Source organism: Formosa algae, assembly GCF_001439665.1.
In the GTDB taxonomy this organism is placed as follows: Bacteria; Bacteroidota; Bacteroidia; order Flavobacteriales; family Flavobacteriaceae; genus Formosa; species Formosa algae.
Map to the genome: position 1 here is coordinate 1 of NZ_LMAK01000045.1, position 57,671 is coordinate 57,671.

Here is a 57,671-nt window from a genome sequence, read left to right on the forward strand (position 1 = left end):
ACAAACTAAAGAAACACGTTAGCAACCATATAATACAAAACGTTATAAAAAATGAAAGAAATAGAATTAAACGACGGAAATAAGTTACCAATTATAGGTTTTGGAACATACAAATCTACCGAGGAAGAAGGTATTCAATCTATAAAAAATGCTTTAAATATAGGTTACAGAATGTTTGATACAGCCGCCAAATATGATAATGAAAAAGAAGTTGGAAAAGCAATAAATGAAAGTGGAATCGATAGAAGAGAAATTATCGTAACCACAAAATTATGGCGTGAAAATTTAGGTTATGAAGAAGCTAAAAAAGCTTTTGACAAATCACTTAAAAAACTTGGATTGGATTACATTGACTTGTATTTAATCCATTGGCCTGCGAATGCAAAAAACTATAAAGATTGGCAAAAAGCAAATGCAGATAGTTGGCGTGCAATGGAGGAGTTACAAGCTGAAGGGAAAATAAAGTCCATTGGAGTAAGTAATTTTTGGAAAGAACATTTAGAGGCACTTTTTCAAACTGCAAACGTAATCCCTGCTATCAATCAGATTGAATTTCACCCTGGTTATTGGCAATCAGAATTGACGGAATTTTGCAAAAAGAATAATATTGTAGTTGAATCTTGGTCACCTTTGGCAAGGGGAAAAGTGTTTGGAAATGAAATAATCCAAACTATCGCTAAACAACACAATAAATCTATAGCTCAAATCTGTTTGAGATGGATAACTCAACACGAAACCATCGTTATACCGAAATCAAATACACCAAAAAGAATTGAAGAAAATATTAATATTTTTGACTTTAAATTATCAAAGGAGGAAATGAAGCAAATAAATGAACTTCCAGAAATGGGTTTTAGCGGAGAATTACCTAACATTTGGCCAGATGTATTAAATGTTAAAAACTAAAAATACGGCTGCTAACACCGTGTAAAAAACATTGCTTATTTTAGTTTATACCAAAGGTCGTTGCTTTGTTTGCTAGCATCTGATTTTCCTTCGGAAAATCCTCGCACTCAAACACGCAACGTTCCTTACACATAAACGTTGGCAACAATTAAAACTTACTCACATCAAATTTAATGGACAGTTTAAATAAAAGCATAGAAAATCATTACCTAAAGGAAGGACTTTATGAAGACATTATAAATCGTCTAAAAGAACAAAATATCCCTCTAAATAATGTAAAAAGGTCTGATATTTCAGGTACTGATGAGTTTCACGTTCGAGGAGCAACTGTGTCTAAAGAGCTTGCCAACAGTATTAACATTAATGGATTAAATGTTCTTGATGTAGGTTGTGGTTTAGGCGGACCTTGTAGAATGCTTGCAGATGAATACAATTGTCAAACTACAGGAATAGACTTAAGTAATGAATATATACGAACAGCCACCAAACTATCTGAACTCGTTAATTTAAATAATAAAACAACCTTTATTCAGGGAGATGCTACTGAACTTCCATTCGAGGATAAAACCTTTGATGTTGTTTGGACACAACACGTGCAAATGAATATCCCAAACAAGAAAAAATTCTATTCAGAAATTAATCGAGTTTTAAAAACGGATGGATATTTTCTATTTTATGATATTCTAAAAAAGGGAAGTGGTGAAGTTAATTATCCTATGCCTTGGGCTAGTTTGGCTGAACATAGTTTCTTGTTTAAGGCAGAGAAAATGGATAGTTTTTTAAATGAGTTTGGATTAACTAAAAAACAGTCTAACAACCAAACCCAAGCCGGAATTGATTATTTTGATACGCTTGTTAAAAGTCTAAAAGAACTTGGACCACCAAAAATGGGACTGAATGTCTTAATGGGTGATACAACAAAAACGAAATTAATGAATCTCTTGGTACATTTAAAAAGTGGTGAACTAGAACTTAAAAGTGGAGTTTACAAGAAATAACTGTTGCCAACAAAGTATATAATTTATTGCTGGCTTCTCGCCTACTTACGAAAGTCCTCGCGGACTTTCTTGGTCGGTAATTATTTGCAAAATTAGTTGCTTAACCACGCAACTAATAATACACAAAATAGTTAGCAACAAGAAAGACAAAATTCCGAAAAGAAGAAATGAAAGAAAATGTTAAGAAATTTCTAAAAGATATGATTCCCGTTTTATTTGGGGTTTTAATTGCCTTGTGGATAAATAACTGGAATGAGAATAGAAAAAACACGAAATATATTACCCAGATAAAATCTTCAATAAATAAAGAGTTAAAGGAAACTAATGACAATATTATAAAGGAATTGTCTTTTCAAAAAAGACTTATTGACACCTTAAATTTTTATAAAACTAACAATAAGATTTCGATATTTGACGTAATGATGAAAGCAGATGGAATTCATATGCCCAGTATTAAAATAAACTCTTGGAAAGCCATTTCTGGTTCAAAAATTGAATTGTTGGAATATGAAAAAATATCTGCTCTAGCTAGTATTGAAGAACAAAAAGAAGTTTTGGAATCAAAAACTGAACTTTTGGTTAACTTCCTTTATCCAAATATAAAAGAAACAGGAATTGACAAAAAAGAACTAATTATTTTAATGATGCAGGATATAATTGTTACGGAAAAAGGCCTACAAGAAGAAATTCAAAGCATGATTATAGATTAAATTTAGAGTTCATAAAAAAACGATTGTAGATTTGAGAGATTTGTAAAAGTATAAACAAAAAAGCCAGTTGCTAACAACGTATAATTTATTGCTAGTTCTAGCGCACATACAAAATCCTAAAGGATATTTTATTCGGTTTGTATTTTCTAAATTAGGTGCTTAAACACGCAACAAACCATATACAACAACACTGTACACAACTAATGAAACACCTAATTTACATATTTATTCTTCTTTTTTTTATTCAATCAAACGGACAAAATACTTCCGAAACATCGTTTTTAAGATTAGATTTATTGATTCTTGAAAAAACGACAAAAGACACTTTAGTAGCCTCAATTGTAGAATTATATTCTGGAGAACAAAAAATAGAAACTGATCTTTCTGACTTAGTTGGAAAAAGTATTCTTATTGTAAATTCAAAGGATATAATTGACAATAAAATTCTCCTTAAAATTTACGGGAGAAAATGTAAACCTTTTGAAACGGAACTCATTTAAAAAACGACATTGATACACAGATTTATCTCGAATACGGAAATACAGAATATAATAATCGAAGTCAATTACCTGAAATGTATAAAAAACTAAATATAAAGCCAAAAACATCTACTTGTGGGACTGTTGATTAATTCAATAAAAATAGTGACTATCCACCGTATAAAATGAATTACTAGTGCAAGCCTATTTTTAAAAATCCAATCGGATTTTATTTTTGTACTTTATTTGTTAACTTTAGTACTTAAACACGCCACTAATCATTTACAAACATTTTATGAAACTACTTCTAGCAACATTTCTTTTATTCTCAATTCATTGCTTTTCACAAAAACAATATGAATTTGATTACCTAATCGAGTATGAACAGACTTTATATAAAGATTCTATTAAAATCAAAAATCAACCATTCAGAGAAAAAGATAAAACCACAAAAAAATATTATTTAACAAACTCAAAGAATAATAATTATAGAGCTGTAATAACGGAATTAGATAGCTTATATTATAAAATGATTTTTAAAGATGAAAACGGAATATATTCCAATGTTACATTCTTAAAGTCCGATTTAAATACAGCCGAATTTATAAACATAGACTGTAAATATGTAACGAGATATAAAAATCCATTTAAACACCAAACAAAGAATTATGACTTTTTCAAACTTACCGACACTGTAATTAATGGAAAAACTTTCAGTAAATACAAATTGGAATCAATAAAACCGAGAAAAGTTAAAAGAAAAAAACTAGGTACTAAATTTTACATCATTGATAAAGAAACCTCATTTCACTTACCTGTACTCGATTTCTCAACAGCCTATGAAGAATGGAAAACAGAAGGGAATTTAGCAAATGGTATTTTTATCGAAAAGTATTTTATAGATTATTATGGTAATTTAGGGGAAAAAGAGACGTTAATAAACTATTGGAAAACTGATAAGAAAATTGTAATTAACAGTGATTGTGATTACACAGAAAAGAAATAAAAAATGTGTTGTAACACCGTGTAAAAATAATTACTCGGTTCTTCCCTACTTACAAAATCATAACAGATTTTCTATGTTAACTGTATTAATTACATTAGGTGCTTATCCCACGCAATAAACCTTAATCCAAAAACCAGTGAACAAAATTATAGCACTTGTATTACTATTAACAATTGGATTTATATCCTGTAAACCCTCTGAAAAGGAAATTGACAGGGTTGAAATAGCTAAAACATACTATAAGGTTATTAATAATTCAGACTACTATAAATTATCAGAATGGTTTGCCGATAGCCTACAAACTATTGAAGGAGAACATAAAAACACCTATTCTAAAAGCGAATATATGGAGCTTTTAAAATGGGATTCCGTTTTTAAACCTCATTATAAAATACTCAATATTGAAGAAAAGGACGGAATTGTAAATGCAAAAACCTCAAAAACTAACAAAAGAATCATTTTTCTTCACGAAAAACCGTTTATAATAAATCAAATTTTTAGGTTTAAAAAAGAAAAAATAATCAGCATAGAAACGGAATATGTGAATTTTGATTATCCGACTTGGGAAAAAAATAAAAACGAACTTTTGAGTTGGATTGACAAAAATCATCCTGAATTAAATGGATTTTTAACCGACTTAACAGAAGTTGGTGGCGTGAACTTCTTAAAAGCTATTGCATTATATAAAAGCAAAAAATAACGTGTTATGTTACCGTAAAAAGTAATTGCGGTTTAGTGCTTATCAAACAGTTAATGTCATTGTGTTAGCTTCTTATTCTTCTTCGGAATCTTCAATCGGATTATATATTCAATTTATATTTACTAAATTAGTTACTTTAACACACAACAACCTCATACACAAGCATGTTGTAACACATTCTTAAAACCCTTATATATGTAGAATTTATATTAATAGAACTATATGAAACCTAAAACTGAGTATACTAAAAGTGGTGATTTTAACATTGCATATCAAGTGATAGGCGATGGATTAATCGACATTTTATATATTCCAGGTTGGGTTTCAAATATTGATATGATGTGGTCTGAACCTAGACTTGCTGCATTTTTAACTAGACTTTCATTATTTGCTAGACTTATTATTTTTGATAAAAGAGGAACAGGACTTTCAGATCGTTCTGACGAATATTCTACTATGGAAGAACGAATAGATGATATCAATGCCGTATTGGATGCAACACATTCAAAAAAGGCATTTTTATTTAGTCATTCTGAAGGAGGATCTGTTAGTCTATTATATTCTTTAAAACATCCTCAAAAAACTTTGGGAGTTATTGGCTTTGGAATATTTGCAAAACGCAGATATTCTGAGGACTATCCGTGGGCTCCAACAGATGAAGAACGTGAAATCTCAAATAAAGCCATTGAAGAAAATTGGGCACACGGCAATCTTGATGGATTAAAAACATTAGTTCCATCATTAGCGCACGATACAGCATTTCTTGATTGGCTAGCCAGTTATTTGCGTTCTGGAGGAAGCCCAAAGGCTGCATTAATTTTACATAAACAGTGTGTAAAAATTGATGTAACTGGTGTTTTAGAATCCATTAAAGTTCCTACTCTGCTTCTGTTTAGAAAAGAGGATATAGACATCCTTGTTGAAGAAGGTAGATATCTGTCAGCACGTATACCTAATTCCAAACTTGTTGAATTTAATGGTAAAGATCATCTGTTTTGGACAGGCGACACCTATCCTATTTTAGCAGAAATTGAAGAATTTGTCACAGGAATACGTCCTAACAAATTAGACTTTATAAATGCGAAACAAAAAATTAATAAAATAGGAATAGATATAGAAACTGTAATGTCTAAAAATTTCATGTATAATTTAAAAATTGAGGAGTTCGCTAAATTATGTGGCAGAAGTTTATCTGCTTTTAAAAGAGATTTTAAAAAAACATTTAATACAACACCTTCTAGATGGATAATGTCTAAACGCCTTGAATACGCAAAAACACTTTTACTTGAAACCAATTTAAACGTAAACGAAATCTGTTATGAGAGTGGGTTTAAAAACTGCTCTCATTTTATTCAATCATTTAAAAAAAAATTCAAACGCACTCCCAATCAATACAAAGCAGAATCACCTTAAAGCACTGACAAATAGGCTATTTGGACTTTAAAACACATTTATTGGATGTTTAAGAATATCAAAATCAATTCTATTTACTGAATTTTGTGTTATAACCAAAAACACAAATTATGAAAAAGTATATCATATTTATTTATGGAATAGTGGCCTATTGTATTTTTCTAATTGCTTTTTTATATGCTATAGGCTTTGTTGGTAATTTATTTGTTCCAAAAACTATAGACTCTGGTGTTGAGCCAACGTTGCTTAAAGCTATTCTAACCAATATAATTCTTTTAAGCGTGTTTGCATTGCAACACAGTATTATGGCAAGACCAAAATTTAAAGAATGGTTTACATCCATCTTTAGTCAAGCTATGGAGCGCAGTACTTATATTCTACTCTCAAGTTTGGCATTATTATTAGTTTATTGGCAATGGCAACCCATAACCATTCTAGTTTGGGAAACTGAAACCACTATTCTTTCTAATATTCTAACAGGAATATTTTTTCTAGGTTGGCTTATTGTTTTACTTTCTACATTTATGATTAATCATTTTGAGTTATTTGGACTTGCACAAATCTTTGATAATCTAAAAAACCGGAAAACTTCAAATCCGAAATTTCAAACTAATTATTTTTATAAATTAGTAAGACACCCCATAATGTTAGGTTTTTTAATTGCATTTTGGGCAACACCAGTAATGACATTGGGACATTTATTATTTAGTGTTGTAACCACACTTTACATTTTTGTTGCTGTAAAATATTTAGAAGAAAAAGATCTTCGTAAATATATTGGAGAAGACTATGAAACCTATCAAAAAGAAGTGCCTATGATAATTCCTTTTACAAAAAAATAATTCTATAATAATAACAGCATGAAAAACATATTTTTATTTATCATAACCATTGGACTTTTAATGACTAGTTGCAAAAATCATGACATATCTAAAAGTGAGAATAATAAAGAATTAGAGCGCCAGATTCTAAAAGAATTGCGCCTTGAATTGAAACAGAATCTTGATGATATAAATTCAAATATTGAGGCCTTAATAATTTCAAAAAATGCAAACGAAATTATAATTAGTAATATGGAGAATAAAATATCATGATTCTTTAGATTATCATTTCGCTAATTTATATCCATACCTTGTGTTTTCCCCAAACGAAACTACATTCAATTACCTTAAAAAGTCAGGAATGTTTGTAATTTCTAATGATTCTATAAGAACTTCGATTTCAAATTTATATGGTGTTCAATATGGAATTTATAAATCTTTTGAAAGCATTTATTTTACAGAGCACTATACCAATTATATAAAACCAATGTTCATGGAGGAGTTTGATACATTTAAATTCTATAGTTCTTTTAAGCCAAGAAACTACCAGGAATTTATTAAAAGTAAAGCTTACAAAAGAGTATGAGGTATACAATTGATGCCATTCAAACGTTTATTTTTATGCAATCTGGTCTAAAGGAAGATGTAGAAAAGTTAATGTCAGAAATTAACAAAGAATTAGACTAAATATTGCAGTGGGAATCATTATATATCAACGCTGAAGTAGCTTTGATAAATGCTTGTTTTACTAACTTGTCACCTATAACAGACTATTCAATACGCTTTGCCAACTCTTGAATATAGTTATATAACACTTTTAGGTCTTCGCCATTACAATTACTATTGATGTGTTTTTTAATGTATTCTGAACCTCTCAATCTAAATAATATAGCATCTACTCCAGCACGTTGATCGCCACTAAAAAATCCTTTAAAGATATTATATAATACCGTTCCTTTATTATAATGTGCAATGCTTTGATAACGTTTTAAATAAGCGGTCTCGATATATAGCACTTGTGGTGGACCTAAAGAAGTCTCACTAATTTTGTAACCTAAATCATTATATCTAGTTTCAAATGCATGAATTTTTATAGTCGTTGGATTTTTAAGTTGACTCCGACACACCGTTCCGTAGGCGTCCATAAAATCTTCATAAAACAGTTTAAAAAAGTCGGTATACTGTTCAAACAACGGGAAATCTCCTGTTTCAAGTTGAGTGATCACATCTTCGTAATCATTAATTCGGGGACCTAAAGATCTTATATATCCAAATTGAGAGGTGTCTAATTCCCAATTATCCGATTTAGATGCTGTAATCACACCTGCTTTACCTTCTTTCACAAACATATCTTCAGGTAAATAATTCAAAGTAAACTCAAATTCTTCTACATTTGAACATTCCAAAATGTACTGTTCAATAGCTTTCTTTGCTACTTCTTCATAATAAAAAAGGCCTTTTACTTTTTTGTAACCATAACGCTCTGTATTATTGGTAAAAACAGGTGCAATATCTAATTTTTGTGAAGTATGGCAAGTACCTTCATAATTTACTGCAAATTTTGATATCGGAAAATATCCAGTATGAAGTTTAACAGTATAAGACGCTAAAGCATCGCCGAACCCCTTTTCTAATCTCCAACCATTAGCCTTAGTCATATGTCCCTGAATAGTAATAACCTCATGCTCCATTTCACCTTGCTTAGCAGATAAACCAATAGGTCCTGAAGTAAACCGAACCGCCTCTAAATTATCACACTGATCTTTTAAGCCTTTTACCAGTGCATTTAACATACCCTGAATCGGAAAATCTTTTATATTTCGAGTTTGTATATAATTTTGTAGTAACGGATGTGTATACATTAATGCATTAGATTTTACAAGCAATTGTTGCCCACAAGCCCCTCTATACTCAATAAAAATATCCTCAGCAGTTGGATATTGCCCTGTTCTGTTTCCAACTATTGCTATAAACTCTTTGGTCTGTCGTCGTGACGTATTCGGTAAAAACTGCGCACTAAAACCATCAGATTCATATATTTTATAATCTCTAGAGCTCGGGAGTTCCCAGACTTTCATACTGGCTTTTGCAGCTTCTCTTGCTTTTTGAAGTCTAGCTTCTTCTTTTTTATATTTTTTTGGTTCTTTCCAAGGGTTGTATTTGTTTGTTTCTTGGGCAAAACCTAAATGAACAACACTTAAAAAAAAGCATAGAGATAGTATTTTTGAATACATAAACCGACATCTTAAGTTATACATAATAAGCAAGTTACATATTTTTTATCATTCTATTAATTACTAACTCACGAGTTATCACTACTGTATAGATTATATTATAATTTAGACAAGCTGTTTTACTTTTATATGAAACTTAAAATTGTGTTCCTTTTTGGTGGTCGTGTTAACAAGGCTACTTTGCAATATAAAGGTTTGTAAGAAACAAAAACGAAAGACATTTAAATAGAAAATCTCCCCTATTTACGGTTTTACCGCAATCCCATTACAACAAATTGTTTTACATTTATAAAAAAAAGTTTACTTATCACAGTTCCAGATAAATTTTAGTATACGCGATGTACAGCGTGTAATTAATAAGAAAGAAAAAATAACAAGATCATGAGCAAGCCCACCAAGAAACCACATCTCCTTTTATGGTTTTCAATACCACTAATTATGGTAATAGGTTTAAGAAGCCCAAATAAAAGTTTAAGCATTAATATTTACGATACCTATGTTGTGTTTTCTGCAACCGATTTAACTATAGCTATTTCGGTGCTTTTAGGGCTAATCGGACTTGGATATTGGATTATTCAGAAAACTAGCAGAAAGCTCACCTAACTGTAGTTATGTTTATTTAGTCGATACATTTATAAAATAGTACTCCATAAAAAAAGAGCTACCTTCTGGTAGCTCTTTTCAATAAACATATGTTTCTAGTTTATTTATACTAAGTAAACTATGTGTTAATGTGTAACTGATTTTGAGATGATTTTTCTAGTCTGCGAAATGATAAAAATAAGCCACAGCATGATACTTTTCATCTCCTTAAGCGTCCTAAATTTTAAATTTAGGCCTCATAAATTTAGGTTTAATCATGTAATGTTGCTTGCTCTTTTCTTTGTATAAGGTTAACGTAGCCATTACACTCCAAATTAAATTGGCAACAAAAGACGGTAATGCATTGTAATAATAACAGTTTATGGCGATTATTACAGCTCCCAAAAGGTTTAAGTACTTAGAGTAATTAATATACTTATTGTTTTCTATAAGGGTTAGTCCATATGCTAGAACTAAAAAGGCCGATCCAGCCCACCCTAATACATCAATTAACAATTTCATTTCACTAAATTTGATTCTATTTTTGTTGTTAAATTAAAGTGCAAATGTCTTCTAAGAGGACTGATTTTAAATGATACAAAAGCTTCTAAAAATGGTAATTTTGCGCCATTTTTAAAACGGACTATTTAAACCGATTTCTAAACTCTAAAGGTGTTACTTTTTGATGTTTTTTAAAGTACTTTACAAAGTTTGTAGGCTCTTCAAATCCAAGAGTATACGCAATTTCCTTTACACTATCTGTAGTATGTGCCAACAAACGTTTTGCTTCTAATATAATTCTAGAATCTATCATTTGTTTAGGCGAAATGGCCATAATTTTTAAAGTAGCCGCATTTAAGCGTTTTTCTGTAATACGTAATTGTAAACAATATTTACTCACCGATTTTAAAACGTGAAATTGTCTGTCTAATAAATCCCGAAATTTAATTACATATTCTAAATCAGGCCCTTTATTAATGGCTGTTGTTTTTATGTTCAGTCTGGTACGCTCGGCCACCAATAATAAATTCTGAAGGTAATTTCTAAGAATATCCGACTGAAAACCATCGGCATTCGTTTTTAATTCTGTTTTTATAAGCTGAAAAAAACTCTGAAAGGTTTTAGTTAAACCACCAGAGACTTCAATATTAGAAATAGCATGCAAATCGTTAAATAACATACAACTTCTTAAAAACCTTGTATCTACTTCTGTTTTGCAAAAAAAGTTATCGCTAAACATTAAAACTTCGCCTTCTATAGCTTCTGTACTATCGTAACACTGCACACTATTTTTATCGACAAATAAAATAGAATTGGGTTTAATCTCTATAGGATTAAAGTCGACCATATGTTTCGGACTCCCTTTTTTAAACCATATAATCTGATAGAATTCTGTACGATGTGGCACTGTTAATTCATTAAAAGATTTGGCATAAAGTTCCTTAAGGTTTACCACCTCAAACTCATGAAGTACTCCCGTTTTAAACCAATATTTTTTAATAGGTGAAGTCACTATAAAGCGTGTTAATTTGAAACCGCAAACATAGGCTATTTTTCAATTGTTTGTCCTACAATTTTATCTAGATCTTATATTTAATTAGCTGCATATGTTTTAGTAGACAAAGTGTATAGTGTCATTGTAAACGCATTAATTTTAAAATGATTTCAGTCAACACTTAGCATGTATAAACTGTAATTTTGAGTATAACTAAAAATAAAACACATGTCATTACTTACCATTATATTAAGCATCCTGTTACCTCCTGTTGCCGTATTTTTAAAACACGGTATTGGAACCGCGTTATTAATAAGCATATTACTTACGCTTTTAGGATGGTTACCAGGAGTAATTCATGCCTTTTATGTAAACAGTAAATAAATATATTATGAAAAATACAGATAAGACAACATCATACAATCCGGACATTACAAAAGAAGATAAAAAAATATTAGGTGATGCATCTGGAAATTTAAGACAAGACAATGGAGACGATGAATTGCTTAAAAAAAGAGAAAATGAACCAGACTTTGCTGCTGAAAATTTAGATATTCCTGGAGCAAGTCCTGCTAGACCATTAACCAATGGAAAACCTCCGAAAGATGAGGAAAACAAACATTACAGCATTGGTAGTTCAGATAATGAAAACCTAGAATTAGATATAGATAATACTAAGGACGATTAATAGCATTTTGCAAACCCGATGTATTATATTGGAGCCCTTATACAGTTTATGTGTAAGGGCTCTTTTATTTATATTCTAATCTACCCATTTGGGCTTTAAGAAATCTAATTCGTTTGTTTTAATTACAAAACCTAAACGCACCATACTACTAAATTTTTCGTAAGCAATTAAACTTTCGGCATAGCCCGCATACCATTCTAGCATGATATATTGGTTTTTGGTTTTAAACGGATTGTAATATAGTCGCGATCTTACCGATCCTTTCCAATCCCAATTTAAACCTTTACGCAAGGCTACCTCTAAGCTTAGTTTGTTCGGCATAAATTCATGAGTTATACGCATTTCTCCTAAGCCCACATATTCTAACAAATCGGAATTATCATCCTGATATCCAAAAGGTGCCCAAACTTCCAAACTTGCTGTGGTTTTATGACTTAAGGTTGTCGCATATTTTAAACTTAAGCGGTTCCAACTTCTAGAAGCGGTACTATCTCGACCGTTAGATTCATGGTTTAACATTAAAGACGCAATACCTTTGGCATGATCTGTATCATCATAAATCACTTTACTTAATCCGATGGTGGGATTGAAGTTTATTTCCTGAAACGGGCTAGAAAATTCGTAAATATTCCAAAACGCCTTTTGGGTATAGGTTAAATACATATAAGAATCCCATATAATAGGTTCTCTAGAAATAAGCTGTTTAAAACTGATTTGATATTTAATATCGGCCGTAGTAGATTCTATAGACGTGTTGGTTGGGACACCCGTAATTAAATAATTATCTTGATGGATGGTGAATGACGGATCTTCTTTAATATGTTGTTTAACCTCTTCACGTGTATACGTTTGTGCAAAACCTTGTGCACACATTAAGAATACGCCAAGAGCAAATAGTTGTTTTTTCATAATTGAAATAGTGGTGTTTAAATTTAGAGAATGCTTTTATATAAAAGTCTCTAAACAAAGAACACACTGCATTAATATTAGTATTCATTAAGGAATTGCAAAGTTGCAAAATATTATAGCCGCACTGAAGTTTGTTTGGTTAAATTTTTAATACAATCCAAAACCTTATAAACACAAAAACAGCATCTAAAAACAATTTAGATGCTGTGTAATCAGATAGCGTTAAACGTCTATTATTTAAGTGATTTCATATCGATAACAAAGCGATACTTTACATCATTTGTTGTGACACGCTCGTAAGCATCATTAATATGTTGCATATCAATAAGCTCAATATCACTTGTAATGTTATGTTCTCCACAGAAATCTAACATCTCTTGTGTTTCTTTTATACCTCCTATTAACGAACCTGCAATACGTTTACGTCCGCCAATAACACTTCCGCCATGGAAGGGTTTTAAAGGTTCTACTGCACCAACTAATACCATAGTGGCATCTATTTTAAGTAAACCCAAATACGGATCCATTTCGTGACCTACAGGAATGGTATTTAATATAAAATCGAAACTCCCCAGGTGTTGTTGCATCGCTTCTGCATCTTTAGACACTAAAACGTCGTGCGCACCTAAGCGTTTGGCATCTTGTCCTTTTTCTGGAGATGTTGTAATCATCACAACATGCGCGCCTAATGCGGCTGCAAATTTCACTCCCATATGTCCGAGTCCGCCTAAACCAATCACACCCACTTTATCACCTTTTTTCACCTTCCAATGACTTAAAGGCGACCATGTTGTAATCCCTGCACACAATAAAGGTGCGGTAGCTGCTTCGTCTAAATTTTCAGGAATACGCAGTACAAATTTTTCGTCTACCACGACAGCTGTGGAATAGCCACCATAGGTTTGTAAACCTTCTAAATGCTTATCTGGACTATTATAAGTAAATGTGGCTCCGTTTACACAAAATTGCTCTAAATCCTGCGCACAAGATGAACACGTCTGACAAGAGTCTACCATACATCCAACTCCAACTAAATCGCCTACTTTATAACGGCTTACGCCCTCACCTACTTCAGTTACGCGACCAATAATTTCGTGTCCTGGAACTACCGGATATGTGGAACCTTTCCAATCGTTTCTTACCGTGTGTATATCGCTATGACATACGCCACAATATGTAATATCTATTTTAACATCGTCTGTACCTACAGCTCTGCGCTGAATGTCTAACGGTTTTAATTCTTCTGTTGATGCTGTTGCACCATATGCTTTAACTGTTGTTGTCATTATTATGCGCGTTTAAGTGATACTTTTAATTCAATGTCTGCTTGTAATACTTTAGAAACCGGACACACGTTTTTTGCTTCGTGTGCAATTTGTTGAAATTGCTCTGCATCGATTTCAGGAACATCGCCTACTAAATTTAAAATGATTTTAGTAATGGCGCCATCTTCAAAATTAACGCTTGCATCTACATCAAGAGATGTTGCAGTATAATCTGCTTCGTTTAATAAAAAACTAAGTTGCATGGCAAAACATCCAGCGTGAGCTGCTCCGATTAACTCTTCAGGATTGGTTCCTTTTTCTCCATCTTCAAAACGAGTATTAAAAGAATATGCTGTGTGGTCTAGAACTTTACTCGCTGTGGTGATCTGACCGTGTCCATCTTTTCCACTTCCTTTCCATTGTGCCTGTGCTTGTCTTGTAAATTTCATAGTACTTGTATTTTTAACTGTTAATAATTATTTAGAAGCCTTTGGGTAATCAGTATACCCTTTTTCTCCAGGGGTGTAGAATGTATCTTTATCCCAATCTGCTAATTCCAAATCTTGTTCAAAACGCTCTACTAAATCGGGATTAGAAATAAATAGCTTACCATAAGCTACTAAATCTGCATCTCCAGCTTCTAATACTTTATTTCCGTCTTTTTTATCAAACCCATTGTTAATCATCAGTGTGCCATTGTATAACGGACGGAAATGTTTAGCAATATCTGTTACCGCAAATGGCACATCAGATACATCTGTAAATGGTTCTGATAAATGCACATAGGCTAAATTATAATCGTTTAATTTTTTAATGATATACTCAAAAGTTGGAATAGTTTCTTCATCGACCGTAATTCCAAACATACCATGTAAAGACGGATTAAAACGAGCACCTATACGTTCTTGAGGCATTACTTCTTTAATAGCATCTAAAACTTCAAAGAAAAAACGGGTTCTGTTTTCAATACTTCCACCGTATTCATCTGTTCTAGTATTAGAACACGCATTAAAAAATTGTTGAAATAAGTAACCGTTAGACGAGTGAATTTCTACACCATCAAATCCTGCTTTCACAGCATTAGCTGCAGCATGTTGAAAATCTTTCACGGTTTGCTTAATCTCTGCAACCGTCATCGCTTTTGGTGTAACTGTATCTTTAAAACCTTCTGGTGTAAAAGATTGTGCATTTGGATTAATTGCAGAAGCCGAAACTGGCAATTCTCCATTATGGAAATCCGGATGAGAAATACGCCCCACATGCCACAATTGCATAAATATGGTGCCGCCCTGATCATGTACACGCTTTGTAACATGTTTCCAACCTTCTATTTGAGCTTCAGAATGTATTCCAGGTGTATTTACATATCCTACTGCTTGTTTGGAAACTTGAGAACCTTCTGTTATGATTAAACCGGCAGAAGCGCGTTGTTCATAATACACACCTTGTAAGGCGTCTGTTGGAACTTTTTCATCATTATCGGCACGACTCCGCGTCATAGGTGCCATAACGATTCTATTTTTTATTGAAATATTTTTATGATAGGGTGTTAAAAGCTGTTGTTTTGACATAGCTATACTGTTTTAATGGTTATTGTAACAAATTTACAACACCGTATAACCAATCTTATTGACCTATATCAATTAGGATAGTTTTAACTTTTTTAAGGCTTTACGCACTCGACTCAGATTTTCTGGAGTAACACCAAGGTAATTGGCGACATCGTAATTGGCTACTCGATTTTCGATATTTGGATACGATTGACAAAATTCGAGATAACGATCTTGAGTGTTTTTTTCTTGAGCCGATAAGATGCGTTTTTGTTGAGAAATGAAAGCTTTAGTAATTAAAATTCTAAAATACCGTTCAAAAATGGGGGCTTGTTCGTACACCTCCTGAAGTTTATCGTAGTTAATGGATAACAGCTGAGCATCTTCAATCGCTTCAATATATAAATTTGATGCAATCTGATTATAAAACGCATTAAAATCGCCAATCCACCAATTTTCTATTGCAAATTGCAATATGTGTTTACTTCCTTTAACATCTAAATAGTACGCTTTTAAACAACCTTTTATCACGAAATACTCATGCTTGACATGTGTGCCCGGTTTGAGTAAAAACTGACCTCTAGACACCGAGACTTCATTTAAAGTAGATAGAAATATATGCATTTCAGCCGGTGTAGGTTGAATATGATTCTGAATGTGATCTGCTATGGCTGTATGCATGTAGCAAAGATGCTAAATGATTTGGATGTGCACAATAATAATTTACATATACAATATAAAATTCATGTGCCCTGAATTAAACAGATAAAGACAGATTAATCCTATAAAACCCTAATTACTAATGTTGCATATCTTTAACTGTTGAAACTGCCCAATCGGGAAACACAGACGGATCGATATCAAACACCACAGTCCCCCAAAATAAGGTCATTAAAACAATGACAATAGTTGCAAAAATATCGATAATGATCCCTGTTTTAATCATTTGAATCATTTTCAATTTCCCTGTTCCAAACACAATTGCATTTGGCGGTGTAGCGATAGGCAACATAAATGCCATAGAGGCCGCTAGAGTTACCGGAATCATGATTAGTAAAGGGTTTACTTCTATTTCTGTCGCCAAGCTAGAGACTATAGGCAATAACATTTCTGTGGTAGCCGTATTAGACGTAAATTCTGTAAGCACCGACATTAATGCGGTTAAAGTACCTACTAAATTCATGGCAGACATGCCTTTTGTGGCTCCTAAAAGTCCGCCAACATAACTAGATAAACCAGAGTCCATAAACCCTTTGGCTAACGCAAACCCACCACCAAATAAAAACACGATATGCCAAGGTAATTTTACCATAATTTTCCAATCGACTAACGCTTCTTTCTTTTTAGAAGATGGCACTATAAATAGTAACATAGCTACAAAAATAGCGACTGTACCATCGTTTAAGAATTTTGGGTTTTTAAATAAGGTACTCCATCCTGGAATGGTTAAAAACCCTAAATTAAGATTAGACCGAAAAACCCACAATAAAGCCAAACACACAAATAAAACAAAGACTCGTTTCTGTTCTGGAGTCACATCGCCCAAGGCCTTGTATTTATCTTTAAAAAACGAAGCTTCCAAGGCTTCAATATTGCCTTTGGGACGATAAGTGAGATACAGTAAAAAGAGTGAAAACATAAAAATCATGAGCGTTATGGGAAAAGCAAACATGATCCATTGACCAAATGAGATTTCTGGCGCTCCCGGATAGATAATTTCAAAAATTCTTAAAAACGATAAGTTTGGAGGTGTTCCTACCAAAGTTGCTATTCCGCCTATAGAACACGCATGTGCAATAGACAGTAATAAACCGGCAGCAAACGAACTTATTTTACCTTCGCCATACACTTCTTCTAAGGCTGTTGTAACAGAAAATGCAATAGGAAGCATCATCATGGCGGTAGCGGTATTCGACATCCACATGGATAAGAATGAAGATGCCAACATAAAACCGAGCATGATTCTAAACGGACTTCCGCCAACTACCGATAGTATTTTTAAAGCGATACGTTTATGCAAACTCCATTTTTCCATAGCTAATGCCATTACAAAACCACCTATAAATAGAAAAATAACGTAATTGATATACGCATCTGAGATGTCTTTACCGTCTAAAATCCCCAAAACTGGAAATAAAATAATGGGTAAAAATGAGGTGATTCCTATTGGTAAAGCTTCAGTAACCCACCAAAAAGCCATTAAAAAGGCAATAGCCGCTGTATATGTCACCTCTGGTGATCCTGGTTGTAAATCGACAAAGAAAATGATGCAAAAAAATACGAGTAAACCTGAGACTATTAATTTCATATTAATCTCAGTGGTTGTGTCAAGACTTGACATATGGTGGTTGGTTTTAGTTAATTCTAAGAAAAGATAAACTTTCCCCAACACACCCGCAACGATTAATGTTTTTTATTGTTGTTTTAATCATTTTTAGCAATAATTAATGCTTTTTTAGTATTTGAACAAAATTCCGATTATTATCTGGTTTCATCTTATTTTTTTGCGTTAGGGATTGGAATGGCATCCTTTTTATTATCTTTTCGAAATAAAAAGATATAATGTAAAGCTCGACCTTTAGGTAACGCCCAAATACTTTTTAAACATTTAGTTGTACAATAGATTTATATTTATTTACTTTGTATTTCAAAGTTCTTTACTAATGAGCACAGAAAAGTATTTAAACGACATTACGGAAATTAAAAATTTAATGAGTAAATCATCGCGATTTATTTCGTTAAGTGGTATATCCGGTATTTTAGCAGGGATTTATGCTTTAATTGGCGCAGGATACGCCTATTGGTTAGTCAACACGTTTTCTTACGGTACATTACTTTTAGACGGAAAAGTGTTTAGATTAATTTTATTAGACTTACTAATTGTACTCGTTTTAAGTGTAGGGACTTCCATTTTTTTAACCACCCAGAGAGCCAATAAAAACAGTGAATCGTATTGGAATACTACCACAAAAAACTTGTTAGCTAGCTTTTTAATTCCGCTTGTTTCAGGAGGTTTATATATCTTAATAATTCTAAGTCAAGGTAAATACGGTCAAACAGGTGCTTTAATGCTTATTTTTTATGGCGTTGCCTTATACAATGCGTCTAAACATACTTTGGGATATATAAAATATTTAGGTTTAATAGAAATAGGTTTAGGGTTAATAAGTGCGTTGCTTCCTGGTTTCGGATTTTGGTTTTGGGTAATTGGTTTTGGATTTATGCATATAATTTATGGTATTTTAATGTACTATAAATTTGAAAGACAATAATTACCATTTATAAAGTAATCTACATATTTTGAAAAACATAATTTTAAACATCAACAAAGCTTTTGATCATAGAATTCGACTTGGAATAATGTCGGTTTTAATGGTGAATGAGCATGCGGATTTTAAAATGCTTAAAGAATTGTTGGGATGTACAGATGGTAATTTGGCCAGCCATTTAAAAGCTCTGGAAAAAGTTGAATTTATTACCGTAGAAAAACAATTTATTGGAAGAAAACCCAATACAAAATATGCCGCTACTCCCCTAGGGAAAGCAGAATTTAAGAAACATATTAATGCCCTTGAAAAGTTAATTAACAACACTTAGCTTTTTTTATTTATCTATTTACTTTGAATTTCAAAGTTCTTTTAAAATATAAATATTAAGTCATAAAACTATAATAACATGGAAAAACAGAATCAGCAACCGAGTAGAATTGGAAAATGGATGAAACATTCGATAACCGCAAGAATGTTAATGGTTGGAATATTAACCACAATACTTTTAATTCCGTTATCGTTTATAAAAAGTCTAATTCATGAACGCATGGACAGACAAGAAGAGGTTGTTAATGAAATTAATCAGAAATGGGGAAAGGAAGTGTTATTATATGGCCCCATTTTAAAAGTGCCCTACCAAGTGCATCATATTAAAGAAATTTTTAATGAAACAACAAAAAAGACTAAAAAGGAAAGTTACACATCTACAGAATATGCTTACTTTTTTCCCAATACATTAGATATAAATTCTACCATAAATCCTGAAGAGAAACAACGTGGCATTTATAAAACGGCTGTGTATAAAAGTAATATTGATATCACTGGAAGTTTTACCAAACCCGATTTTAGTGAACATGATATTAAGGATGAAGATATTTTATGGGATAAATCTAAATTGATTGTAGAAACCTCTAATTTAAAAGGTGTAAACAGTTTAGTTGAAATTACATTTAATACTAATACGTATCCCTTAGAGTCTAAATATGAGCAGGAAAACACAAGTTATTTAGACGATTTAAGATTGCATAAATTAGAAAGTAAATCGATAAAAGCATTGGATTTACCTATTGAACACGACGTCTCTTTTAACTTAAACATTAATATAAATGGTAGTAAACAAATACGTTTTATTCCTGTTGGGAAAGAAACCAATGTTAATATACAGTCTGATTGGAAAACGGCTAATTTTTTAGGCGAATATTTACCTCAGAATTCTGATAAAATTTCTACAACTGGTTTTAATGCAAAATGGAAAGTATTAGATATTAATCGTCCTTTTTCTCAGGAATCTTTTAACGGTCTCCCAGATTTAAAACAGTATGCTTTTGGCGTTAATTTTATGATTCCAGTAGATGAATATCAAAAAAGTGAGCGCTCTGCGAAATATGGGTTTTTAGTGATTGGATTAACCTTCTTAATCTTCTTTTTAATACAAACGATGAGTAAAATTAACATTCATCCGTTTCAGTATTTAATGATTGGAATTGCGTTAACCATGTTTTATACTTTATTAATTTCTATTTCGGAACATAGTAGTTATTTAAAAGCATATGTAATTGCTGGTACATCTGTGATTGTGCTGATTACGCTCTACTCAAAATCCATTTTAAAGAATATAAAATTTCCGCTGTTTATAGGGGTTTCACTAACCATATTGTACACTTTTATATTTGTAATTATACAGTTAGAAAGCTATGCTTTATTGGTTGGAAGTATTGGTTTATTTGCAATATTAGCGGCCGTAATGTATGCGTCTAGAAGTATAGATTGGCAAAACGGAGAATAAAATTCATAAAAAAGTATCAAGTTTTATATGACTTGATACTTTTTTTAATAGTGAAAATAAATATCTAAACGGACTAAAAATTAATACATGACATTCAATCTTAAATATTTTATCGCCTTTGTTTTAATACTAAGTACAGAATTAGTAATAGCCACAACCTCCGGATTTATCCGTCATACATTTGGAGACTTTTTAGCTGTAATAGGTGTTTACTTTTTGTTTAAATCGTTTTTTAATATTGAACCTATAAAATTAGGTATTGGGGTTTTAGCCCTTGCATTTACCATAGAACTCTTACAACTTACTCCTTTTTTAGAGCACATAGGTTTATCTGAATACAGAATGGCTCGTATTGCTTTTGGAAGTACTTTTAATTATGGCGACTTAATTGCTTACTCCTTAGGTATACTTTCTATCATTAAAATTGATCTTATTATTATAAAATACTTAAAAACAAATCCGAAAGTGTTAACCTACCAGAGTCAATAAAAAACGTAAGTTATATGTTTAATACACTGTTTTATCTCCTTTTTTACTCCACTCCTGGAAGGGCTCTAAAGCAATGTCTCTAGCAAGTTGAGTAAACGGAATACTGCGTTTCTCGTACGGTAACGGAATTTCTTTATAAATAAAGGCATCGTCAAACCCAATATTGGCAGCATCTTCTTGATTACTTCCGTAATATACTTTATCTGGACGCGCCCAGTAAATTGCCCCTAAACACATCGGACATGGTTCACAAGAGGTATAAATTTCACAGCCGTCTAATTGAAAAGAACCTAAGTTATTACACGCATCTCTAATGGCAGTAACTTCAGCATGCGCAGTTGGATCGTTAGTCGACGTGACTTTATTATTACCACGACCTACAATTTTTCCGTCTTTAACAACCACGCAACCAAACGGTCCACCTTCGTTATTATGCATTCCTCGTAGTGCTGCATCTACAGCTTCTTTCATAAATTTTTCTTTGCACATAGTCTTTGTCATTTTATATAAAATACGATGAAGTAGATTGTATTCTACGTTCAAAAATGAATATTTTATTTTAAAATTTGCGCAAAAACGCGCTTTTTTCATTCAAAAAAATAGAAATTGTATCATGTTCAGCAGTTTAAGCACTGTACTTCTGGGCTAACTAACAATCATGATATTCTTTTTCAAAAGTCACTTTTTTGTTAGTTAAGTGTTCTATATGTGATACATAATTATCAAAGGCTTTACAGCGTCCTCGTAACACCTTATGATAGGTTTTATCTGTTGTTATAATGTATAACTCTGCACCGCCGCTGCCTCTTGCTGGTAAAATATTAAGAATACTAAAGGATTCAATTTCGGAAGTATCAAAAATTTGAGCAAAGTTGTTAGTTGAACATCCTATTTTATTATTCACAGCATCTGTCCAAATTAGTGTTTGATCTGTATAGCTTGCAGAGACTGCTTTGGGTCTGTACTTTATTTTTTCGTTCCTCATATAATCTTCAGGGCAAGAAAATTCGCCTTTTAAAATCAAGGTTTCAGAAATTACAATATCTTTTTCATAGGTTTCATCATATAGCAATTCTGGATATTCTCTATGATTTTTAATGGTTATCGAAGTATTTCCACTATCGTAATGCCATTTATAATCGTAGGTATAACATATAGATAATCTGATTTTATTTAAGTCGAAGAATAAATTTTTCTGATCTGCCCTTTCATAACCTTTAAAAACATCATCGTTAATTACATCATGTGACAATACGTGTTTTAAATCAAAATAACTCCCATCATTTCCTGAATCGTTATAGCAATCACAATAATAATGTAACACCGGAACATCTGTTCGCGGATTGTCAAAATAAGCCTGAAATGTGTTTAAAATCACATTACCTATACGAACAGGATATTTAAACTTCAAGAGTTTCTGATTATAAGGAGAAGTCTCAAAAAACACATGCTCAAGATCTGTTAAGGCGTTGTAAGTTGTGTCCCAAGATACAAATACCTTTGGGTTGGACTGAATTTCAAACCCTAAGTTGTAGTCCTTATAAATAAAATCTAAAATGGTATACGTTTTAGGGTGCTTTCGTCTCCAAATCTGTGTTTTAAACGGTTTAGAATTTAGACTATGTTCAAAAAAAACGGTATCATCGAAATTAAACCTATCCGACAACTGCGTATACACCTCTTTAAAGCCCTTATAATTTAAAGGAATGTCATTTTGATGATGGTCAAAAAGAAATAGATACTTTTCCTTATCATTAGCAACTTTAATATATACATATTGTAAATCGTCTAAATTCACGACACAACTGCGCATCCCTCTATCTTTATAATCTGTACAAATTAGGGTGTTATTTTCAATGCTAACATCTCCCGCAGTTGTAGGTTTTGGAAATCGGTCATCCGTATTATTTAGTTCTCCTAAAAATCGGTCTAAAAAATTCATAGTGTCTTGATATAATACACACTAACCATATACATATTTAAGGTAAGTCTGTAAAGCTAAAATACGCATAGCGCTGCAGACAAACGACAAACCAATTACTTATTATTTTGCTTTTTTTTTCTCCAGATAATGTATAAAATCACCATTATAATTGGTAAAATAATAAATACAATCAGATCAAACGGATCGGTAATATCTATTGGTGCATTATCATCTGGATTTGGTGTTCCTAAAGGTAATTGTGCTAGTAAATTATATGCTATATTTTTCATAATCCTGAATTTTATATTAAAACTTTTTTGAATACAAACGACCAAAAAAGCTCTGTGTTAAACACTTTACATGAAATATACAGCAAACTTTTTAGATATTATAGGCGTTAATGTATTTGCGTTAACATCTATAAGATTAGAGCAAACATAAGGTAAACGACTCCATTACCTTTACAGAAGAAAGACATCTAAAGGTGTCTAAATGAATAAAAATTAAAACAGAGATTATGGAGACTGAAACAAAAAAAGATACGTTTAAAACGATAAATCCTGCTGACGGAAGCCCGATATCTACATACACATATATGACGGATGAGGCTGTCGATAAAAAAATTCAAGCCGCACATGAAGCCTTCTTAGATTGGAGACATCGCTCTTTTGAAGAACGTGCTCAAATTATAAAATCTATAGGTGAAGAATTACAACATTATAAATCGGAATTAGCTGAATTGATGACTGATGAAATGGGAAAACTTCTCACTCAAAGTCAGCAAGAAATAGATATTTGTACAGGGGTTTGTGACTATGCCGCAACACATGCAGAAAATATACTTAAAACCGAAGAACGACAATTGGCGAATGGTGCTAAAGGACGGATTAGTTACGCGCCTATCGGAATTATTTATGGTATACAACCATGGAATTACCCGTCTTACCAAGTCATCCGATATGCCATAACTAATTTAATGGCTGGTAACAGTGTATTATTAAAACATGCCTCGAATGTTACAGGAACTGCAAAATTATTAGAATCTGTATTTAAAGCAGCTGGGTTACCAGAGGGTTTATTTACGGTATTAGTTATTAATCACGAGCAATCCGATGCCATTATTAAACATAAATTAGTACGTGGTGTAACCTTAACAGGTAGTCCAGAAGCTGGTAAAATAATCGGAGAAAAGGCTGGAGCACAAATTAAAAAATCTGTTATGGAATTAGGAAGTAACGATGCTTACCTTATTCTTGAAGATGCCGATATTGAAGTTGCTGTAACTGAATCTTTAAAAGGACGAATTTATAATAACGGAGAAACCTGTATTGCAGCAAAACGTTTTATTGCGGTAGATGCTGTATATGATACGTTCAAAGAAGCGTTTGTAAAAGCCATGTCTGAATTGAAAGTAGGAGATCCTAAAGCAGAAGATACCGATTTAGGACCAATGGCTAGAGCAGATTTACGTGATAAATTACACGAACAACTTACGGAAAGTGTAGATAAAGGTGCCACAATTTTATGCGGAGGCTCACCAGAATCGGGCGACGGCTACTACTATCCTGCAACCGTTTTAGATAATGTAAAACCAGGACAACCCGCTTACGACGATGAGCTATTCGGACCAATAGCCTCTTTAATACGAGCTAAAGATGATGAAGATGCAATGCGCATTGCCAATGATAGCCGTTTTGGACTTGGAGGAGGAATCTTCTCTAAAGATGTAGATCGCGCAGTACATTTAGCAGAAAAGTATTTCGATACCGGAATGGTCTTTATTAATACCTTCGGTTTAGCAGATCCGCAAATGCCATTTGGTGGTGTTAAAGATTCTGGATACGGAAGAGAACACGGTGGCTTTGGTTTAAAAGAATTTGTAAACATTAAAGCTGTTACTATAGGGGAAACCAAGTAAAATTTTACTAAATCACTCCCAAATGCCCTTAAACACTTGTTTAAGGGCATTTTTATTTAACGTATTATCAGTTTAAAACCATTTAATTTAAAATATTAATAATTTCAAGAACGGTTTATTAGTAACCTCTCACTATTTAAGTCTTAACATTAGTTTTAACTTATATTTAATAGTACAACACTTTCATGTTAATAGTATTGCTATTAGATTTGCGTGAAACAGTTTTAACATATGATTGACTTACTCTCAACCTTCCAAATTGAAATTCCTAAGGGGATTTATCTCAAAGATCCAGAATCCTCTGCGCTGGGAAAGCGCATTATAGAAAGTAGTATTGTGCTCATCAAGGAACAAGGTTTTGAAGATTTTAATTTTAAGAAGTTAGGTGAAGTCATCCAATCCAATGAAAGTTCTATTTACAGATACTTCGAAAGCAAACACAAATTGTTAGTATATCTAACATCTTGGTATTGGAGCTGGATTGAATGCCAGTTAATCATTGAAACGTATAGTAATAATGATGCAGAAGACAAATTAAAGAAAGCCATTTATGTGGTGAGTCGCACTGCCGAATTAGATCATAAATACGGGCATATTGATGAAGTCTTTTTAAATCAGATTATCATACACGAAAATTCTAAATCCTATTTAACTAAAAACGTAGATTTAGATAATAAAGAAGGGGCTTTTATGCCTTACAAACGTGTTATTCATCGTTTAGCAGAAATTATTTCAGAATACAATTCTAAATACCCAAATGCATTAAGTCTTGCAAGTACTATTGTTGAAGGCGCATTGCATCAGCATTTTATAAAAAATCATTTTAAGTCTATTACGAATTGTAATGAGACCCATTCCCCTTCAGAATTTTATATCGATTTAACACTAAAAACTTTAGTTAATGAAAAGTAAAACATTAACGCCATGGAGGCGTTTTATAGGTCTTTTAAAACTTGAGCGTAAAGACATTTACCAAGTAGCATATTATGCCGTTTTTGAAGGGATTGTCGGACTGTCCTTACCCTTAGGTATACAGGCCATCATTAATTTATTACAAGGTGCACAAACATCAGCATCTTTGTATGTCCTTATTGTTTTAGTAACTTCTGGTGTGGCATTTTCTGGAGTGCTTAGAATTATGCAAATGCGTATTATTGAAACCATACAGCAGCGTATTTTTACCCGAGCTTCTATAGATTTAAGTTACCGATTCCCAAAAATTAAAATGAGTGAATTGCGTAATTACTATTTACCAGAATTGGCCAACCGTTTTTTCGATACCTTAACCATACAAAAAGGATTATCTAAAATTCTAATCGATGTCCCTTCTGCCCTATTACAAATTATACTTGCTTTAGTACTCCTTTCTTTTTATCATCCGTTTTTTATGGTTTTTGGTTTATTACTTTTGCTACTAATTTATGTGGTTTTTAAGTATACCGCTCAAAGAGGATTGGATACCAGTTTAGTAGAATCTAAATACAAGTATAGCGTGGTACACTGGTTGCAAGAAATATCGCGTGCCGTAGTTAGTTTTAAAATCTCTGGACGTACAAGTTTAGGACTTCAGAAAAGTGACTCGCTAGTCAGTAATTATTTAGAAGCAAGAGAGAGTCACTTTAAAGTGCTTATGATACAATTTGCGCAAATGATAAGCTTTAAAGTGCTTGTTACTGCTGGTTTATTAGTTATTGGAGGACTTTTAGTATTAGACCAACGCATGAATATTGGACAGTTTGTAGCTGCAGAAATTGTAATTCTTTTAATTATTAATTCGGTTGAAAAATTACTTTTAGGATTAGAATCCTTTTACGATGTATTAACTTCTATAGAAAAGTTAGGACAAGTTGTAGATAAACCTTTGGAAGCACAAGAAGGAGAATCTATCAATCCAGATTCTGATTTAACTATCGAACTGAATAATGTTTCTTATAAATTAGTAGATCAAAATAAACCCATTTTAAATAATTTAACATTTACCATAAACCAAAAAGACCGCATTTGGATAAAAGGAGAAAGTGGATCTGGTAAGTCGAGTTTAATTCAGCTTATTTCTGGAATTTTAGAACCCACTTCTGGATATATTTATGTGAATAATTTATCTATAGAAAGTCTATTTATTAACGAATACCGCGCCCATTTAGGGTTATCACTTTCAGACGAATCGCCTTTTGAAGGCACCATTAAAGAAAATGTCACTTTTGGTAATCCGAATATTACTAATGAAACCATTTATAGCGTTTTTGAAGAATTACGATTAACAGAATTTTTAAAGCAACAACCTAAAGGTTTAAGTACCATTTTAAAACCGGAAGGAAAGCAAGTACCCTATACCGTAATTAGAAAAATACTTATTGCTAGAGCCTTAATTAAACAGCCTAAATTATTAATCTTTGAAGATCCATTAGATCACTTTCCAAAAGACGAAGCAGACCGTATAATTAAACTTTTAACAGACTATTCACGTCCTTGGAGTTTAATTGTAGTAAGTAATAGCGAACATTGGAAAGATACGTGTAACAAGCAAATTACACTTAAAAATGGAAATATAATCAACGAATTCTAATAGCCATGCTTAATATATCAAACAATCAAGTTTCAAAACATATCGACTTAACCAAATTTAAGTCCGGTCAGCATATCTTTAATATTGAATATCATAAGGTTTTCAAAAAATTACTTCTGGTCTTTTTTATAATTATTGGTATTATCATGTTATTGCCATGGACACAAAGTATTACAAGTACAGGAACGGTAACTACTGTAAAACCTGGACAACGTCCGCAAACCTTACAATCTCAAATTCCAGGACGTATAGAAGAATGGTTTGTACAAGAAGGTGATTATGTAAAAGAAGGCGATACTATACTGCGTATTTCAGAGGTAAAAAGTGAATATTTCGACAATCAATTAACAGAGCGTACAGGAAATCAAATCACTGCAAAATCATCATCTGTTGAAGCTTATAAAAATAAAGTCGATGCCTTAAGAAATCAACTCGTTGCGTTAAAGCAAGAACGTGTTTTGAAATTAGAACAAGCCAAAAATAAACTGATTCAAGCCCGTTTAAAAGTACAGTCAGATAGTATCGATTTAGAAGCTGCTAAGATTAATGCAGATATTGCAAACACACAATATATAAGAACCATTGCACTTCAAGAAGAAGGTTTAAAAGCGGTTAAAGATGTCGAAGAGAAATACTCTAAACTTCAAGAAACGCAGGCAAAACTGGTGTCTTTACAAAACAAGTTTCTAAGCACTAAAAATGAGGTTATTAATAGTCAGTTAGCGATTTCAACCATTAATGCGACTTATAACGATAAATTTTCGAAATCTGAAAGCGATTTATATACGGCACAATCTGTAGGTTTTAATGCAGAAGTTGAAGTGTCTAAATTAGAAAGTAGTTTAGCAAATTATACAAAACGTAGCAGTTTACTATACATTACGGCACCTCTTGATGGTTATATTAATAAAGCCTTGAAAGCTGGAGTTGGAGAGACGCTTAAAGAAGGCGAACAATTGGTAAATATTATGCCTGCCAATTACGAATTGGCTGTAGAAATGTATGTCCGCCCTATAGATTTACCTTTATTACACAAAGGAGAAAAAGTTCGTGTTCAGTTTGATGGTTGGCCAGCGATTGTGTTTAGCGGATGGCCAAATGTATCTTACGGAACCTATGGTGCAAAGATTATAGTGATAGAAAACTTTATTAGTGCTAACGGCATGTATCGTGTATTAGCGAGTCCTGACGAAGATGATGTAGAATGGCCAGAAGCGATTCGTGTTGGTTCTGGTGCACAAAGTATTGCGCTTTTGGAAAATGTGCCTATTTGGTATGAATTATGGAGACAGATAAACAGCTTCCCTCCTAACTTTTATCAACCTGCAGGAGCAACAGACGCTTCAAAAGACAAAAAAGGATAATATGCAGAAACTTTTAATTTGTATTAGTATACTCTTTGCAACTACAGCGTATGCACAAGAACGTGACAGTATTTTATCTTTAGAAGAATATTTAGGTTACGTAAAACACTATCACCCGGTGGTAAAGCAAGCGCATTTACTCACCACAGAAGGTGAAGCCAAACTCTTAAAATCTAGAGGGGCTTTCGATCCTAAACTTTCGGTAGATTATAATCGGAAAAAATTTAAAGGCACAGAGTATTACGATAAGTTAAATACCACCTTTAAAATTCCAACTTGGTATGGCGTAGAATTAAGTGCTAAATATGAAAACACAGAGGGTACTTATTTAAATCCAGAATACAACACCCCAGAAGACGGACTATATAGTGCTGGAGTATCTGTAAATTTAGCGCAAGGTTTACTTACCAATAAGCGTATGGCAACTTTAAAACAAGCCAAATTATACACGAAGCAAGCCGAAGCCAAACGTCAGTTATTAGTTAATGAGTTTTTATACGAAGCCATTGCAACCTATTTTAATTGGTTGAAAAACTATCAAGCCAAGCAAGTGTATGCAGACTATGTAATTAATGCCCAAAACCGATTGGAAAATGTAAAGACCAGTTACTTTGCTGGAGAATATCCTGCGGTAGATACTTTAGAAGCAAGTATTAATTACAAATCCCGTGTATTAGATTATGAGAAATCTAAAATCGGGTATTTAAAATCGACTTTAGAAGTCTCTAATTATTTGTGGTTAGAAAATAATGTACCCTTAGAAATAAGAGATTCTATTGTACCTGATGTAGAAACTATTAATGTTATTGATGTTGTACTTAACAGTTCAATTTTAAACAGTACAGACGAACTGATAGAAAATCATCCTAAGCTTCAGGAATTACAAACAAAAGAAGATATTTTAACCGTAGACCGAAATTTAAAAAAGAACAACTTATTGCCTATTGTTAATTTAGAATACAATTTTTTATCGTCTGATTATGAGCAGTTAGATTCCTTTAGTACTGCAGATTATAAAAGCGGACTTAAAGTGGTATTTCCTTTGTTTTTGAGAAAAGAACGTGGAGATTTAGCGCTTTCTAATATGAAGTTACAAGATATTGCTTATGATATTACTGTGACAAAAGTGACATTAAAAAATAAAATTGAAGGAACTATTCAGGAGATTGCATCATACGGCATTCAATATGATTTACTACAGGATCTAGTTTTCGATTATAAAAACATAGTACGAAGTGAGGAACGTAAATTTAGTTTGGGAGAAGGCTCTCTATTTCTTGTCAATTATCGCGAAGCAAAATTAATTGAAACTCAACTTAAGCAAATCGATTCTGAATATCAATTATTCACAAAAAAATCAGATTTACTACGTGTTTTAAACACCTTGTAAGACTAATTATTATCATAAAAAAATCCCCTAATCTAAATTAGATTAGGGGATTTTTTTGTTTTTTATCTATTACGCTTCTCCACGTGCAGGATAATCTTTATCTATAACAAAATCTATCGATTTTAATAAATCAACAATTTTAGGTCTAGCAAATGGCATAGTTTGTATAGACGACGCATATAACGTTCTATCCGGTCTTATTAAAAATATTGCCGGTTCTATAAACTCTTCTGGTTCATCTTTTATCCCTTTAGAGATGTACAATCCCCAAGATCTAGCTTCTTCAATAGGAAAATCATATCCTAAAGGCACATCGGCTATATCCCAATCGGTATAAGATGCGTTTGCGCGTTCTTTAGAATCTGAACTAATCGCAACCACGTTAACACCTTTAGATTTAAAATCGTCTAAGTGTTCCTGAATAGTCTCTAGATACTTTTTACATACCGGACAATGTTTTCCTCTATAAACAACAACTAGTGTAAAATGTTCTGGCTGCTGTTCGCTAAGTGTCCATTGGGTTCCGTTTAATAAATTTATACTAAGATCTGGTGTTTCTGTTCTTGGTTTAATCATAATGTGTGTGTGTTTTTTAATTAATACGTCTTTTTGATTTGTATTCTACTGAAACTTAGAAATCGTGAATTGCTTCCTCAATTGGTGTGTTTCCTTGTAGAATTCCGAAAGTAGATGTATTGGTAGCATCGTCACGCAACGCCTGTATCAGCGTCTGTGCCACATCATCCCGGGTAATCTCACCATGTTCATCAAAATTTTTAGCTAAATCTATGGTGCCTTGTCCTTCGTTATTATTAAGTGTTCCTGGTCTAACGATGGTATAGTTAAGCGATGATTGTTTTAAAAATTCATCTGCATTATGTTTCGCTTTTAAGTACTCTTGAAGCTGATCGCTAAGTTCTGGTTGATCTGCTCCCATTGAACTTAACATTACAAATTTCTTGATGTTCGCGTTTTCTGAAGCTTTAATCATTTTTATCGCACCATCTTGATCTACTTCCTTCACTTTATTACCACCTGATCCGGCAGCAAAAATTACTTTATCAATGCCTTCAACAGTTTTTGAAACATCTTCTTCTAAATCGCCGTGAACGGTTCTGATATTGTGTGCACTAAAATCTTTGTCTTGTTCTGCATTTCTCACCATAGCTATAGGTTCGAAATCTTGAGATCCTTTTAAATAATTTACTATAATATGTCCTGTGGTACCTGTAGCACCAACTACTAATACATTTTCCATTGTGTTCTATTTTTGATGCAATTTACCCATTACACCTAAAACCAATTGACTTGAAAACGTATAAAACTAACGCAAATCCTATTGTACGTGTTAAATACTTTGAAGATCATAGCAATTTAAAAGCCGATGATCTTCTGAAGATTACTAGTAATAATTAAACCCTTTTAGATGATTTTACCACTCTATTGGACGGTAATCTTTAAGAAATTTTCCACACCAATGTTTTCCCGTATTAATACCATCTAATAATGGGTCCATAACACGTGCAGCACCATCAACAATATCTAAAGGCGGTTGAAAATCGTATTCTACTTGTTTCTTTTTAGCTAATTCTGCTGGATCTTCATCTGTAACCCAACCCGTATCTACAGCATTCATAAAGATGCCGCTTTTTGATAAATCACCGGAGGCCGTATGTGTAAGCATATTTAAAGCAGCTTTCGCCATATTGGTATGCGGGTGTCTAGATTCTTTAAATGCCCGATGAAATTTTCCTTCCATAGCCGTAACATTTATAATGTGTTTTTGTCCCGTATTTTCCTTTTTCATAAACTCTGCCAAACGATTACACAACACAAAAGGGGCGACCGCATTTACCAATTGTACTTCTATCATTTCGGTGGTTTCAATAGCTCCTAATTTTAAACGCCAACTGTTTGTTTTTCTTAAATCGACTTGCTGTAAATCGGCATCCAATTCACCTTCAGGAAACACGTCTTGAGGAACTAAAGTTGTATCAAAACTATATGGTATTTGAGATAATTTAGCTGAAGCCCTTAAACCAATGCCTAGTTCCGGTCCGTGCCAAGTTACAGGCATATTGGCATTAGATGATGCGCCAGAAGTTAAAGACTTTAATTCGTCTAAACAATTAGTATGATCGGAAAGTAGCTCTTGAACAGCTTGTGGTAAAGTCCCTACAGCTTGCTCTTCTTTACTCATTAAATGCGTATAAAAACCAGCAGGACGTCTTACGGTTTGAGCTGCATTATTAATTAAAATGTCTAATCTGTCGTATTTTTGTTCAATATAATTACAAAATATTTCTACACTTGGTATGTGTCTTAAATCCAAACCGTGAATGTGCAAGCGGTCTTTCCATTCATAAAAATCGTCTTCTTTAGCAAAACGTATGGCAGAGTCTACAGGAAACCGTGTAGTAGCCACAACGGTTGCTCCACCACGAAGTAACATGAGTGTAATATGATATCCAATTTTTAAACGTGATCCTGTGATAACAGCCACTTGTCCGTTAACATCTGCCGTTTGAAAGCGTTTAGCATAATTAAAATCGCCACAATCGGTACACATGGTATCATAAAAATGATGCAGTTTAGTATACGGTGTTTTACACACATAACAGTTTCTTGGCGTTTCTAACTCTGGTGTGTTTTTATTTTGTAAATCGGCTGCAGCTAATAATTTAGGCGCCATAAAAATGGGCGTTTCTCTAGCATGGCGTATTCCTGTTTCTTTTCGAGCAACACGATCTTGCTTTTCCTTTTTACGTTTGGCATGCTTTTTAGCATCTTTTTTACGTTTAGCAAATTCCTCTCGACTTGGTCTAGAGAACAAACCTGTAGCTTGAATTAATGCAATTCTTTTTTCCTTAGGAATATCAAAAATTAGATTTGTATCTGTATTTAATTGTTGCAATACATATAAGCAATCATCTATTTGTTTTTCACTTAACACTGCTCCCACTTCACCTTCATTATGTGCTCCCATATATTGACATTTAAGGCGCGAATATAGGCTATATTATTCGATAAATATTAAACGAATTAGGTTGCTTTCTATTTTCATTTCAACAGAGAAATTCAATCATTTATAACGTTCACATCTGTATTTTTTCTGCTATATTTAAGCTTTAAATACCATATAATTTTAAGTACCATTCATTATGCATAGACCTATATACACACGTTATCTACTAATAGTCATGTGTTTATTCAGTGTAACCATGGTGTCACAATCTTTTATTCGTTTAGATACTATGCAATTAGCGGCTGCTAAACAACAAATTATTGAGGGCACGGCTTCACCACAAACATTAGAGGCTTATTCCAAACTTTTACAACAAGCCAGCAGCGTATTAAAACAAGATAATCCTACTGTTATGGATAAAAGTATTGTACCGCCCTCGGGAGATAAGCATGATTATTTAAGTATTAGCCGCTATTGGTGGCCAGATCCAAAACGTCAAGATGGATTGTCTTGGATTCGCTTAGACGGACAAACAAATCCAGAGACTCAAACTGAAGCGGTAGACAGAAAGCGCTTGGCATTAATGGGAAGAGGCGTTTATGTTTTAAGTTTAGCGTATTATTTTACTGAAGATGAAACTTATGCTACTAAAGCCATAAGTATGTTAGATACGTGGTTTATAAATCCTGAGACACTTATGAATCCGCATTTAAAATTCGGACAAAGTATTCCAGGACATCCCAACACAAGACCTTTTGGGATTTTAGATGGTCGATCTATCGTTCAGTTTATTCCAGATGCTCTACAACTGATTGCTACATCTACACAATGGACAATCAATAAACAGACTAAAATGACAGCATGGTTATCTGCTTATTTAGCATGGTTAATAGAGAGTCCGTTGGGGATTAAAGGTAGTCAGCTTACCAATAATCACGGTTCTTGGTATAAATTTCAGGTGACGGCTTTAGCGATGTATTTAGGACAAACGGACTTAGCAAAACAAACTATTGTAGTTACTGAACACAGCCTAGAAAACATGTTAACTGCTGAAGGCGGACAAATACATGAATTGGAAAGAACACGCTCTTTCTTTTACAGTTGTTTTAACCTTGAAGCTTTAACAAGCATTGCCAAAATTGGAGATGATGTAGACATGAATATGTGGAATTATAAGACTGAAAATAATAAGAGTTTATCCTTAGCTTTACAGTATTTAGCGCATGTAGTAAATGGTGCTGAATGGAAGCACGATACTTTAAAAACAGTTAATAAGACAGATTTACTACCTATAGTTGCTGCGTTTTTCGACACTTACAAGACTGAAGATTATCGTACACTTTTACGTTCTATTTTAGCAGAAGTTGATAAAGATTCTAGAGATGCAAATAGTCAAGAGTTTTGGTTGTTCCATCCCGATTTTAAAATTTAATTTACTTTTAAAATTCTTAAAATAGTACACATAAAAAACGCCCATCTTAAATTAAGATGGGCGTTGTATTTTATATAAAAATGTGAATTTAATTCACCGCCACTAATTCAATATCAAATATAAGTACTGCACCTCCAGGAATGGTACCAGATCCATAACGTCCATAAGCTAGATCTGAAGGTATTAATAATGTCCCACTTCCTCCTTCATTAAAATACGATAATCCTTCTTGCCAACCTTCAATCACATTATCTAAATAAAAAGATGACCCATCTGAATTTTCTTCAAACACCTCGCCATCTGAATAATAGCCTTTATAATTAACCGTTACATAAGATGTTTCTGTAGGTTGTGCTCCTGTACCTTGCTCATCTATCACATAATACAACCCAGAATCTGTAGACTGTGCATCCAAGTCATTTTCTGCGATATAGTTTAAAATTTCTGCTTCATTTTCTGCAGCATAATCAATAATTTCAATATCAAATACTAATACAGAACCACCAGGAATAGAATTATAATCAGAGCTTCCGTAAGCTAAATGTGAAGGGATAATAAGTTGTCCCACACCACCTTCGTTAAAGTACGGTAAACCTTCTTGCCAACCTTCAATCACATATTGTAAATAAAAAGAAATGGCTTCATCTTCAGACGAATCAAATATAGTTCCATCAGTATATCGTCCAACATATTTTACTGTAACATCTGATGTTGACGTAATTGCAGCACCATCTCCTTGTTCATCTATTACGTAATACAACCCAGAACCGGTTGCTACAGCATCTAAATTATAAGCTGATATGTAACTTAATATTTCTTGTTCGTTCTCTGCTGTATAATCTTTAGATGACACGAGGTCGTCTGAACTACATGACACAAAAAGCACTACAAAAAGTGCCATACATACTGATTTCATATACTATTCATTTTTTATTTTATAAAAACAAAAATATATAAATGCTGTAGCTAGCCATTAGAAAAACTGTTAAAAATTTAACTATTTTTTAATTTAAAAAGTGTAAAAATTAATAATGATTACCTGTACAAATTTCATTTTTATAAATTTTTTATTCCTCTGTCCATAAAAGAGAAAAGTAAAGCGTAATAAAATGTCTAAAAAACTATATTTGCGCCCATGTGGATGTATTTAGGCTTATTATCGGCCGTATTTTTAGGATTACATAATTTATGTAAAAAACACGCGGTTCAAGGAAACGAAGTTTTTCCAGTGTTATTAGGGACCATTTCTTCTGGATTTTTACTGTTGCTTCCCTTCTATTTAGGATCTCAATATAATCCAGATTACATGAAATCTTTAGGATTTTATATCGAGTCTATTCCCTTGCAAAAGCATGGTTTTATTTTTATAAAATCGGGCATTATGGCTGCATCGTGGGTGTTAGCTTATCAAGCTTTAAAACATTTACCCATTACCATTGTTACACCAATCCGGTCTGCAGGTCCCTTTTTTACTTTTATTGGAGCTATTTTTATTTATCAAGAACGCCCAAATCCATATCAATGGATAGGATTTTTTTTAATTATTGGCTCTGTTATTTTATATTCTAAAATCGGTAAAAAAGAAGGTATTGTTTTTACACGTAACAAATGGATATTCGCTATTATTACAGCAACTTTCTTGGGTGCTTCTAGCGGTTTATACGATAAATTTCTAATTCAAACTTTAACGCTAAATCCGCAAACACTTCAATTTTGGTTTTGTTTTTACACGGTTGCTATATTGTTGGTAATTTTAAGCATTAACTGGTTTCCATATGCTGAAAAAAGACAAGCTTTTAAATTTCGTTGGTCTATTCCGGCTGTTGGAGTTTTACTACAAACAGCAGATTATTTTTATTTTAAAGCCTTACAAGATCCCGAAGCTTTAATTATGCTATTATCGGCCATTAAAAGAAGTCAGATTATTATAGCAGTTGTTATTGGAGGTCTAATATTTAGAGAGCAAAACAAACGTAAAAAATTAGTGCCTTTAGCAGGTATTCTAATCGGCGTATTTCTAATTCTATATTCTTAATGGTGAACCATAAAAAAACCAGCTATAATTTCTTATAACTGGCTTAAAATTAAGAACCAACTTAAAAGGACTTAAAAAAAAACTATTTACTTAAATATGAACTCGCTACTGAAGCACGTTGCACTACATGACTGTTTAATGCATTAACTGCAACTTGAAAATCTGAACTAGAATCTAGAAAGGTATATCCGTCCATTTCTGCTGTAGCATAAGGTTCTATTAGTGATGAATATGTTGAATATTTAGATTGCATGGTATTTACATTAAAATAAGTATCTATAGTATCTTGTACATAAGTATCATATTGTGCTTTGTAGGTGTCATCTGCATATAAATAACCTATTAATGGCCAATTTGAGGTACTAACATCTGAAAAATCTATAGCCACTGCTCCTTGCCCATTCCCGTCTTTTAAAGCTTCATTATTATCCCAAGGAATCCATGATAAGCGTTCGGTATCGGGATTATTATACAGAAAGTAATTATGTGTCATTCTTCCATAGGTATCCCAATTCTGAATCACCGTATTTACAGCTAAATATTTTAAAAATGTATCGGTATCAAATACTGTTTCTAATTCGTCTCGCCAGGCTTCCGGATCTGTTGTTCTGTTATCGGCGTGTAAAGCTGTAAACAAATCTTCAATATCTGTATAATCGGCATCATCTTCATTGGTTTTCTTTACAAACACATCTTCTGTAAATGTTCCTAGAGCAAAACTAGCACCATCACCGTCTGGCTTGTAAAGGTTTCCATCATTATCAGAAAATTGAGTATCTATAACGGTATCATCAACTTCTTCAACCAAAGTATAAACTCCAAAATATTCTGGACCGTCACCATGATCAACATAAACCGTGTAAAATGCTGTATGCGATACCGCTAAACCCGCGTCTCTAAAAACATCTGATGCTACTTTTTCACGTAACATTGATTTGTCATCGTAATTGTTTTTCAGGCTTAATTTTTTAAATCCGTAAAACCGCTGGTTGTCTATTTGCGGATAATCGTCTTCAAATTCATCAAAATCTAATTTAAAAGATAGTTTTAAAATACCTGCCGACCAGCTAGACTGTAAACTTGAATTACCTTTAAAACGAATGCCTACGCGATACCATTCTATACCATTATAAAACACCTCTCCAGGTACAAAAACTGGATCTTCATCAGAATCACTCAAACTAGAATTACTATGTGAACCAAATGTACCATACAAACTTGTCATATTTTCCAGCATGCTATTCCAACGGTCTTCAGAAATTACAAGATCCAAACGTTTTACAGCTTCATCTTCAAAAACTTCATCAAAATCTGGATCGGCATCTTTACTATGTGTGGCCTCGGTCCAATCTGTCGCTTCAAAATCGGTGTCGTCAATTACTATTTCAATACTATCATCCGCCTCTAAATCATCAGATGATGTACTATCATCTGAACAAGAATTCATAAAAACCAATTGCATGGCTATGAAACATGTAATCGTTATTTTTCTCATTCGGAAAATTAAAGTTTGTCGTCAGGCAAATCTCAACATTTTAATCCAGTAAAAATCGAACATTAAGCGGAGTACATTATCTTTTAAGTGAATGCCCATAATTACACTTTAAACGGTAAAAATGGAAATACAATGGGGACTGATCATTCTTATAAACGACTGGAAATAATACTTTAATTACCTTGAATACGCAACCAAAGATCTGATATTAAATGCTTAGCATCAGCTCTGTTCTTTGGTGTTTCAATAAAATTGATGTTGTGATCTGCGTTGGTTTTAATTTCGTATTGAAACACAAAGTTTTCTGCATGAGGTTCCATGCTTAAAGTACCAAATCGTAAATCATTGAAATACAACGTTTCATTATGTTTTGAAATGGTAAACCAACCTTTAGAAATAGCAATCATGCGTTGCAATTTATCATTCTCTTTAAAAGAATCTATATATTCATGATGCTTAGGATAGCTTGTAAACGAGATGGGTTGGCTATCAAAAAACGAATAATGACCGACTAAATATGCCGCTTCGGTATCTACATTTGCCGTCCATAGAATTGTATTTAATGGCGACGGACGTGTGTCTAAATCTGAATACGTTATACCTTGATCTTGTAAAGCCGATTCAAATTTTGAAAAAGCAATACCTTTTAAAAGCACGGTTATTACTAAATAACTTGAACTTAAAATGAGTCCCCATTTATTATAAACGCGTCGTTTTTTAGCTGCTTTATTTTGACGCATCGCTAAGATTACACAAATTATAAACGGTATTGTGTATAGCGGATCGATAACGAAAATAGTTTTATAAGCCACTCGCAAATCTAAAGGCCAAAATAATTGTGTTCCCCAAGTGGTATGCGCATCTAACAACGGATGTGTAATGAAGGCCCAAAAGAATAACCAAGACCAACCTTTTATGTCTTTATAGCGTTCGAATCTGGAAACAAGCCATCCAAAAATAGGAGCAAAAATGATAGAAAACAGTATAGAATGTGTAAACCCTCTATGAATTTCAAGCGCCGTAACTGTATCGGTTACATGAGAAGCCAGCACGTCTAAATCTGGTATAGTACCGGCAATCGCACCATATAACATGGCTTTGTTTCCAACTTTTTTACCTAAAACAGCTTCGCCAACTGCAGCGCCTAAAACAATTTGTGTAAGTGAATCCATAAGTACTTACAAACATACTTGAAGTTATGCATATCACCGCTATTAATTATTCAAATAATTAACTCAATAAAAAGCCTTAAGGTTTTAACTGCCGTGTTTATTCTATAGAATACACTTTCTTCTGAAAACACACAAATCCAATAATGTTCATTAAAATTAAGGCATAACCAAAATAGATTAACACGTATAAAAATGGAATGCTTGCACTATCTATAATAAAAACCATTACGAGTACAATTGTGATCCATAATTGATTGATCCAGAACGCATATTGTGTGAGTTTATAAACACCGTATAATAATCCCATACCTAAAAGGATACCTAAAGTATATATTTCTACTATGCTTTCCATATTAATCATTTGAGTTATTAACTATTAATGAATCAAATGAAATTTTAAAACGGTGATCGTGAACAATTAAATGAGATTTCTTAATCATAATAAGGTTGGTTTGGTGAGTTTAGAAAATAATAGCGAAAACATAAAATCCATTAGGACTTTCTTGTCTCTTTTCAAATGTGATTAAGTTTTATAATAAATCCAAAATTTACAAAGGTAGTCAGCGAGTAGTTTTATATAAAAGGATAAAAATTAAGCACTACCCACCGGGTAGTCACGCCTTATAAACCTAATAATCAACAACTTAAAATGTTTGTGATTTAAGCTCTTCATTCGGACATAAACCTATACGATTAAAATTCTATTCTTCAGAATATGAGTATATGTATTAAAAGTTAAAAAAAACAAAAATTTTACGCTATTTATCTAAACCATAAATGGTTGTGATTAAAAAAAACGTCCTATATTTGTCCTAATTAGACCTAAATCATTCATCTTGTCTCGTAAAATCTTGCATGTCCTTTTTCTTTTAACCTTCATTTTATGCAGAGGTAATGCTCCTATTGATGTCATTCAAGATGAGAAGCCTACAGTAGTGGATAATACAGCATTTGAAAACTCTATTAAGCGACAAGAACGAATTATTCATAATCCAGATTCTAAACCATATGCTATATGCAGAGCATATTATGAGAAATACCTTATTTATAAAGATTTATTCAACTACGATCAAGCTATAGAAAATTTAGATTTAGCGCTAGAGGCTGGACTGAAAACAGATAGAAAAGAAGAGATTGTTGCACAATATAAACTTGAAAAGTTATTGGTTTATTTTGATTTGTTGGAATATGAAAAAGTATCAGAATTAATATCTCAAATTTCAGACGATGATGTTAAGTATTTTAGACCAAGATCACTGTCTTTTTATTGGTTGGTTCTAGCACGTATGGAGATTCGCAAGGGAAATACCAATGAGGCTGATGTATACTTAAATGAAGCTTTGGCAACCTTAATAGAAAATGAGCCGCATCAAGTTCCTCTAGTATACCGTAAAAAAATAGAATTATATAAAAGTTTAGGGCAACACGATAAAGTAATAGAAAGTTTTGAAACGGGATTGGCCTATGCCAAAAAACATCAAATAAGTGCTTATGAGCTTGGACTATATGATGACATGATTAATTATTATTCTGAAATGGGTGATTACAAAAACCCAAAATATATAGAAGCTGTACAACAGGTAAAAAAATTAGCTACTGCTCACGATGGAACAAATAGAAGTAGTAAGTTATTAAGAGTAGAAAAAGAGCTATTACAAAAGCGAAAACAACTTGAAGTAGAAAAAGAAAAACGTAATAGAAATCTATTAATTGCACTTATAGTGGCCCTTAGTATTGTGTTGCTTTTATTATGCTATTTTTATAAATGTGCAAAAGACAAACGTATACTCGCTGAACTTGAAACGAACAACATGCGTGATGAGCTTGAACGTGTTACAAAAGAACTAAACGAGTCTGGACAAACTAAATTAGACCTTAATGATTACAATCTAACCGAAAGACAACTTCAGATTATAGATTTAGTAAAACAAGGGAAATCTAACAAGGAAATTGGTGAAGATTTATTTATTTCTGTAAATACGGTAAAGTATCATCTAAAAATTATATACGAAGTTTTAAATATTAGTAACCGCTCAGAACTATAACTTCATTCTTCTTTACAATGACTTGGAAATTATAATTGATTTCTGAGTTAAGCGTTTATAAAAGTGAAAACCCAACCTTTAAATGCTATTAAAGATTGGGAATTCTGGATTCAACAATTTATTAAAACTAAAAAACAACTCAAATTAAAATTCATTTGGATTTTATGCACTACATGTGTGCATCGAACCAAAAATCGATTACCACTGGTCCATTTTCATCACCATCCATAGGAGGTTGTTGATCTTGAGACTGACCACCACGACCACCGCCGCCTGATCCGCCGCCACCTCCAGGAGGTCCTCCACCGCTTCCACCTGGTCCACGTTGTTCGCTTCCAAAATCTTCGGTTCTATCTTCTGTACTCGATTTTTCCTGTTGTGCCGTTACAACACCTATTTTAAGTTTAGAAAAGTCTTGTTTGCTCTTTTCTTTAATTTTCTCTTTAGGTAAGGTTAATTGATAATTTAAAACACCATCTTCAACATTGTACGAATATGTTGCTATAATTCCTAAACGGTTTAACAAGACATTAAAATAATCTGTATTATCATAACATAAAAACACAGCATCTTCAGAAAAATAATCATCTACAAGTGTTTTTATATCCTGACGCATTTGCATCACCTCTGCCTCGGTCTGAAAATCGTTTTCAGGCGCTGCTTCAGGTTTCTTTGCCATTTTTAGCGGCTCTTTCGGATAGGTTATAGCTACTTTTTTCTTCTCCTTCCCTTTCAGATCAAAATATACTGTAAGACCGTGATGTAAAATAGACTGTATTGTTCTTGGGTCTTCTGTACTTATATTTAAGGTAATATTGGTCTGACTATCTGTAACCTGGTATTCAATATTGTCATTAAAAACCGAAATGGTATCTAATAGAATAAGAGATTTCTCTGCATGTGCATATACAGAACCCATAGCACCAAACACCATGAGGACAAATATGATCGCTTTCATTATACAATGTGTTATTATTATAATATAAAAGTAATGGGCTTTGCTAAGGTGGGAAAACAATATATACTAATAGCAAGATTAAATCTATGAATTAGGCTATTGTAAAGATGAGGTTTTTGGACAATAGAAATATAAACGTCTTAACCGTTTAAAGAGTTTTGATTTATAAACTCTAAAAACTTAGGCTTATATTGTTCTGATACCGTAATGCGTTGTTTATTGATTATAATCTGACTGCGCTCTACAACTTCTATATTTTTAAGCGACACGATAAACGAACGATGCACTCGCATAAATTCTGAAGAAGGAAGTTCTTCTTCTAGCGATTTTAAACTCATTAAGGTTAAAATAGGTTTCGGGTTATCTTTTATCCAAATTTTGATGTAATCTTTTAAACCTTCAAAATATTGAACATCGGCAAGCTTAATCCGTAATTGCTTGTATTCAGATTTTACAAAAAGGAATTCTTTTTTATCTGTAGTTGGAGGCGTTTTAACGGTATCTGAAGTCGATCCTTTAAGCAAATTAAACCATGTTCTCGCTTTATTAGCTGCGTTTAAAAACTCGGCATAATCAAAGGGTTTTAATAGATAATCTAAAGCTTCAACCTTAAATCCTTCTAAAGCATATTGATCGAATGCTGTAGTGAATATAATACGTGTGTCCTTAGAAACCATTTTTGATAATTCCAAACCTGTTAAGTCGGGCATCTGTATATCTAAAAACAAAACATCTGCAGTTTCTGTTTGCAGATATTCCATAGCATCAATAGCACTACTACACTTTTTTTTAAGAGCTAAAAAGGGTGTTTTTTCTACGTAACTTTCAACTAAATTAAGTGCCATTGGCTCATCATCTACAATTACACAACTCAGTATTAAAGTTTCCATAGGCTATTAGGTTTCTATTTGTAAATCTACAAAAAATCGTCCATTTACAACCTCTGATTTAAACACATGTTTATTCGGATATAACAGTTGTAAACGTTTTCTCAGATTTTGTAATCCAATACCAGAACCGCTTTTATCATTTGTTTGCTTAGGATAATTATTATTTACAATTTTAAAAATCACAACATTGTCTTTTACAGACATATGAATAAAAATTTCACTTTCTTTATTGGCAGAAATGCCGTGTTTAAAGGCATTTTCTATTAAAGATATAAATAAAAGCGGTGTAATTGTTATGCCATTATGACCTTCTGGAAAAGTAGAAATAACTTGTGTTTTATCTGAAATACGCAATTTCATGAGCTCTAAATACTTCTTCATAAAATCAATTTCTTTAGATAAAGGCACCTTTTCAGTATTTGTTTCATACAATAAATACCGCATGAGTTTACTTAAGCTATGAATGGTCGATTTGGCTTGCTCTGGAGAAATGTCGACTAAAGAATAAATATTGTTTAACGAGTTAAAAAAGAAATGTGGCTGTAATTGGTAACGTAAATGTTGTATTTCTGATTGTAATTTTATGTTAGTTGCTTCCTTACGTTCTGCTTCTGTAGCCACCAAACGTTTAGTGGTTTTTAATGCTATAGAAAATAATAAAGGTGCAAAATACGATAGCATTTGCATGTAAATAAACATTTCGAACGGTGGTTTGCCATTTTCTTTTCTAAGATCATTTTCTACTAATTCTTTAAAGAAAGCTGCTTCGATAAGTTCTTTAAAAACCAGGAAAAACGTTATAAAAATTACGTTTATGATAATAAAATGTATCGTTTTTTTTGTGAACAGATACTTATCTATAAAATAGAAAAAATTTAAATAGAAAATCATGGCATAAAACACTAAGGGTAACCAAAAGTGCGCAATGATTCTATTGATATCTCGCTCTTGCTGATAAGACAGGAAGTAAGGCATACTAAAAAGGACTAACCAAACTAGAATGTGAGAAAATATGACAATATATTTATTCTTGTGCATTAGATTTTTATTTAAACAAACACCATTTAAAAGATGTTTTACGATTTAAAACATATAATAAAATCCAGATATTAGAATCAAAAACACTCCATATTTTCCTTTACCTGTAACGTATTCATCTAAAATTTCAAGCTTAGATGCCATAGGCTTCCATTTATATGAACTTCAGATGAATACTTCAAAGGTAAAAACATTTACTTTCTTTTCTTTAGATAATAGATGTTTTGGTGTGTTGGCTATATGAAAGTGTCAATTTTATCGATGGTATAAACCCTCAATTTTTACATGTGATAACTATAGAACTAGTGGTTAATTGTTACCAAGCGCTAAGTATAACTGAATAACAGCTTGTAATTCTTGAAGTTTATCACTCACGTCATCAATTTGAGCAGATAGCAAACAGTTTTTTGTCGTCAACACTTCGGTATAATTAGTCGATAATGAATACACTAAAAGCGCCTATGTAAAATCTACAGATTTTTATAATACTGAAATTTGAAGCGTTCGAGACGCTTGTTTTTCTTTAGTTTTTTTATATAGAAATAACGTATCCGAAATTTCACTTCCTGCTATTGTGCCCCTTAATGATGTAGAAGAAAAAAAGTAAATATGTTATACCAGCCCCCTTTGCAGGCTGTGTTTAAGCCGCTGTAAATCGTTGTAATTGCTTGATAGCTCGCTTTATTAAAAAGAATTTTCAACCTCAGCAGCTTCAAGCATCAAGTAATGTAAATCGGTATTCTTTATAAACGGTTTTAAAAGCTGACTTCCGGGACCATACATAGCTAATTCTACATAATCTGCAGAGTGTTGCATACTTATCCATCCGACTGAATTATGCAGTTTTTGCATGGTCGCCAAAAGATTAAAAGGCAAGTGTTTTGGGTTATACAACCCATTAGCGGTAGGTATGTCTTTATAATAATCTAATAGTTGTTTACATTCTTCGTTGGTAAGCGCTATAGTATTGGCATAATGTATGCGTTCTTTTATTTGAGAAATAGAAGTTTCTTTACCAATACCATTTAAAACCCATTCGTTAGTGTGTTTATAATTTTGAATAGAATCAAAATTAGCATTGGCTTTACTTCCATAAATAACGCCAGGGTTTGCATTACCGTGATCTGTCGTTATAATAACTAAAGTTTCGCCATCCTGTTCAGCAAAATCCATAGCAACTTGTATGGCCTCATCATGGTCTATTTGGTCATGTATTAATCCAGCAATATCGTTACCATGGGCTGCCCAATCCACTTTACCAGCTTCAACCTGTAATACAAAACCTTGGTCATGGTTTTTCATAGCCTCTATGGCTTTTTTGGTCATCTCTGCAAGTGTTGGTATCTTTTGAGTTAGTTCTTTACTATTTTTTCTATCTATAGCATACGGAAGTGCATTGTCATCAAAAACACCTAAAATAGGTTTATTTGTTTCCGCCGAAAACATCGCTTGTTTTGTGTTTACAACCTGATAGCCTTTAGTCATAAATTCTTGATACATGTCTTTTTTATCTTTTCTTTTATTGGAAGCAAAATAATCATCTCCTCCTCCCATCATCACATCAAACTTATGTTCTAAATATTTTTCAGCAATATCTTCTTGAGCATTTCTAGATTTAGAATTCACACAAAAACCCGCAGGAGTTGCATGAGTAATGGGAACTGTTGTTACACAACCAGCTTTTTTCCCCGCTTTTTTAAATTTTTGCCAAATAGGAAAATGCGCTTCCCCACTTTTACTAATATTTAAACCACCATTTTCAATTCTCACACCACCACCCCAAGATGAACTCGCTGCAGCAGAATCGGTAACAATAGAACTTGCAGAAGCCATATCCATAAGTGCTCTACTCACTTTGTTTTCTTTATATAAACTTAACCAATTAGAACCTTTACCTGTTTTTCTAGACAAATACAAATCGGCCATATTCAAGGTCCCTATACTCATACCATCACTAACAATAATAATTATATTTTTTGCCTTTTTATATTTAGCTGTAGTGTCATAGCCAATTTCGTTCGCTAGACTATCAAAAGGATGTAATAGTGTTGATCCTAATGCAACTAACGATCCTTTTTTAAAAAAATTTCTTCTGTTCATTTTGATATGGTAATATGATTAATAATTAGTTGTAACCCTACCGGAGTATCACTACACCCAGCAACAGAACAATTTTGAACAATAAATAAAAATGGTATGACCACACTATGAATAAGGCAAAGTCCACTAGCGATAGCTTCTAATTTGTCTGATTTTTGTTTTGTAAACACCATATATTAATGCAACCGAGTTGCAAATATAAACAAAAACCTTTTATAGCAACTAAGCTACATTACAATTGTGTTATGGGAATGATAAGAAAAATAAAAAAGGTAGAAACTTTGCTAACACATTCCATCAAGGTCATAAAGCAATTTCGGCAAAACAATTAATTGATCAACTCGATTCTAAGTTAAAAAAAACAACTATTTATCGCGTGTTAGATAAACTAGAATAATATGGTGGGTTACATTCTTTTTATGAAAAGACGGGCTTAAATGATATGCAGTGCATAGATTAGACAACTACTATTGACCTTATTGTATTTCTGTGTTATTAACTCCTTAAAGATATCTTTTAGCACATAAAAACAAATTAAACATCTAAAAGTTTATTTGTAATCAACTTAAAAGAAAAACGTTAATCACACAGATTTGTTAATCAACATCTTTTGTTCATTATTTTGCTTTACTTGTTTCAAGGATGAAAAACGCCATCAATTTTTACTCTATAAAGTGATGATTTCCCTGTGATATACAATAGAGTGTTATCTTTTTTACTAAAACACATATTTGCAACTCTTTCTGAAACAGGAATAGAATTAAGCAAAGTGCCGGAAGGTGAAAATATATCTACAGCATCCCTTCCATTTGTACTTAAATAAACATTTCCTTCCTGATCAATAGTCATCCCATCACAACCAAATTCAACAAAAAGTGTTTTGTTTTGTAACGAACCATCCTCCTGAATATCATATCGGTATGTTTTGCCGCCTTGCGCATCTGTAACGTAAAGTATTTTCCCATCTGATGTTCCTACAAGGCCATTTGGCTTTTCTAAATCATCAATAACACGAGTCACTTTTTTATGATCTGAACTTATATAATAGACATGCATACCATCTTGCGAAAGTTCATTGGCATGTCTTCCGTATTTTGGGTCTGTAAAATAGATTCCTCCTTTATCATCCAGCCATAAATCATTGGGTTCATTAAAAGACACTCCATTATATGTAGAAGCTATAACTTTATATTCGCCTAAATTACTAGTGGAGGTAATTTGACCAGATTGCATTTCGCAAGTAATTAAATTTCCGTTTTTATCAAAAAACAATCCGTTGGCACCATTACTGTTTTCACGAAAAACCTCAAGTTCTTCATCAGTGGTCCAAACTAAAATTTTACTTTGATGAACATCTGTGAAATAAATATTTCCCTCCTCATCTGAAGCCGGTCCTTCTCCCCAATGAAAGCCACTTGCTAGTTTTTCTAATTTAAAAACTACAGGTGATTCCTTTTTCTCTTGAGTAAAATTATCTTGGTGAGTTGTGCCTTCCGATTTACTTTGGTTACAAGAAAACAAAAGAAATAAAAGGCCAATGATTAAAATATAATGTTTCATATTGTATGTTTTATTAGAAAGTTTTACAAATTATGCTCCGTAACATTTATTCAAATAGTCAATACTTTTTCCAACTCATATTTTTATGAATACACAAAAAACTTTGGCTTTAATCGAACAATACAAAAATAAAATTATTCCCTTTCTTTGTTTTACATAATAGATGTTTTGGTGTGTTGGCTATATGAAAGTGTCAATTTTATCGATGGTATAAAACCTCAATTTTTGCATGTAATAACATATAGCCTTATTGATTTATTGCCAACCACCACCAAGCGCTCGGTACAACTGAATAACAGCTTGTAATTCTTGAAGCTTATCACTCACGCCATTAATTTGAGCAGATAGCAAACTGTTTTTTGTCGTCAATACATCGGTATAATTAGTCGATGACGAATATTCTAAAAGCGCCTCTGTAAAATCTACAGATTTTTCTAATGCTGAAATTTGAAGCGTTCGAGACGCTTGTTTTTCTTTAGCTTTTTTATATAGAAATAACGCATCCGAAATTTCACTTCCTGCTGTTAACCAGGCTAACTTATAATCGTAAAAGGCCTGTTGTTGTACTGACTTATTAATTTTTAATCGGGCTTTGTTTTCGCCATTAGCAAATATGGGTTGGGTTAAACCTCCTATTAAATTATAAAACACAGAATTATCGAAAAAATCTGTTAAACTTAAAGATGATAATCCGCCATTAGCTGTAAGCGTTAAAGATGGATAAAAATAGGTTTTAGCCATATTTACATCTTCAAAAGCCCCTCTAAACGTCATTTCTGCTTCTTGAATATCTGGTCTATTTCTAAGTAAAGTTGAAGGAATCCCTATTTTTAAATCGGAATACGCTGTTTGGTTTTCTAAAGACGTACGTTCTATAGCTCCAGGAGCACGCCCTAAAAGAATTGAAAGTGCATTCTCTTGTTCTAAAATACTGGTTTCAATATCAGGAATAGATGTTTCTATTTCGTATCTACTCGCCTCACTTTGAACCACAGCAGCACCATCAACTACTGCCGATTGTTTTAAGTACACCATAGTTTCTTGATCGCCTATACGGTTTGCAAGGGTTTCCTTTGTAATTTTTAATTCCGCATCTAATGCCAGCAAATTATAATACCCTATGGCAATATCAGAAATAAGTTGTGTCTGTACTGCTCTAGTGGCTGCTTGAGATTTTAAAAACGACGCAACAACAGATCGCTTATTACTACGTAATTTACCCCAAACATCAAGCTCCCAACTACTCGTTAATTGTCCGACATGAGAGGTTGTATTTAAATTTACACCTGTTATTCCTCCTAAATTTAACGAGGCCTGAGACGTTTTAGATCGTGTAATCTGAGCATTACCTTCCAAACTTGGTAGAAATGCTAATTTTGCTTCTACTAAACTCGCTTGCGCTTGGTTTATATTCTCTATAGCCGACTTTAAATTAAGGTTGTTCTGTAAGCCTTCTTCAATTAAGTCTTGTAAAGTACTATCTCTTATAATTTCCTTCCAAGATAAAGTCGCCATAGATGTAGTGTCTTGCACTAATGTATCTCTATATTGCGCTGCAAATTCATCGTCAGGCGTTTCGTATTTCTTAGTAACCACACCACACGAGTTTAACGTTAGAATGATGACTGTTACGGATATATAATATGTTAATGATTTAAATGTCATGTCTGAATTTTATTTATTTAAATGCAATTTTTCATCGTCTTCATCTCCCCAATCGTGATCGTGAACACCTACGATACGTTCTTGTAAGGTTTGGAAAACCACAAATAATACGGGGATAATTAATACACCTAAAATGGTTCCGATAAGCATACCACCAATAGCGCCTGTACCAATCGCTCTGTTACCTGTTGCACCAGCTCCTGTTGCAATCATTAAAGGAAGTAATCCGAAAATAAAAGCAAAAGAAGTCATTAATATTGGTCTAAATCGAGCAATGGCACCGTCTATTGCAGATTGCACAATAGTTTCTCCTTCCCGGCGTCTTTGTATAGCAAACTCTATAATTAAAATGGCATTTTTGGCGAGTAATCCTATTAACATCACTAATGTAATTTGTATGTAAATGTTATTGCTAATTCCAAATAAATTCGCAAAAATTAAGACTCCAGATAGACCCGCAGGAACGGCTAATAACACAGCTATGGGTAGAATATAACTTTCATATTGAGCACATAATAAGAAGTACACAAAAATGAAACACAACATAAAGATATATACGGTTTGACTTCCTGCAGAAATCTCTTCACGTGTCATCCCTGAGTATTCATAGCCATACCCTATTGGTAAAACTTCTTTAGCAACCTCATCAATCACTGCAATAGCATCTCCAGAACTATAGCCATCATTTGGTGCGCCCATTATACTCGCAGCGGTAAATAAATTAAAACGTGTTAAACTTTGAGGACCGTACACACGTTTAAGTGTAACAAACTCTGTAATAGGAGCCATTACACCATCTCCATTTTTCACTTTAATGGCATTTAGACTTTCTAGATTGTCTCTAAAATTGGCTTCTGCTTGATAAATTACACGGTATTGCTTACCAAATTTGTTAAAATTAGAAGCATATACCCCACTAAAATACCCTTGCATTACACTTAACACACCTTCTACATCTAAGCCTGCTAACTTAGTTTTAGCCACATCTACCACCACTTCATATTGTGGAAAAGTAGGATCGAAAGTTGTATTGGCATATTGTATTTCTGGGCGTTCGCTTAACGCAGCAATAAGATCTTGACTTACTTTATAAAGTTCGTCTACTGTTCCACCACTTTGATCTTGTAATTGTAGTTGAAACCCATTACTCATCCCAAACCCGGTAATGGTTGGAGGTGCAAAAAAGATAATTCTGGCATCTTTAAAATCTGCTGTTTTAGCAAATAAGCGTTTAATAATGGATTGCACATCTTGATCGTCGCCAGTTCTTTCACTCCAATCTTTTAATTTTAAAATGATCATACCGTAATTAGAGCCTTCTCCACTAATCATTCCACGACCTGTAGAACGTAACACATTGCTCACTTCGGGCATATCTTGGACTAATTCTTGCAATTGCTCAACAACCTCTGCGGTACGTTCTAAAGATGCCGAGGCTGGCAAACTAATATCTGCCATAATAGTTCCTTGATCTTCATCAGGAACAAACCCCGTTGCTGTTGTATTCATTAAATATACAAACAGTCCAATAAAGACAAGAAGTGCACCTATAGCAACAGGTTTTCTCTTGATTAAAAAAGACACTGACTTTTTATATTTTGAAGTTGTTTTCTCAAAACCGACATTAAATGCGATATAAAATCGATCTAAAAAGCTCTTTTTTGCATGTTCATCATGTGGTTTCAATAAAATGGCACATAAAGCGGGACTTAACGTCAATGCATTTATGGCCGATAATATAATGGCAATTGCTAAGGTAATTCCGAATTGTTGATAAAACACCCCTGAAGATCCACTAATAAAGGTCACAGGAATAAAAACGGCAGACATCACTAAAGTAATAGAAATAATAGCTCCAGAAATTTCACTCATCGCATCTAAACTGGCTTTTCTAGAAGAGGTATATCCGGAGTCTAACTTAGCATGTACAGCTTCCACAACCACAATCGCATCATCTACCACAATACCAATGGCGAGCATTAAAGCAAAAAGTGTTAAGAGGTTAATTGTAAAACCAAAGATATTTAAGAAAAAGAAGGTTCCTACAATGGCGACAGGCACTGATATGGCTGGAATTAAAGTAGAACGCCAATCTTGTAAGAAAATAAAAACAACCAAAAACACCAATAGAAAAGCTTCAATAAGCGTATGAATGACTTTTGTAATAGAAGCTTCTAAGAAATCATTGGCATTTAGCATTTCTGTATACCTTAGACCTTCTGGGAAATTAACAGCTGCCGCTTCTAAGGTCGCTATCGCATTTTCTACGATTTCTTGTGCATTAGACCCTGCAGATTGTGCAATGGCAACACCAACACCTGGACGACCGTTAATCATGGTAGAAGAACTGTAAGATTGTGCGCCTAACTCTACACGTGCCACATCTTTTAATCGCAGTATACGTCCGTCATCAGTGGTTTTGATAATAATATCTTCAAACTCTGATGCGTTTTGTAACTTTCCTTTATACTTTAAGGTGTATTGATACGCTTGATCACCTTGTAAACCTAATTCTCCTGGTGCAGCTTCTAAATTCTGATCCGCAAGTGCTGTACTTATATCTGAAGGTTCTAAACCATAATTTGCCATAATATTGGCTTTTAACCAAATACGCATACTGTAATCTCTAGATCCAAAGGCTTCAGCACTTCCTACACCGTCTATTCTTTTTAAGGTTGGAATCAGATTTATATTGGCATAATTCTGAACAAATTCTTCATCATAATCGTCATTCTCACTGTAAAGACCAATAATAAGCACATTACTACTTTGCGACTTTTCTGTGGTGACACCAGCTTGTGTCACTTCAGAAGGCAATACACTAGTTGCGGTAGATACGGCATTCTGAACATTTACTGCTGCAATATCAGGATCGGTTCCTAAAGCAAAATACACAGAAATACTTGCTGCTCCACTACTTGCTGTAGAGGTCATATATGTCATCCCTTCTACCCCATTAATGGCTTCTTCTAAAGGCACAATGACACTATTTAATACCGCTTCGGCATTTGCACCATCATAAGAAGCAGAAACGCGTACTGTTGGAGGTGCAATGTCTGGATATTGAGACATCGGTAAAGTTGAAATTCCTATAACTCCCAAAATCAGAATGATAATGGAAATAACAGAAGATAGTACCGGTTTTTTTATAAATTGTTTAAACATAACTATTTCGTTTCTGAAGTGTTTGTAGCTGTTTCTGGATTTACCTGTAAAGCTTCAATATTGGAAGCCTTAACTTCTGTAGGATTGATTTTCATTCCTGTAGATAATGTATTAATACCTTCTACGATAACTTGGTCATTCGCTTTAAGCCCATCAGTTACTATATAAGCTTGCCCCGATGTACTTGGTGTTACATTTATTTTAATTGCCTTGGCTTTGGACTCATCATCTACGATATACGTATACACACCACCTTGAAGTTCGTAAGTTGCCGATTGCGGAATAAGCAAAGCATCTTTTACCGTTCTAGGAAGTTTAATGGTTGCGCTATTTCCTGTACGAAGTAAATCGTCTGGATTATCAAATATCGCTCGCACGTTAAAAGAACCTGTATTTTCATCGACTTGACCGCTTACCGTTTGTATTTTACCTTTATGATCAAATGTGGTGTAATCTGCTAGTAAAAGCGATACCTCAGCGCCATTGGTTAACTGACCACTCTTTAGAAATTCTAAATATATTTTTTCGTTAATAGAAAAATACGCATATACTTTTTTAACGTTAGAGACCGTTGTTAAAGCATCTGTGGTACTACTACTAACTAAACTTCCTAACTTATAAGGGAGTGACCCTATATATCCTGAAACAGGAGCAGTAATGTGTGTATAACTTAAATTAGTTTGGGCATTTGCCAAATTGGTTTGTGCTTGTTCTAGTGCGGCTTCTTTGGCTTTAACTACATTTTCGGCCGACGTTAATTCAAAACTACTTATAATGTCGCGTTCAACTAAAGGTTTAGCTTTTTCTACATCTAACTGCGCCGTACTCACTTCAGATTTTGCACTACTAATTGCTGCTTTTGCACTCAATACCTCTTGTTCATATTCTGGTGCAGTAAGCACAAATAGTAATTGTCCCTTTTCTACATATTCGCCTTCATCTACCAGGACTTTCTCTATAAAACCTTCAATTTTCGGTCTAATCTCTATATTCTCAATCCCCTCAATACTTACAGGAAAATCTCTATATAAATCTATAGTCTGCGGTGTTACTTTTAAAACCTTATACGTTGCTACAGTTTCATTTTTATTAGCTTCAGTTTTGTTACCACAAGACATAAATAACAAGCTAATACAGAGTCCGATAGACCAAGAGTACACGTTAATTTTTCTAGTTTTCATTTTATTATTTCTTATTATTGATTTGATTATTTACTTACAAATTTGTGATTTCTGCTTATTTAGTTCTAAACAGTATATGTTCTATAAAGTTTGGTATAATTATCTGAATTACACACTGTATTATACGAACAGCTTGATTTTACATCAGTACTCATTATTTTTATTGATACGATTATGTCATTGTTCTAATTCTAGTTGTAATGCGATTTCCTTTTTAGATTTATGCAGAGTATATTTTTTAACTAAAAACAACGCTATTAAAGCCGCTACACTATCGCTTACTACAAAAGCGATCCATATACCAACTAATCCATATGTGTTTTCTAAAATATATACTATTGGTATAAACAATATTATCGGACGAAGTATAGCTAAGAACGTAGCTGTTTTGTTTTTTTGTAAGGCCTGAAAATATCTGGCAATTACAATTTGTACCATAAAAAATGGAATGGATATTGAGAATATTTTTAAAGCGACTTCACTGATTTGTACAATATTTATATTGCCATCAATAAAAACACTTATAATTTGAGTTGTAAATACGTTTAAAATTACAATCCCTAACAGCGCTACTATACTCACAAATTTTAGTACATAGATTAAAGTCTTCAAAGCGCGATTGTAAAGTTTTGCTCCAAAATTATAACTGATAATAGGTTGCATACCATCTCCAGTACCCAAAGCGGTCATCATAAAAATGGTATTCACTCCAAAGAGAATGCCCATGGCTGCCACAGCATCTGTCCCTCCAGATTTAAGTAGTAAACTATTAACCAATACATTTTGTATGCTTACAGCAAAATCCATAACAAAAGGCGCGAAACCTACGGATAGAATAGACAGCGTGATATTTTTTCTAATTCTTATTTTATTCCAAACCAGTTTTACCAGACTGTTATCGCTTATGTAATACCTCATCAATAATAAGACATTGGTAGCCTGTGCAATTATGGTTGCTAAAGCAGCACCACGTATGCCCAAATTAAACAGTTTCATAAAAACATAATCTAAACTTAAATTTATTATTGCTGAAAGCAGTACTAGTTTTGCAGGTAAACTGGGGTTTCCCTCTGCACGACATGTAAAAGAAAGAGCGAGAAAGAAACTTATAGGGAATCCCATTAAAATGACAAAAAGGTATTCCGACGATAAACGTAAAAGTTCTCCCTCTGCACCAAAAGCAGATAATAATTGCTTATAAAAAAGGAAGCCTACCGTGGTTAATATTGTTGTTATGATTAAAAGACCTGCGATCATATTTCCAAAGACATCTTGTGCTTTTTCAGGTTCAGATTCGCCCAGATATTTGGCAATTAAAACGCCTGCTCCACTACCAAAAAGCAATACAAAAGCAAATTGAAAAAGGTTTATAGGAAACACCATAGTTACTGCAGATAAACCTTCAGCTCCCACATATTGACCAACAAATATTCTATCTACTACATTATAAAGCACATTAATTATTAGTCCCAGTACTGCAGGTCCTACAAAAACAAGAAGCAACTTTGGTATAGCATCTTCACTTAAAGAATATTGCGTTGTCTTATTTTTAGAACTATCTCGTACAGACGCATTCCTCTTTTTCAAGAAAGGAAACGCTCTATACCATGTATCATTCAATTTACTCACAACTGTACTGTTTTTATATATACAAAAGTACTACGACATAAAAGGTTATTATGAATTATAATCAAGGTAAAAAAGATTACTATTTATGTTTTTAAGTTATATTTGAAGAAATTATCGTTATGAAGATCTACGAAGACATAAAATCTTACTTTTTAAATACAGATGATAAAATAAACGATTACTCCAATCAATTTTATATTAAATCGATAAGTGATAAACCTGAAAATCACAGTGAACCAGAAGCTGAATTCGCAGAGCCTCATAAAAGAGATTTTTTTGAATTAGCTATTCTAGAGCGCCATACCAAAAACATTAAAATAGGAGATCAAATTTTTGACAACATGACTAATGGTTTGGCCGTAGTGTCACCATTTCAAACTATTAGTTATGGTCTAACCGACCACGATGATAATGATGAAGGTTATGTGATTAATTTTAAGGCTTCGGTTTTTGCAAACATTAAGAAAACACATGAGTTACAAAATGAGTTTCCTTTCTTTAAAATACACACGTTTCCGTTATATCATTTAAGTGATACCGATTTTCATGAACTGTTGCCAATAGCTGCAGAAATGTATAAAGAAGCCACAAGCGATAAACCCCATAGTTTGGAAATTATTCGCGCTTTATTGCGTCTGTTTCTGTATAAAATAAAACGCATGACAGAAGATAATGAGGGTATCATTACTGTAAACAGATTTGAAAAAATCATGTCTAAATTCGAACATGCCATAGTATCTAGTGACAATACCTTTTTAACAGTAAACGAATATGCTGAAAGGATGAATATTAGTCCGACCTATCTTACAGAATGTGTTAAAAAAGTTACGGGTAAAAGTGCACAGAAAATTATAATAGATTATAAAATACTATATGCTAAAACACTACTCTACCAAATGGATAAATCTATTGCTGATATAGCCTATGCACTAGATTTTAATGAAGTCGCTAATTTTAATCAGTTTTTTAAACGCAATACGGGTATTACGGCAACACAATTTCGAAAAAAATAATATTAAAAACAGCTTTATCACTAAGTAAAAGGTTCCCAATTATAGATATACTATAATTGGGAACCTTTAATATATACTGCTTCTTATTAATCCCAAGATTTACTAGTAGATACTGCATATTTTCCTGGGCCTGTAAAAAAGATTACCAAAGCACCAAAAGCATATAGAAGAATCAGTTCTATTTGCAATCCACCTGTATTAGACAAGGCAAATAAATGTTCGGCATGTGCAATTAGCAAAGCCGTTATCATTCCTAAGAAAAAGACAACAGAAGCCAATCGTGTTCTGAAGCCTATTATAATTAAAATAGGCGCTAGCAATTCTGTAATAAAAACACCATAAGCAAACACTTCTGGTATACCGGCTTCTGTTAACATGTGTTTTATACCATCTAAATTGCTCAGCTTAGCAACACCGTGAAAAAGCATTAATACTGCTATGGTGACTCTTAATACTAACAATCCTAAATCTATATTCTTTTTCATTTGTCTATGTTTTTAGATTCAATTTTATTTACATATTTTACTTAACATTTCTTACTAAACGCACGTAATTATAATAGCGTTCACCACCTTCACTTGCTGGTCCGTTTTCATGTTTTGTATCAAATCTAACCGCTCCTGCTCCATGAAAATCTAAACCTTCGTTGTTTACTGCACGTCCGAAAGCGACATACCAAGCATAATAAAACGGTTTCCCTCTTTGAAATCTTGCCGACGTACTAGACCAGAAATACGGATAATCTAAATCATTATTCTCGTTAGTAATTTCTGAAGTATTAAAAATTGGATCTATAGCTGGTCCTTCTTTTGATGCATCTTGAGCTCCTGGCGCATAATCATAATCTACTATACCTTGTAACTCTT

Annotated in this window: 55 protein-coding genes (1 of these 55 running past the window's edge); 25 read left to right on the forward strand and 30 right to left on the reverse strand. The window is 33.0% G+C overall.

The annotated features are described in order from the left end of the window. Positions 1 to 51 precede the first annotated feature (51 nt). The 9 genes from AST99_RS11380 to AST99_RS11420 all read left to right on the forward strand — a co-directional run bounded on the left by AST99_RS11380 (position 52) and on the right by AST99_RS11420 (position 7,306). Positions 52 to 906, forward strand: coding sequence for an aldo/keto reductase (locus AST99_RS11380; RefSeq protein WP_057781958.1), 855 nt, complete (start codon positions 52 to 54; stop codon positions 904 to 906). A gap of 173 nt (positions 907 to 1,079) precedes the next feature. Then, a complete protein-coding gene (locus AST99_RS11385) occupies positions 1,080 to 1,904 on the forward strand; it encodes a class I SAM-dependent methyltransferase (protein ID WP_057781959.1) in 825 nt (274 codons plus the stop codon). Positions 1,905 to 2,071: 167 nt separating this feature from the next. Further along, positions 2,072 to 2,614, forward strand: a complete 543-nt coding sequence (locus AST99_RS11390; RefSeq protein WP_057781960.1) for a hypothetical protein — start codon at positions 2,072 to 2,074, stop codon at positions 2,612 to 2,614. A 203-nt stretch (positions 2,615 to 2,817) separates the two neighbouring features. Next, a complete protein-coding gene (locus AST99_RS11395; protein ID WP_157486370.1) occupies positions 2,818 to 3,114 on the forward strand; it encodes a hypothetical protein in 297 nt (98 codons plus the stop codon). A 274-nt stretch (positions 3,115 to 3,388) separates the two neighbouring features. Further along, positions 3,389 to 4,099, forward strand: a complete 711-nt coding sequence (locus AST99_RS11400) for a hypothetical protein (RefSeq protein ID WP_057781962.1) — start codon at positions 3,389 to 3,391, stop codon at positions 4,097 to 4,099. A gap of 136 nt (positions 4,100 to 4,235) precedes the next feature. After that, positions 4,236 to 4,799 (forward strand): hypothetical protein, encoded by a 564-nt coding sequence (locus AST99_RS11405; RefSeq protein ID WP_057781963.1) that lies wholly within the window; start codon positions 4,236 to 4,238, stop codon positions 4,797 to 4,799. A 222-nt stretch (positions 4,800 to 5,021) separates the two neighbouring features. Then, positions 5,022 to 6,212, forward strand: a complete 1,191-nt coding sequence (locus tag AST99_RS11410; protein WP_057781964.1) for an alpha/beta fold hydrolase — start codon at positions 5,022 to 5,024, stop codon at positions 6,210 to 6,212. A gap of 110 nt (positions 6,213 to 6,322) precedes the next feature. Further along, positions 6,323 to 7,054, forward strand: a complete 732-nt coding sequence (gene mddA / locus AST99_RS11415) for a methanethiol S-methyltransferase (RefSeq protein WP_057781965.1) — start codon at positions 6,323 to 6,325, stop codon at positions 7,052 to 7,054. A gap of 18 nt (positions 7,055 to 7,072) precedes the next feature. Further along, positions 7,073 to 7,306, forward strand: a complete 234-nt coding sequence (locus tag AST99_RS11420) for a hypothetical protein (RefSeq protein WP_057781966.1) — start codon at positions 7,073 to 7,075, stop codon at positions 7,304 to 7,306. A 497-nt stretch (positions 7,307 to 7,803) separates the two neighbouring features. On the opposite strand, the gene AST99_RS11430 is transcribed toward AST99_RS11420, so the two are convergent. Beyond that, positions 7,804 to 9,267 (reverse strand): hypothetical protein, encoded by a 1,464-nt coding sequence (locus AST99_RS11430; protein WP_057781968.1) that lies wholly within the window; start codon positions 9,265 to 9,267, stop codon positions 7,804 to 7,806. 381 nt (positions 9,268 to 9,648) lie between these two features. Here AST99_RS11430 and AST99_RS18610 point away from each other — a divergent pair, with 381 nt between their 5' ends. After that, the gene (locus AST99_RS18610; protein ID WP_157486371.1) at positions 9,649 to 9,870 is read left to right on the forward strand and encodes a hypothetical protein; all 222 of its coding nucleotides are present in this window, start codon (positions 9,649 to 9,651) and stop codon (positions 9,868 to 9,870) included. A 216-nt stretch (positions 9,871 to 10,086) separates the two neighbouring features. Here the strand turns inward: AST99_RS18610 and AST99_RS11435 are convergent, their stop codons facing one another. Together AST99_RS11435 and AST99_RS11440 are read right to left on the reverse strand one after the other, a co-directional pair. Beyond that, entirely contained in the window at positions 10,087 to 10,371 is a 285-nt protein-coding gene (locus tag AST99_RS11435) for a CBU_0592 family membrane protein (RefSeq protein ID WP_057781969.1), read from the reverse strand. Positions 10,372 to 10,492: 121 nt separating this feature from the next. Continuing rightward, positions 10,493 to 11,362, reverse strand: coding sequence for an AraC family transcriptional regulator (locus AST99_RS11440; protein WP_232301617.1), 870 nt, complete (start codon positions 11,360 to 11,362; stop codon positions 10,493 to 10,495). 210 nt (positions 11,363 to 11,572) lie between these two features. Between AST99_RS11440 and AST99_RS11445 the strand changes: the two genes are divergently transcribed. Beyond that, positions 11,573 to 11,728 (forward strand): YqaE/Pmp3 family membrane protein, encoded by a 156-nt coding sequence (locus tag AST99_RS11445; RefSeq protein WP_057781971.1) that lies wholly within the window; start codon positions 11,573 to 11,575, stop codon positions 11,726 to 11,728. Positions 11,729 to 11,735: 7 nt separating this feature from the next. Continuing rightward, positions 11,736 to 12,032: a hypothetical protein gene (locus tag AST99_RS11450; protein WP_057781972.1), complete on the forward strand. Its 297-nt coding sequence runs from the start codon at positions 11,736 to 11,738 to the stop codon at positions 12,030 to 12,032. Between the two features lie 75 nt (positions 12,033 to 12,107). Here the strand turns inward: AST99_RS11450 and AST99_RS11455 are convergent, their stop codons facing one another. From AST99_RS11455 to AST99_RS11480, 6 genes are all read right to left on the reverse strand, one after another. Continuing rightward, positions 12,108 to 12,941 (reverse strand): phospholipase A, encoded by an 834-nt coding sequence (locus AST99_RS11455; protein WP_057781973.1) that lies wholly within the window; start codon positions 12,939 to 12,941, stop codon positions 12,108 to 12,110. A gap of 233 nt (positions 12,942 to 13,174) precedes the next feature. Then, positions 13,175 to 14,227 carry an NAD(P)-dependent alcohol dehydrogenase gene (locus AST99_RS11460; protein WP_057781974.1) on the reverse strand — a complete coding sequence of 351 codons (1,053 nt, stop codon included), beginning with the start codon at positions 14,225 to 14,227 and terminating at the stop codon, positions 13,175 to 13,177. Positions 14,228 to 14,229: 2 nt separating this feature from the next. Then, a complete protein-coding gene (locus AST99_RS11465) occupies positions 14,230 to 14,655 on the reverse strand; it encodes an OsmC family protein (protein ID WP_057781975.1) in 426 nt (141 codons plus the stop codon). 27 nt (positions 14,656 to 14,682) lie between these two features. Next, entirely contained in the window at positions 14,683 to 15,777 is a 1,095-nt protein-coding gene (locus AST99_RS11470; protein ID WP_057781976.1) for an alkene reductase, read from the reverse strand. Positions 15,778 to 15,849: 72 nt separating this feature from the next. Continuing rightward, positions 15,850 to 16,437 (reverse strand): Crp/Fnr family transcriptional regulator, encoded by a 588-nt coding sequence (locus tag AST99_RS11475; protein ID WP_057781977.1) that lies wholly within the window; start codon positions 16,435 to 16,437, stop codon positions 15,850 to 15,852. A 118-nt stretch (positions 16,438 to 16,555) separates the two neighbouring features. Further along, complete coding sequence (locus AST99_RS11480) at positions 16,556 to 18,097, reverse strand: SLC13 family permease (RefSeq protein ID WP_057781978.1); 1,542 nt, start codon at positions 18,095 to 18,097, stop codon at positions 16,556 to 16,558. A gap of 322 nt (positions 18,098 to 18,419) precedes the next feature. On the opposite strand from AST99_RS11480, the gene AST99_RS11485 reads away from it, so the two are divergent. The 4 genes from AST99_RS11485 to AST99_RS11500 all read left to right on the forward strand — a co-directional run bounded on the left by AST99_RS11485 (position 18,420) and on the right by AST99_RS11500 (position 21,300). Beyond that, positions 18,420 to 19,028 (forward strand): hypothetical protein, encoded by a 609-nt coding sequence (locus AST99_RS11485; protein ID WP_057781979.1) that lies wholly within the window; start codon positions 18,420 to 18,422, stop codon positions 19,026 to 19,028. A gap of 28 nt (positions 19,029 to 19,056) precedes the next feature. Then, a complete protein-coding gene (locus AST99_RS11490; protein ID WP_083495671.1) occupies positions 19,057 to 19,353 on the forward strand; it encodes a winged helix-turn-helix domain-containing protein in 297 nt (98 codons plus the stop codon). A 78-nt stretch (positions 19,354 to 19,431) separates the two neighbouring features. Then, positions 19,432 to 20,811, forward strand: coding sequence for a cell envelope integrity protein CreD (creD, locus tag AST99_RS11495; protein WP_057781981.1), 1,380 nt, complete (start codon positions 19,432 to 19,434; stop codon positions 20,809 to 20,811). 87 nt (positions 20,812 to 20,898) lie between these two features. Then, on the forward strand, positions 20,899 to 21,300 hold the full coding sequence (locus AST99_RS11500) for a ribosomal maturation YjgA family protein (protein WP_057781982.1): 402 nt from the start codon (positions 20,899 to 20,901) through the stop codon (positions 21,298 to 21,300). 18 nt (positions 21,301 to 21,318) lie between these two features. On the opposite strand, the gene AST99_RS11505 is transcribed toward AST99_RS11500, so the two are convergent. The 3 genes from AST99_RS11505 to AST99_RS11515 all read right to left on the reverse strand — a co-directional run bounded on the left by AST99_RS11505 (position 21,319) and on the right by AST99_RS11515 (position 23,514). Further along, positions 21,319 to 21,789, reverse strand: coding sequence for a nucleoside deaminase (locus tag AST99_RS11505; protein WP_057781983.1), 471 nt, complete (start codon positions 21,787 to 21,789; stop codon positions 21,319 to 21,321). A gap of 160 nt (positions 21,790 to 21,949) precedes the next feature. Further along, a complete protein-coding gene (locus AST99_RS11510) occupies positions 21,950 to 23,242 on the reverse strand; it encodes a hypothetical protein (protein ID WP_057781984.1) in 1,293 nt (430 codons plus the stop codon). 95 nt (positions 23,243 to 23,337) lie between these two features. Then, positions 23,338 to 23,514, reverse strand: a complete 177-nt coding sequence (locus tag AST99_RS11515) for a hypothetical protein (protein WP_057781985.1) — start codon at positions 23,512 to 23,514, stop codon at positions 23,338 to 23,340. Between the two features lie 227 nt (positions 23,515 to 23,741). On the opposite strand from AST99_RS11515, the gene AST99_RS11520 reads away from it, so the two are divergent. The 5 genes from AST99_RS11520 (at position 23,742) to AST99_RS11540 (ending at position 30,462) form a co-directional block, all read left to right on the forward strand. Beyond that, entirely contained in the window at positions 23,742 to 25,142 is a 1,401-nt protein-coding gene (locus AST99_RS11520; RefSeq protein ID WP_057781986.1) for an NAD-dependent succinate-semialdehyde dehydrogenase, read from the forward strand. Positions 25,143 to 25,373: 231 nt separating this feature from the next. Next, on the forward strand, positions 25,374 to 26,054 hold the full coding sequence (locus AST99_RS11525; protein WP_057781987.1) for a TetR/AcrR family transcriptional regulator: 681 nt from the start codon (positions 25,374 to 25,376) through the stop codon (positions 26,052 to 26,054). Next, positions 26,044 to 27,708: a peptidase domain-containing ABC transporter gene (locus AST99_RS11530; protein WP_057781988.1), complete on the forward strand. Its 1,665-nt coding sequence runs from the start codon at positions 26,044 to 26,046 to the stop codon at positions 27,706 to 27,708. Before AST99_RS11525 ends, AST99_RS11530 begins: the two co-directional genes overlap by 11 nt. 5 nt (positions 27,709 to 27,713) lie before the next feature. Further along, positions 27,714 to 29,072 (forward strand): HlyD family secretion protein, encoded by a 1,359-nt coding sequence (locus AST99_RS11535; RefSeq protein ID WP_057781989.1) that lies wholly within the window; start codon positions 27,714 to 27,716, stop codon positions 29,070 to 29,072. Position 29,073: 1 nt separating this feature from the next. Next, a complete protein-coding gene (locus tag AST99_RS11540) occupies positions 29,074 to 30,462 on the forward strand; it encodes a TolC family protein (protein ID WP_083495672.1) in 1,389 nt (462 codons plus the stop codon). Between the two features lie 69 nt (positions 30,463 to 30,531). Here the strand turns inward: AST99_RS11540 and AST99_RS11545 are convergent, their stop codons facing one another. From AST99_RS11545 to AST99_RS11555, 3 genes are all read right to left on the reverse strand, one after another. Beyond that, the gene (locus AST99_RS11545) at positions 30,532 to 31,038 is read right to left on the reverse strand and encodes a peroxiredoxin-like family protein (RefSeq protein WP_057781990.1); all 507 of its coding nucleotides are present in this window, start codon (positions 31,036 to 31,038) and stop codon (positions 30,532 to 30,534) included. 55 nt (positions 31,039 to 31,093) lie between these two features. Next, positions 31,094 to 31,720 carry an SDR family oxidoreductase gene (locus AST99_RS11550; protein ID WP_057781991.1) on the reverse strand — a complete coding sequence of 209 codons (627 nt, stop codon included), beginning with the start codon at positions 31,718 to 31,720 and terminating at the stop codon, positions 31,094 to 31,096. A gap of 174 nt (positions 31,721 to 31,894) precedes the next feature. After that, positions 31,895 to 33,448, reverse strand: a complete 1,554-nt coding sequence (locus tag AST99_RS11555) for an SDR family NAD(P)-dependent oxidoreductase (protein ID WP_057781992.1) — start codon at positions 33,446 to 33,448, stop codon at positions 31,895 to 31,897. Between the two features lie 175 nt (positions 33,449 to 33,623). Here AST99_RS11555 and AST99_RS11560 point away from each other — a divergent pair, with 175 nt between their 5' ends. Then, positions 33,624 to 34,859, forward strand: a complete 1,236-nt coding sequence (locus tag AST99_RS11560) for an alginate lyase family protein (protein WP_057781993.1) — start codon at positions 33,624 to 33,626, stop codon at positions 34,857 to 34,859. Between the two features lie 88 nt (positions 34,860 to 34,947). Here the strand turns inward: AST99_RS11560 and AST99_RS18990 are convergent, their stop codons facing one another. Continuing rightward, positions 34,948 to 35,775 carry an FKBP-type peptidyl-prolyl cis-trans isomerase gene (locus AST99_RS18990; protein WP_069727842.1) on the reverse strand — a complete coding sequence of 276 codons (828 nt, stop codon included), beginning with the start codon at positions 35,773 to 35,775 and terminating at the stop codon, positions 34,948 to 34,950. Positions 35,776 to 35,994: 219 nt separating this feature from the next. Between AST99_RS18990 and AST99_RS11570 the strand changes: the two genes are divergently transcribed. Beyond that, on the forward strand, positions 35,995 to 36,894 hold the full coding sequence (locus AST99_RS11570) for an EamA family transporter (protein ID WP_057781994.1): 900 nt from the start codon (positions 35,995 to 35,997) through the stop codon (positions 36,892 to 36,894). 82 nt (positions 36,895 to 36,976) lie between these two features. On the opposite strand, the gene AST99_RS11575 is transcribed toward AST99_RS11570, so the two are convergent. The 3 genes from AST99_RS11575 to AST99_RS11585 all read right to left on the reverse strand — a co-directional run bounded on the left by AST99_RS11575 (position 36,977) and on the right by AST99_RS11585 (position 39,913). Further along, positions 36,977 to 38,389, reverse strand: coding sequence for a CotH kinase family protein (locus tag AST99_RS11575; RefSeq protein ID WP_057781995.1), 1,413 nt, complete (start codon positions 38,387 to 38,389; stop codon positions 36,977 to 36,979). Positions 38,390 to 38,562: 173 nt separating this feature from the next. Further along, on the reverse strand, positions 38,563 to 39,561 hold the full coding sequence (locus AST99_RS11580; protein WP_057781996.1) for a metal-dependent hydrolase: 999 nt from the start codon (positions 39,559 to 39,561) through the stop codon (positions 38,563 to 38,565). Positions 39,562 to 39,658: 97 nt separating this feature from the next. Next, positions 39,659 to 39,913 (reverse strand): hypothetical protein, encoded by a 255-nt coding sequence (locus AST99_RS11585; RefSeq protein ID WP_146035196.1) that lies wholly within the window; start codon positions 39,911 to 39,913, stop codon positions 39,659 to 39,661. A 484-nt stretch (positions 39,914 to 40,397) separates the two neighbouring features. Between AST99_RS11585 and AST99_RS11590 the strand changes: the two genes are divergently transcribed. Next, positions 40,398 to 41,606: a helix-turn-helix transcriptional regulator gene (locus AST99_RS11590; protein WP_057781998.1), complete on the forward strand. Its 1,209-nt coding sequence runs from the start codon at positions 40,398 to 40,400 to the stop codon at positions 41,604 to 41,606. A gap of 169 nt (positions 41,607 to 41,775) precedes the next feature. Here the strand turns inward: AST99_RS11590 and AST99_RS11595 are convergent, their stop codons facing one another. The 9 genes from AST99_RS11595 to AST99_RS11635 form a co-directional block, all read right to left on the reverse strand. Then, positions 41,776 to 42,564, reverse strand: coding sequence for a hypothetical protein (locus AST99_RS11595; RefSeq protein ID WP_157486373.1), 789 nt, complete (start codon positions 42,562 to 42,564; stop codon positions 41,776 to 41,778). 140 nt (positions 42,565 to 42,704) lie between these two features. Continuing rightward, positions 42,705 to 43,454 carry a LytR/AlgR family response regulator transcription factor gene (locus AST99_RS11600; protein ID WP_057782000.1) on the reverse strand — a complete coding sequence of 250 codons (750 nt, stop codon included), beginning with the start codon at positions 43,452 to 43,454 and terminating at the stop codon, positions 42,705 to 42,707. Between the two features lie 6 nt (positions 43,455 to 43,460). Continuing rightward, positions 43,461 to 44,492, reverse strand: coding sequence for a sensor histidine kinase (locus tag AST99_RS11605; protein ID WP_057782001.1), 1,032 nt, complete (start codon positions 44,490 to 44,492; stop codon positions 43,461 to 43,463). A gap of 684 nt (positions 44,493 to 45,176) precedes the next feature. After that, positions 45,177 to 46,592: an alkaline phosphatase gene (locus tag AST99_RS11610; protein ID WP_057782002.1), complete on the reverse strand. Its 1,416-nt coding sequence runs from the start codon at positions 46,590 to 46,592 to the stop codon at positions 45,177 to 45,179. A 636-nt stretch (positions 46,593 to 47,228) separates the two neighbouring features. Next, positions 47,229 to 48,113 carry an SMP-30/gluconolactonase/LRE family protein gene (locus tag AST99_RS11615; RefSeq protein WP_198151503.1) on the reverse strand — a complete coding sequence of 295 codons (885 nt, stop codon included), beginning with the start codon at positions 48,111 to 48,113 and terminating at the stop codon, positions 47,229 to 47,231. Between the two features lie 294 nt (positions 48,114 to 48,407). Then, a complete protein-coding gene (locus AST99_RS11620) occupies positions 48,408 to 49,817 on the reverse strand; it encodes an efflux transporter outer membrane subunit (protein ID WP_057782004.1) in 1,410 nt (469 codons plus the stop codon). A gap of 9 nt (positions 49,818 to 49,826) precedes the next feature. Further along, on the reverse strand, positions 49,827 to 52,982 hold the full coding sequence (locus AST99_RS11625; protein ID WP_057782005.1) for an efflux RND transporter permease subunit: 3,156 nt from the start codon (positions 52,980 to 52,982) through the stop codon (positions 49,827 to 49,829). Between the two features lie 2 nt (positions 52,983 to 52,984). Beyond that, positions 52,985 to 54,163 (reverse strand): efflux RND transporter periplasmic adaptor subunit, encoded by a 1,179-nt coding sequence (locus AST99_RS11630; protein WP_198151505.1) that lies wholly within the window; start codon positions 54,161 to 54,163, stop codon positions 52,985 to 52,987. Positions 54,164 to 54,340: 177 nt separating this feature from the next. Then, on the reverse strand, positions 54,341 to 55,792 hold the full coding sequence (locus AST99_RS11635) for an MATE family efflux transporter (protein WP_198151506.1): 1,452 nt from the start codon (positions 55,790 to 55,792) through the stop codon (positions 54,341 to 54,343). Positions 55,793 to 55,911: 119 nt separating this feature from the next. On the opposite strand from AST99_RS11635, the gene AST99_RS11640 reads away from it, so the two are divergent. Then, positions 55,912 to 56,805, forward strand: coding sequence for a helix-turn-helix domain-containing protein (locus AST99_RS11640; RefSeq protein WP_057782008.1), 894 nt, complete (start codon positions 55,912 to 55,914; stop codon positions 56,803 to 56,805). 86 nt (positions 56,806 to 56,891) lie between these two features. Here the strand turns inward: AST99_RS11640 and AST99_RS11645 are convergent, their stop codons facing one another. Both AST99_RS11645 and AST99_RS11650 read right to left on the reverse strand, forming a co-directional pair. Further along, positions 56,892 to 57,290 (reverse strand): DoxX family protein, encoded by a 399-nt coding sequence (locus AST99_RS11645; RefSeq protein WP_057782009.1) that lies wholly within the window; start codon positions 57,288 to 57,290, stop codon positions 56,892 to 56,894. A gap of 37 nt (positions 57,291 to 57,327) precedes the next feature. After that, positions 57,328 to 57,671, reverse strand: the final stretch of a protein-coding gene (locus AST99_RS11650) for an Lcl domain-containing protein (RefSeq protein ID WP_198151508.1). Its footprint extends 1,012 nt past the window's final position; the window shows 344 of its 1,356 coding nt (coding positions 1,013–1,356); its start codon lies beyond the right edge, outside the window — the gene reads right to left on this strand; its stop codon occupies positions 57,328 to 57,330.

Coding starts and splice junctions, on each gene's coding strand:
- AST99_RS11380 (WP_057781958.1), top strand. CDS start 52: ATGAAAGAAATAGAATTAAACGACGGAAATAAGTTACCAATTATAGGT.
- AST99_RS11385 (WP_057781959.1), top strand. CDS start 1,080: ATGGACAGTTTAAATAAAAGCATAGAAAATCATTACCTAAAGGAAGGA.
- AST99_RS11390 (WP_057781960.1), top strand. CDS start 2,072: ATGAAAGAAAATGTTAAGAAATTTCTAAAAGATATGATTCCCGTTTTA.
- AST99_RS11395 (WP_157486370.1), top strand. CDS start 2,818: ATGAAACACCTAATTTACATATTTATTCTTCTTTTTTTTATTCAATCA.
- AST99_RS11400 (WP_057781962.1), top strand. CDS start 3,389: ATGAAACTACTTCTAGCAACATTTCTTTTATTCTCAATTCATTGCTTT.
- AST99_RS11410 (WP_057781964.1), top strand. CDS start 5,022: ATGAAACCTAAAACTGAGTATACTAAAAGTGGTGATTTTAACATTGCA.
- mddA (WP_057781965.1), top strand. CDS start 6,323: ATGAAAAAGTATATCATATTTATTTATGGAATAGTGGCCTATTGTATT.
- AST99_RS11420 (WP_057781966.1), top strand. CDS start 7,073: ATGAAAAACATATTTTTATTTATCATAACCATTGGACTTTTAATGACT.
- AST99_RS11430 (WP_057781968.1), bottom strand. CDS start 9,267: ATGTATTCAAAAATACTATCTCTATGCTTTTTTTTAAGTGTTGTTCAT.
- AST99_RS18610 (WP_157486371.1), top strand. CDS start 9,649: ATGAGCAAGCCCACCAAGAAACCACATCTCCTTTTATGGTTTTCAATA.
- AST99_RS11435 (WP_057781969.1), bottom strand. CDS start 10,371: ATGAAATTGTTAATTGATGTATTAGGGTGGGCTGGATCGGCCTTTTTA.
- AST99_RS11445 (WP_057781971.1), top strand. CDS start 11,573: ATGTCATTACTTACCATTATATTAAGCATCCTGTTACCTCCTGTTGCC.
- AST99_RS11450 (WP_057781972.1), top strand. CDS start 11,736: ATGAAAAATACAGATAAGACAACATCATACAATCCGGACATTACAAAA.
- AST99_RS11455 (WP_057781973.1), bottom strand. CDS start 12,941: ATGAAAAAACAACTATTTGCTCTTGGCGTATTCTTAATGTGTGCACAA.
- AST99_RS11460 (WP_057781974.1), bottom strand. CDS start 14,227: ATGACAACAACAGTTAAAGCATATGGTGCAACAGCATCAACAGAAGAA.
- AST99_RS11465 (WP_057781975.1), bottom strand. CDS start 14,655: ATGAAATTTACAAGACAAGCACAGGCACAATGGAAAGGAAGTGGAAAA.
- AST99_RS11470 (WP_057781976.1), bottom strand. CDS start 15,777: ATGTCAAAACAACAGCTTTTAACACCCTATCATAAAAATATTTCAATA.
- AST99_RS11475 (WP_057781977.1), bottom strand. CDS start 16,437: ATGCATACAGCCATAGCAGATCACATTCAGAATCATATTCAACCTACA.
- AST99_RS11480 (WP_057781978.1), bottom strand. CDS start 18,097: ATGTCAAGTCTTGACACAACCACTGAGATTAATATGAAATTAATAGTC.
- AST99_RS11485 (WP_057781979.1), top strand. CDS start 18,420: ATGAGCACAGAAAAGTATTTAAACGACATTACGGAAATTAAAAATTTA.
- creD (WP_057781981.1), top strand. CDS start 19,432: ATGGAAAAACAGAATCAGCAACCGAGTAGAATTGGAAAATGGATGAAA.
- AST99_RS11500 (WP_057781982.1), top strand. CDS start 20,899: ATGACATTCAATCTTAAATATTTTATCGCCTTTGTTTTAATACTAAGT.
- AST99_RS11505 (WP_057781983.1), bottom strand. CDS start 21,789: ATGTGCAAAGAAAAATTTATGAAAGAAGCTGTAGATGCAGCACTACGA.
- AST99_RS11510 (WP_057781984.1), bottom strand. CDS start 23,242: ATGAATTTTTTAGACCGATTTTTAGGAGAACTAAATAATACGGATGAC.
- AST99_RS11515 (WP_057781985.1), bottom strand. CDS start 23,514: ATGAAAAATATAGCATATAATTTACTAGCACAATTACCTTTAGGAACA.
- AST99_RS11520 (WP_057781986.1), top strand. CDS start 23,742: ATGGAGACTGAAACAAAAAAAGATACGTTTAAAACGATAAATCCTGCT.
- AST99_RS11525 (WP_057781987.1), top strand. CDS start 25,374: ATGATTGACTTACTCTCAACCTTCCAAATTGAAATTCCTAAGGGGATT.
- AST99_RS11530 (WP_057781988.1), top strand. CDS start 26,044: ATGAAAAGTAAAACATTAACGCCATGGAGGCGTTTTATAGGTCTTTTA.
- AST99_RS11535 (WP_057781989.1), top strand. CDS start 27,714: ATGCTTAATATATCAAACAATCAAGTTTCAAAACATATCGACTTAACC.
- AST99_RS11540 (WP_083495672.1), top strand. CDS start 29,074: ATGCAGAAACTTTTAATTTGTATTAGTATACTCTTTGCAACTACAGCG.
- AST99_RS11545 (WP_057781990.1), bottom strand. CDS start 31,038: ATGATTAAACCAAGAACAGAAACACCAGATCTTAGTATAAATTTATTA.
- AST99_RS11550 (WP_057781991.1), bottom strand. CDS start 31,720: ATGGAAAATGTATTAGTAGTTGGTGCTACAGGTACCACAGGACATATT.
- AST99_RS11555 (WP_057781992.1), bottom strand. CDS start 33,448: ATGGGAGCACATAATGAAGGTGAAGTGGGAGCAGTGTTAAGTGAAAAA.
- AST99_RS11560 (WP_057781993.1), top strand. CDS start 33,624: ATGCATAGACCTATATACACACGTTATCTACTAATAGTCATGTGTTTA.
- AST99_RS18990 (WP_069727842.1), bottom strand. CDS start 35,775: ATGAAATCAGTATGTATGGCACTTTTTGTAGTGCTTTTTGTGTCATGT.
- AST99_RS11570 (WP_057781994.1), top strand. CDS start 35,995: ATGTGGATGTATTTAGGCTTATTATCGGCCGTATTTTTAGGATTACAT.
- AST99_RS11575 (WP_057781995.1), bottom strand. CDS start 38,389: ATGAGAAAAATAACGATTACATGTTTCATAGCCATGCAATTGGTTTTT.
- AST99_RS11580 (WP_057781996.1), bottom strand. CDS start 39,561: ATGGATTCACTTACACAAATTGTTTTAGGCGCTGCAGTTGGCGAAGCT.
- AST99_RS11585 (WP_146035196.1), bottom strand. CDS start 39,913: ATGGAAAGCATAGTAGAAATATATACTTTAGGTATCCTTTTAGGTATG.
- AST99_RS11595 (WP_157486373.1), bottom strand. CDS start 42,564: ATGAAAGCGATCATATTTGTCCTCATGGTGTTTGGTGCTATGGGTTCT.
- AST99_RS11600 (WP_057782000.1), bottom strand. CDS start 43,454: ATGGAAACTTTAATACTGAGTTGTGTAATTGTAGATGATGAGCCAATG.
- AST99_RS11605 (WP_057782001.1), bottom strand. CDS start 44,492: ATGCACAAGAATAAATATATTGTCATATTTTCTCACATTCTAGTTTGG.
- AST99_RS11610 (WP_057782002.1), bottom strand. CDS start 46,592: ATGAACAGAAGAAATTTTTTTAAAAAAGGATCGTTAGTTGCATTAGGA.
- AST99_RS11620 (WP_057782004.1), bottom strand. CDS start 49,817: ATGACATTTAAATCATTAACATATTATATATCCGTAACAGTCATCATT.
- AST99_RS11625 (WP_057782005.1), bottom strand. CDS start 52,982: ATGTTTAAACAATTTATAAAAAAACCGGTACTATCTTCTGTTATTTCC.
- AST99_RS11630 (WP_198151505.1), bottom strand. CDS start 54,163: ATGAAAACTAGAAAAATTAACGTGTACTCTTGGTCTATCGGACTCTGT.
- AST99_RS11640 (WP_057782008.1), top strand. CDS start 55,912: ATGAAGATCTACGAAGACATAAAATCTTACTTTTTAAATACAGATGAT.
- AST99_RS11645 (WP_057782009.1), bottom strand. CDS start 57,290: ATGAAAAAGAATATAGATTTAGGATTGTTAGTATTAAGAGTCACCATA.